Source organism: Kitasatospora sp. NPDC059327, from assembly GCF_042752535.1.
In the GTDB taxonomy this organism is placed as follows: domain Bacteria; phylum Actinomycetota; class Actinomycetes; order Streptomycetales; family Streptomycetaceae; genus Kitasatospora.
In genome coordinates this window covers 1-56,803 of sequence record NZ_JBHYYB010000029.1, presented here as the reverse complement: position 1 = coordinate 56,803, position 56,803 = coordinate 1, and the positions used below count along the sequence as shown (strand labels likewise).

The following is a 56,803-nucleotide window of genomic DNA, read 5'->3' as shown; positions in this document are numbered from 1 at the left end:
CTCGACGAGGTAAGCAGGGCGCTTGCCCTCCTTCTCCTCGTCCTTCTTGTGCCGCCGGGTGTCTCCGAGTGGCATACCGGGCGCCATCCCGGCCCCGGTGTGGGCGCCCGGTTCCCCCTTCGGCCGGCTCCGCGCGCCGAGGCCGGAGCCACCCTCCGTGAAGGCCTGCTTCGCACCGGATCCGGGAGCCGATCGGCCGCCCTCGCCCACGACGCCACCCGTGTGCCCCGGGAGACCACCGCCCGGCCGGGAGCCGCCGGAAGCCCGGCCACCACTGCCGAAGCCCCCCTCGAACACCTCACCCGCGCCGAAGGCCTTGCCCCTTCGGGCCATGACCTCACCGGGAACGCTGGTCCGGCCGGAAGCATCCCTGATCGGTGTCCCCGTCCTTTCCTGCCCGCCGACCGAGACTCCCCGTCCCCCCACACTCGGCCCGCCGCCGATGTGAGATCCCCCCTGCCCGCCGGCCGCAGGAACGTTCGGAACTCCCGTCTGCGGTCCGGAATTGGCAGCGGAGCCAGCGGGGTTCGGGAATGACGTACTGGAGCCGGATGTCGCCGGAAGGCCGATGTTCGTACCGTCGATCCCGGTGCCCGGACCGTAATGAGTGACAGTTGGGGGCTTCGGCGCGATCTGCGCGGTACCCCCCTTGATGCCCGAGTCCACCGGTGCTGCCGGTACGAGCGGCTTGACCGTCGCCGGGCGGCTCTGGGCGTTCGGGGTGTTCTGGCCGGTAGATCGCTGCGGGGCTGGTGTGGACCCGCCAGTGGTCGGCGTCGTGGTCGCGGTGGTGTAGCTGGCTCCGGCCATCACCGCGCTGATCGTCGAGGCTCCCGATTGATCATCAGGTGACGGGACATCCTGATAGTCGTCCCCCCGACGCTTGTTAGGTCCCGGCCCCAGCGGCGGTGGCGGCTTCAGCATCGGGGCGGCGACGCGGTAGTGCATGGCGAGGGTCTGCATGACCGCGGCGGCTTCGAGTTTGCGCTGTTCGGCGATGGCGGTCCTGCTGTCCTCGTCGTCGCCGCCGAAGAGGGAGGAGACGGTGTCGCCGACGCCGTCCTTGAGCTGCTCCCAGCCGCTGGGCTCCTCGGGCATGTCGTGCTTGGCCTTGGCGATGGCCTCGGACATGGCTTTGAGGGTGTTGGCGGCGTCGTTGGCGTAGGAGGCCGTGTTGTTGATGGTGGCGGCGAGGTTGAGCATGCGGCTGTGGAAGGCGTCGCTGGTGCTGCCCTCCCAGCTGACGGCGGCCTCGGTGCTGGCCCGGGTGAGGGTGGCGCGGATGGCCTTGAGGGTGTCGGCGGCGCGGCGCCAGGGGTCGCCGGCGGCCATCACCTCTCCGGGGTTCAGGGCCTGGGCCATCTTGCGGAGTTCGGCGTGGCTGTAGTCGTTGAAGTTGGTGTACGTCATGGGCGGCCGCCTCCGTTCCCGCGGGGCTGTTCCCGGTCGGCGCTCATCGTTCGGACTTCCCGCCGTGGCGTTGGGGCGGGGCCACCGTCTGGGTGTAGGCGGCGGTGCTGGTGGCGGACGGGGCGGCCACCGACCAGCCGTCGCCGTCGAGCTTCAGCTTGCCCGCGGTGCGGTGTTCCTGCTCCTGGTAGTTGGTGGCGGTGAGCTCGGCCTTCTTCTGGGCCTCGTCCACGGCTTCCTGGAGCTGGTTGAGCACGTCGCGCAGGCCGTCGCGCATCGTCTGGTACCGGCCGTGCAGTTCGGTGGCCTCGGCGAAGGTGCCGAAGGAGTTCTTGCCGACGGCGCTCTGTCCGTGGGTCCGGGTGCCGTCGGCGTGGCGTTCGAACTCGGCCAGCAGTAGCCGTACCTGGGCCGCGAAGGCCCGTAGTTGCTCGACTTCGACGCGGTAGCCGCTGCCGGCTCCGCCCGTCGATCCGGTCCCCGTCGCCACGTCCGGCGCCTCCCCCGTGCGTCCGTTCCGTGCTGTCGTGCACAGCCCCGGGAGAGACATGTCTAACACATGGGCCGGACGAGCAGAACGGCGCTCGTGGCGAACCGCAGCCGAGCTGCCGGACCGTCAGTTCGTGTCCTCCGTACGCCGCAGTGCGGCGAGGGCCCGGCGGCAGAGCGAGTCGGCGTGGCGGGTGGTTTCGGGCAGTCGGTAGCGCGGGGCGAGGGCCAGGGTGGTGTCGACCGCCTCGGTCAGGCCGATGCGGTGGCCGACGGAGACGAACACGGGCTTGACGCCGGGCCGGGTGCGGACGGCGCGGCCGACCTCCTCCCCGGTGGCGGGGTCGGTGAGCGGGGTCCAGGCGCCGCGGGCGGCGTCGGGCTCGTGGTGCTCGAAGACGAACGGGGTCTTGGCGACGCCGAGGGTGCGCAAGCCGGTGAGCACGCCGAGATGGCTGGCCAGGCCGAGGCGGCGCGGGTGGGCGAGGCCGTAGCCGTCGCAGACCACGGTGCCGGGGGTGCGGGTGAGTGCGGCCAGGGCGTCGAGCACGGCGGGGAGTTCGCGGAAGGCGAGCAGTCCGGGGACATAGGGGAAGGCGATCCGTCCGACGGCGGTCGACTCGTCGACGACGGCCAGGGTGTCGCGGTCCAGGACCACGGCGGCGGCGACCACGAGGTCCCGGTCGTCGTCGTAGGCGACGTCCACGCCGGCGATCAGCGTGTCGTCGGCGCCGGCGGCGGCGGGGCCGTGGGGCTGGACGAGCGGGCGCAGGCGTTCCTGTTCGGCGAGTGCCTCGGCCTCGGTGGCGGGCCAGTCGGCGGGGATGGGCACGGAGGTTCCCCCGGGGGTGTCGGGCGTCAACGGATCAGTCCCGGTCACCGTACCGAGTGGGCTGGGCGACCCCGGAGTGAGCCCGTGCGCCCCCCGTGCTCCGGGCCCGTCGGCTTAGGCTGCACTTACCGAACACCCGTACCGGGTAGGGGTCCTGGGAAGTACTCCGGCACCGGTACCGCGCCGGGACCGCACCGCACCGTACCGGCACGCACCGCCCCGTTTCCCCCCGCCCGTTCCCCCCGACGTGCGAAGGACCGATCGCCATGCCGCGCCCGACCACCGCTCAGATCTGCCTCGGCACCTGCACCGTCGTCGCCACCGCCGTGGCGTTGCTGGCGGTTTCGGGCGCCACGGGTGTCCTGGAGATCGCCGTCCTGGTGGGCTTCGCGCTCACCCTCGGAACGCTGGTGACGCTGCTGTCGCTGTCGACCGCCGCCCAGCGCCGCACCACGACCGTCCCGCCGGTGACGGCAGCGGCAGCGGCAGCGGCAGCGGCGCCGACGGCGGCGGCGGCCCCGACAGCCGAGGCGCCCGCGCCCGCCGGACACGCGTACGCCCGGCAGCGCTGACGCACCGCCGGGCGGTACCGACCCGTGGACGGGATCAGGCCGTGGAGACCACCACGGTCTTCGCGGCCTTGTCGTGGACGCACTGCCGGTACGGCTTGTCGAAGACGCCGAAGAGTCCGTCGATCAGCCACCAGAGCGCGGCGCAGCAGATGACCGCCGGGAGGATGAACACGGCGGACCGCGTCCAGGCGGCGGCCGGCGTCGGCGTGGTGCCGTCGATCAGCATCGCGACCCTGACCTTCATGGCCTTCTTGCCGAGGGTCTGGCCGTCCCGGCTGAGCATCACGCCGTCGTAGATCAGGAGCAGGCCGCAGGCCAGCCAGAACGCGCCGGCCGAGCCGGACCGGTCGCCGAGGCTGGCGAAGGGCAGTACCAGGAGGACCGCCACGATCTGCGCGAGGACGTAGTCGATCACCTGCGCGAGGATGCGGTTAGGCCAGCTGCCGAGCGGCGGCATCCCGGGGATCGGCCCGGCGCCCGGCGTGCCGTACCCCGTGGGCCCGTAGCCGGGCGGCGGCCCACCGTAGGGGCCCTGGCCGTACGGCGGCTGCCCGTAGGGCGAGCCGCCGGGGGCACCGCCGTAGGTGCCGCCGTACGCGCCGGGGCGGTCGTCGTAGGGACTGCCGGCCGGGGGCGGGGGCGAGGACGGCGGCGGGTTGCCGGACGGGTCCGACGGCGCACCTTCCGGCGTGCCGCCGCCCGGGGACGGGGGCTGCTTGTCGAAGGAGGGCTGGCCGCCCCCCTCCGGCTCGGAGCCTGAGGGGTTGTGGGTGCTCATGCCCCGAGTAGAACATCACACATTCGGTAAGTTTCGGATATTTAGTCCGTTTCGCCCAGCAACCTGCGGGTGATCGCGGTCAGTCCCGGACGACCCGGGTGCCCGCCACCCGGTCGTGCCAGCCGCGCCGGGCCGGGCGGTCGAACAGTGGCCAGACCAGGCCGAGCAACAGGACCGCGGAGGCGTTCCGGACCAGCCAGCGGGTCAGCGACCGGGGCAGGCTCAGCCTCGGGCGGGCCGCCGACGGAGCCGCGTCGACCACCCGGATCCGGGCCAGCCGCTTGCCGAAGGTCTGGCCGGTACGGGCGGTCGGCAGCACCTCGTAGAGCACACCGACGAAGGCGAGGAGGGCGATCAGGACGGCGACCTTGCCCACCACCACGCCGTCCACCAGCCAGACGTCGACCTGACGGCGGGTGAGGGCACTGGCCATCCTGGCCTGGTCGAGCTTCTGCTGGAGGTGGGACCGCACGGAGCCGCCGAGCGGGATCGCGGCCGCGGTGGCGACCACGGCGAGCACGGCGGTGTCCACCAGCCGGGCGGCCAAACGGCGCCCCAGCCCGGCGGCCACTGGTGCGGGGGGACGGCGGCGGGCGGCCGATCGCCGCGCGCCCCCGGCCTTCACGGCAGGAGCGGGCGGCGCGGGGGCGGCCACGGCGGGCGCCTCGGGGGCGGACGGTTCCGGCCCGAGCTCCCGCTCCGGCGCGACCACCGGGGCCGCCACCGGCCCGACGCCCGGCAGGACACCGCCCGGCAGGACACCACCCGGCAGGACACCCGGCCCGACGCCCGACGCGGGAGCGGCCGCACGCACGGACGCGGCCACCGCCGCCACCGCCGGACCGGAGACACGTTCGACCGCCGACTCCACGACCGCCGCCGAGTCCGCCGAGTCCGCCACCGCAGCCGGTTCCACCCGCGCCCCGGGCACGCGCTCCCCCGGCGAGCGCTCCCCGACCACCGGCCGGACGTCCGCCGGCCCGGCCGCCTCCGACGGCGGCTCCGCCCCCGGGAGCACGCCCCAGGAGACCCAGCGCGGCGCCCCGCCCGTCTCCATCAGGCCGCGCTGCGCCCGCGGGTCGACCTGCCAGCCGGACGCCCCCGGCTCGCCATCGCGCTCCTCCAACGCCCCGCCGCCGCCCTCCCGGCCGGCCGGAGCACCCCCGGCCGGCCCGACACGGGAGTCCGCGGCACGGGAGTCCCCGGCAGCGCGGTCCGCGACACCGGAGTCCGCGACACCGGAGTCCCCGGCGGCGAAGTCCCCGACGCGGGAGTCCACCGGCGCCGCGGCCGCCCGCAGGGCGGGCCCGACCGCCAGGTACGGCCCGACGCTGAACGACGCCCCGCCGGCCGTCTGATCCAGATACACCGGCCCGGTCTCCCCGGACACCTCGACGGCCGACGGCAGCACGGCCGACGACCCGGCAACCGACGGCACCACGGCCGCCGACCCGGCCACCTCGACCACCTCGACCACCTCGACCACCGACGGCACCGCGGCCGCCGGCAGGTCGGCCTCCGCCGCGACCGCCGGCGGCGGCACGAAGCGCGCGCCCGCCCCCGGCCCGGATCCCGCACCACCGACCGCACCGCCCGCCACAGCCCCGCGACGCGAGGCGAACCGGGGCGGCGCCAGCACCTCGCCCGCTGCCGGGGCCGGCCGGCTGGTCCCCGGCACCCAGGCGGCGCCACCCCAGTAGCGGACGAAGCCGGGCACCGAGGGATCGGGGTAGTACCCGGGGGTGGGGCCGACGGCCGTCTCCGCGCCGCCGGCGAAGGGCCGGTCCGTCATGGGGTCTTCTTTCCTGGCAGGGCCGATGCGGCACACCCGGCGGGCAGACCGTGCGGAGGCGACTCGGGCGGCCCAGCCGGCTTCGCCGTCGGCGCGCGCGAGGACACCGCCCTCTTGGCGGACAGTCGCGGGGCAGTCACAAAGGGTAGTACCTCGGCGGGTCGGCGGGGGGAAGTTGCGCATTCGGCGGACAGCCCAGGTCCGTACGGGATAAGGGAGGGCGGCGCGCGCTCCTCCTCACGCGCCCGCCCTGTCCGCGTTCACCACTCCTCGCGCACGCCTGCGGAAACGTCGGCGAGAAATCTCGGAAACGTGTGTAAGACCGCCCGCGATCCGCGCTCTCCAAGGTCACAGGGCCCGAGAACCGGGCACGAACCGGAGTCAGAGAGGAACCCGATCATGGAGCGCGCGACGAGCGTGGTGGAGCACGAACTGGAACTCAACCTGGTGCTCTCCCCCGAGCACAGCGTCCCCGTCCCGGCCCGGCTGTCCTACAGCAGCCACGACCCGTACGCGGTGCACATCACCTTCCACCTGGACACCGGCTCGCCGGTCACCTGGGTGTTCGCCCGCGAGCTGCTGGTGGAGGGCACCTTCCGGCCGTGCGGCCAGGGGGACGTGCGGATCTGGCCGACCCTCTCCCAGCCTTCGGCCGGGGGCACCTCCAGGGGCCGGCGCAGCGTGCTCTGCCTGGCGCTGACCTCGCCCGCCGGGGACGCGCTGCTGGAGGCTCCGCTGCCGGTGGTGGCGGCCTGGCTGGAGCGGGCGCACCGGCTGGTACCGCCGGGCAGTGAGCTGGCGGCGCTGGACATGGACGGTTCGCTCGCCGAGCTGCTCGCGTGACCGACCGCGCCGCGCGGCGCGGCCCCGCGCCGGGCACCCCCCGACGCGACGGCCCGGGACACCCAGGCGCCGGACGCGAAGGCCCCCGACGCGAAGGCCCCGGACGCGAGGGCCCCGGACAGGGCGCCTCCCCACGGCGCCCGTCCGCACGGGTCCGCCCCGGGCGGAGCACCCCCGGCCCGGCCGGGCCGGGAGCCCCCGTCGACTCAGCGGGCCGCGGGGGCCTGCTGACGGTCGCGCGCGGGGCCCGGACGGCCACCGCCGCTGCGCTGCCCGGGCAGCGGGACGAGCGGTGCGCCGGCGGCCCGCCGCCGTGCCCTTATCCGTAGCGCCGCGGCCAGCAGGAAGCAGACCCCGACGAGCGGGTAGACCGAAGCCGGGACCTGGCTGACCGCCGGCAGGTGCAGGTCGAGGTCGCCGTGGTGCGGCACGACCCACATCCCGAACGAGAAGAAGGCGATCAGCGTGGCCCCGAAGGCGGCGCGCCAGCGCAGCCGGCGGACGGCGGTCGGCCGGGCCTGCTCGACCGCCGCCTCGCAGGCGAGCAGCGCCAGCACGGGGACGCACCAGACCCAGTGGTGGGTCCAGCTGATCGGCGAGATCAGCACCGCGGTGACGGCGGCGCAGCAGACGCCCCACGCCTCGGCGCGCGGCAGCCAGCGGGAGCTGGAGGCGGCCCACGCGGCGATGCCCAGGCCGGCCACCGCGACCAGTCCGGAGCCCAGGGTCGCGACGGTCCCGGGGTCGGCGGTGTGCAGCAGCCGGGCGACGGCGCCGCGGACCGACTGGTTGTCGACGATCTCGGTCTTGCCGACCCGCGAGGAGTCATAGAGGTACTTGGTCCAGAAACCCCAGGTGGCGTCGGGCAGGACGAGCGCGCCGAGCAGGAAGGTCCCGAGGAAGGTGAAGCCGGCCACGAAGGCGGCCCGGATCCGGCCGGTGAGCAGCAGGTAGACGGCGAAGAGCCCGGGGGTGAGCTTGATGCCCGCGGCGATGCCGATCGCGACGCCCTTGCTCCGGCGGCCGTCGGGGCGGGTGAGGTCCCAGAGGATCAGGCAGGCCAGGGCGAGGTTGATCTGGCCGTAACGCAGCGTGGTGAAGACCGGTTCGAGCCAGACGCCGCCGCCGGTGACCAGGATCACGCCGAGCGGGCGCAGTTCGCGGCGCGGCCAGCCGACCAGCTTGAACGACAGGTGGGTGAAGAGCGCGAGCAGGCCGAGGTTGCCGAGCGTGATCGCCACCCGGAGGAACGGCACCGGGAACCAGGTCGTCGGCACGAACAGCATCGCGGCGAACGGCGGGTAGGTGGCGGGCAGGTTCCACTCGGTGACCCGCAGGGCGTAGAGGTCGGTGCCGTCGGCGACGGCGGCGCCCTCCGCCCGGTAGACGATCATGTCGACCATCGAGGTGTGGACGAAGTGCCGGACTACGGCGTAGACCACCAGGGACAGCAGCGCCACGGCGGAGACCGCCAGCAGCGGGCGGCGCGGTGTCTCGCGCAGGGCCCGTACGGGTGCGCCGAGGGCGTCCTTCACGCGGTCCGACAGGGGCCCGGGCGCCGGGTCCGGTGCGGCTGGCACCGCGCTGCGCTCGTCTTGCACCGCTGTCACTGTTCGCTCCGTCCACCGTTCGACCAACCAGCGACGATACCGGATGACCGCCGACCGGGCCCGATCGGGAGAGTGACGGAATGTGACCGCCCGAGCGGGAGAACGCCCCGGCCGGCCGTACTCCGTTGCGGGCGGAGCACGGACGGCCGGGGTCCCGGGGAGGGGTCGGAGGGGCTCAGCCGGCGTAGGCGCCGAGGGCCCGGGTGAAGTCCAGCGGCTGCTGGACGACGCTGCTGCAGCTCGCGTCGGCGTACGCCTTGGCGCCGCCCTCGCAGGCCTTGTCACGGGTGCCGGACCACATCGCCAGCCAGGCCAGGTGCTTGGTCCCGGCGAAGTCGGCGAGCTGCTTGGCGTCGGCGACCGTGAAGATCTCGCTGGCCACGTCGTTGACGCCGATCATCGGGGTGACCGCGACCTTGCGCCAGGCGGCGGCGTCGTCCAGGCCGAGCACACTCTTCACCTGGGCCTGGGTGGCGGTGGCCGCGGCGATCGCGTACTTGCCCATCTGGCCCTGCGGGTTCGGGGCGACGCCGTCACCGAAGTCCATCGCCATGATGTTGACCGCGCCGATCGCGACACCGTTGTTCTTGGCGTCCGCGACCAGGTTGACGCCCTCCTGGGTCAGGCCGGAGGGCAGCGCGGGGAGGGTGAAGGAGACGTCCAGGGCCTTGCCCTTGGCGGCCGCGTTCTTCTGCAGCTGGGCGATCGCCTGGGCGCGGCGGGTGTTGGCGGCGGTGTTGGCGATCGCGCCGCCCTCGACGTCGAAGTCGACCTTGGTCAGCCCGAAGGCGTCGACGGTCTTCTGGTAGACGGCGGTCAGATCGGCCGTGGTGGTGCAGGCGAGGGCCAGCTCGCTGCCGTTGGCGCCGCCGAAGGAGACCCGGACGTCGCCGCCGACCGCCCGCAGCGCGCCGATCTGGGCGGCCACCGCGTCGGCGGAGAGGTCGCTGACACCGCCCCACTTCGGGGTGCAGCCGCCGCCGGAGACCACGAAGGCGAGGGTGAAGTTCTTGACGCCGGTGGCCTTCGCGGTGGCGACCAGGTCGTACGGCGGGTAGAGCGAGGTGTCCACGTACGGGGCGAAGCCCGCGCCGGTGACCGGGGCGGGAGTGCCGGTCGCGGTGGGGGTCGCGGTCGGTGAGGGTGGCGGGGTGGTCGGCCTGGTCGTCGTGGCGGTCGGGCTGGGCGACGCCGTGGTGGGCTTGGCGGTCGCGGTGGCGGTCGCGGTGGCCGTGGCGGTCGGCGACGTACTGGGCGACGCGGTCCCGGTCGGCGGGACGCTCGGGCTGCCGGTCGGACGCCCCGAGGGGGTCGGTACGGTACCGTCGCCGGCCTTGCAGGAGACGTTGTTGATGAGGCAGTTGCCGGGCTCGGCCTGGGCGGCCCCGGAGCCCTGGGCGACGAAGCCGACCACCAGGCTCCGGCCGGGCTCCAGGCGCTTGCTCCAGGACTCGGGCTTGACGGTGACGTGCGGGCCGTCGGCGCTGAAGGTGGCGTTCCAGAGCGAGTCGATCTTCGCCCCGGCCGGCAGGTCGAAGGTCAGCGTCCAGTCCTCGATCGCGCTGCTGTCCGGGTTGGTGACCAGGTACTGGCCGGTGTAGCCGGAGTCCCAGGTGCTGGTGCGGGTGTAGACGGCGCCGAGCGAGGCGGCGCTGGCCGAGGAGGCGAGGACGACCACACCACCCGCGACCAGCGCGGCGGCGACGGCCGAGGCCCCGAGGACGACTCCCTTGCGGCTGCGCCGGCGGCGGCCCGGGCGGCGGGCGGGCTGGGTCGTCATGGGCGTACCTCCACAGGGGGCGTCTCCCGCCCGAGGGATGGGGGGACGGCTGGGCCGGACGGGGTCGCGGCGGCCGGGCGCGGGTGCGTGGACCCGTCGCGGGCGGCGTGACCCGGCTCGGTCGGGTGACCGGCGCGGATGACGCTAGTGCGGCCGGACGGCCGGAACCGGCCTGCTGAGCGAGGGGTACAGCTCTCTTAGGGCCCGCTTAAGAAAGAGGGGGGAGACCGGTGGCACCGGCCCGGCCCGCCACCGCGTCGGCGGAGCCGCCGCTCAGCGCTCGAACAGCGGGTTGCGGCCGCGCCGGCGGCTGACCCGGGCGGGGGCGCCGTCGGGCCGGGCCCGCAGCCGCAGCCGGATCTCGGCGCCGCCGAGCACCGCGGAGCGGCCCAGCGCGACATCGCCGCCGGTGACCTCGGCGAGCTTGCGGGCGATGTCCAGGCCGAGGCCGGTGGAGCCCTCGCCGCCGTGGCCCTGCCCGCGCTTCAGGGCGGCCTCGGGGTCGGAGAAACCCGGTCCGGCGTCGCCGACCAGCACGATGACCGAGCTGTCGGTGGCGAGCACGTCGACCGAGAAGGCGGTGCCGACGGCGGTGTGGCGGAAGACGTTGCCGAGCAGCGCGTCGACGGCGGCGGCGAGGTCGCCGCGCTGGACGGACACCGGGGCGGGCTGGTCGGCGCCGGCCAACTGCCAGCGGCGGCCCTCGTCCTCGGCGAGCGCGGACCAGAAGCCGACCCGCTCCTGGATCACCTCGGCGGCGTCGCAGCCGACGGTGACGGCGGGCGCGTCCTCGGGCGCCCGCCGGGCCGAGCGGATGATCTGGTCGACCTCGCGCTCCAGTTGGGAGACGGCGTGCCGGGTGGCGTCGGCGGCGTCGCCCTCGCCGAGCGAGGCGGCGTTGAGCCGCAGCACGGTGAGCGGGGTGCGCAGCCGGTGCGACAGGTCGGCGGCCAACTCCCGTTCGGCGGCCAGCAGGTGGACGACCCGGTCGGCCATCGCGTTGAACGCGTGGGCGGCTTCGCGCAGTTCCTCCGGGCTCCCGGCGTTCTGCCGGTCGTCGACGGGCACCCGGACGGCGAGGTTCCCGCCGCCGAGCGAGCGGGCCGCGGCGGCCAGCCGGCGGGCGGAGCCGACGATCCGGGCCCCCATCCGGTCGGCGACCAGCACCGAGATCGCCACCAGCCCGAGCGCGACCGCCGACAGCACCAGCCAGGCGGTGGAGACCCCCCGGGTGAGGTCGCCGTCGGCCACGAACACCTCGACCACGGCCGTCCGGCCGGTGTCGACCGCGACCGGCTGCAGCAGGGCGAAGCCGCCGGGCACCTCGACGGTGAACGAGCGACCCTGGCCGCCGGCGGTGCCGACGTCGGCGGCGAGCGCGCGGGCGTCCCCGATCGTCGCCCCGCCGTCCGGCCCGGCCGGGACCGCCCCGGTGGACGGCGGCGCGGCGGACGACGCGGACGGCAGCGCGGCCGGTCCGCCGGAAGCACCCGCCGGCGGCGTCGGGCCCGCTCCCGTCGGCCCCGCTGCCGTGGGCCCCGCTCCCGCCACCGTCCCGGTCGTCCCCGTGCCCACCGCCGCGCTCGGCGCCGGCAGATGGACCGCCATCCGCCCCTGCGCCCCCGCGTCGGTACTGGCCACCGCGCGGGCGATGGCGCCCTGGTCCGTGGTGATCGCGAGCGCCGGGCCGAGCGCCGCCGCCTGCCGCTCGGCGGCGGTGAACGCCCGGTCCCGCGCGGTCTGTTGGACCATCAGCCCGAGCGGGATGAGGAAGGCCAGCGCGACCATGGTGGTCCCGGCCACGGCGGCCTTGATCAGGGCCCAGCGCAGCGAGTGCCCGAACCGCCTCATGTCCGGGGCCCCGCCGGGGCGGGCCCGGGCTCCGTCGGGTGCCCGGTCGCCTCCAACCGGACCCCGACGCCGCGCACGGTGTGCAGGTAGCGCGGGTTGGACGCGGTCTCGCCGAGTTTGCGGCGCAGCCAGGAGAGGTGGACGTCGATGGTCTGGTCGCCGCCGTAGGTCTGGCGCCACACCTCGGCCAGGATCTCCTTGCGCGGCACGACCACACCGGGGCGGGCGGCGAGGAAGGCCAGCAGGTCGAACTCGCGACGGGTCAGATCGAGGGCCCGGCCGTCCAGCGTGGCCTCGCGGCGCTGGAGATCGATGGCGAGCCCGCCGACCCGGAGCACGTGGGTGACCGGGGCGGTCCCACCGCCGAGCCGGCGCAGTACGGCGGCCATCCGGGCGCTGAGGTGCTCACCGGAGAAAGGTTTCACCAAGTAGTCGTCGGCGCCGTCGTTGAGCAACCGGACGATCTCGGCCTCGTCGTCCCGGGCGGTGGAGATGATGACCGGCACATTGGTCAGGCCACGGATCATCTTGAGGGCCTCGCTGCCGTCCAGATCGGGCAGGCCGAGATCGAGGATCACCAGGTCACAGCCGACCTGGGCGACCTCGCGCAGCGCCTCAAGTGCCGTACCCACACTGCGGACCGCGTGACCGGTGTCGGCCAGGTGCCGGATGAGGGCGGAGCGTACGAAGGGGTCGTCCTCGACCACGAGCACTGTTGCCATGGGGCTGCACGGTACGCCATCGGCGTGCGGTGGTCTGTACCTCGGGGTGGGTCCGGGACCGGCCGCCGGGCAGCTCCGGACCGATTCGCTCCCTCCCCTGGCGTTTTGTGCAACTTGCCTGCTGAATAGCAGGGCTGCCCACCTGCGGCGGCCCCGAATACGGCAGGATGTGCGCACGATGCGGAACGGACTGGTACAGCTCGGCGCCTGGGCGGCGGCCACCGGGGCAGCGGTGGCGCTGTCCTGGTTCGGCGTGCACGCGGTGCTGACCGGCGCCGCGTTCGAGCAACCGACCGCGCTGCCGCTGCCGTCCCCGGCGTCCACCGGCACGCGGTCCTCGACGACACCCGCGCCGACTCCGACCACGCCCCGGGAGACGCCCCGGCCGGAGAGCTCCGGCCCGACGCCCGCGCCGGCCTCGTCGACCACCCAGCGCGGCGCGGCGTCGCCGGGCGCCCCGCCCGCCTCGCGCCGCCCCACGCCCACCACCCCTGTCGCCACCACCCCTGTCGCCACCACCACGTCCTCCGTGCGCAGTTACCTGGTCCCCGGTGGCAAGGTCGCGCTGGACATCCGGCCGGACAACGCCTCGCTGGTCTCCGCCAGCCCGGATCCGGGCTGGCAGATGCAGGTCTGGAACGGCCCCCAGTGGATACGGGTGGACTTCACCAAGGGCGACCAGGCCAACTCGGTGTTCGTCGCCTGGAACGGCCATCCGCCGACGGTGGAGACGGTCGTCCGCTGACCGGCGGGCCGAGGACGCGGCGGCCGGTGGGAGCGCGGCCGGCCGGAACGCCCCGGGCCGGAGCGGGACCGGTCACCACCGGTCGAACGCCACGTACCCCGGCAGGTAGGGGCCGCGGTAGCGGGACCGGTCGACCAGGGTGTGCCGGGTGCCGCCGGGCACCCCGATCGCGGCGAGCACCACCACCCCGTACCGGTCGCGCACCTCGTAGGGCTCGGCGAGCGAACTGGCGCCCCGGTCCACGGCGTAGTCGTACGCGTAGTGGACGTCCGGCACACCGACGGCGAGGTCCACCACCCCGTCGCCCTGCCGGGCGAGGTGGCCGGCCAGCTCCCGGCCGCGCGGCCCGATCACCTGGACCAACGAGGTCAGCACGAACCGCGTCCCCGGCGCGCGCAGGACGTAGGAGACGGTCTCCGGCTCGCCGGTGTCGGGCCCGGCGTAGGCGGTACAGCGCAGGCCGAGCGCGGTGGCGTAACGGCGTGCCGCGCGTTCGGCGTCGCCGACCGCGAAGACCACCGCGTCGGCGTGTCCCATCGGGACGAGGCCGGGCTCCTCCAGGCCGGCGGTGAGCAGCACGGGTTCTGCGGCGGTGTCGGTCATGACGGCCCTCCCGGTGGGCGTACGGGACCACGGTCGGCCCCGTGGGCCGCTGTGGGGAGCGGCTCACGGGGTTGTGGCTGGAGGGTGGCGCCGGGCCGACCGACGCGCAACTGTTCCGTTTCCTCCTGGTCAAGGTGTGCGCCGGGGCGGGAGAATCGGCCGCACCGCTGTACAGAATGCCCACCGGAGGACGGAGCCCCGCGATGCCCCCCGCCCAGCCCCCGAGTTCCCCGAACTCCACCGAATCGCCCAACTCCGCTGCCGGAACGGCCTCTTCGGCGTCGACGGCCGGTACCGCCAACGACGCGATCGACGTGCTGGACGGCCGGCTGATCCGGCTGCTCGCGGAGGAGCCGCGGATCGGGGTGCTGGAGTGCTCGCGCCGCCTCCAGGTGGCCCGGGGCACGGTCCAGGCGAGGCTGGACCGGCTCCAGGCCAAGGGCGTGATCGGCGGGTTCGGGCCCGAGGTGGACCCGGCGGCGCTGGGCTACCCGGTGACGGCCTTCGCCACGCTGGAGATCTCCCAGGGCCAGGGCTCCGACGTCCGCGCCCATCTGGCCGCGGTGCCGGAGGTCCTGGAGCTGCACACGATCACCGGGCGCGGGGACATGATGGTGCGGATCGTGGCCCGGTCCAACGCCGATCTGCAGCGCGTGATCGACCGGGTGGTGGGTTTCGACGGGATCGTCCGGTCCTCGACGGCGATCGCGCTGGAGAACCCGGTGCCGTACCGGATCCTTCCGCTGGTGGACCAGGCCGCGGCCGAGTAGGCCGGCCGCCGGGGCAGCCGGCCGGGCGGTGGGCATATGCCAGCGGTCCGTGCGCATCGCGCGCGGAAGGATCACTCATATGACGATCCATTCATCGATCCGCTCCCCCCTGCCCCCGGCCCCGCCCACCCTGATCACCTCCGCCCAGCGCGCCCTGCGCCTGCTGGAGGCCGTCGCCCGCTACCCCGGCGGAGCCACCGCCAAGCAGCTCGCCCGCGACACCGGCCTCGCCCTCGGCACCGCCTACCACCTGCTGCGCACCCTGGTGCACGACCGCTACCTGGAGCGGCACGACGGGCTCTACCTGACCGGCCCGGCGGTCGCCGGACTGAGCCGGGAGGAGAGCCCGGCGGCCGGGCACAACCGGCTCAACCGGCTGCTCGGCCTGCTCTCCGACGAGCTCTCCGCGGCGGTCTACTTCACCTGGTACCGCAAGGGAGAGGTCGAACTGGTCGACGCGGTGGCCGCGCCCGGCGCGCCGCTGATCGACCGGCGCCACTTCCGGGCCGCCGCCCACGCCCACTCGGCCGGCAAGACCCTGCTCGCCCTGATGTCCGCCGAGGAGCGCCGGGCCCATCTGGCCCGCTACCCGATGCTGGCGCTCACTCCGTACACCCTGCGGGAGCCCGCTCATCTGCCGATGCTGCCGCGCCAGGGCCCGCAGCGGGCCGCACCGATCACGCAGTACCAGGAGTACGCGCTCGGCACCGCCGGGGCCGCCGTGCCGATCGTCGCGGGCAACGGCATCGCCGCGGTCGCGGTGTCGCTGCCGATGGCACAGGCCCACCGTTTAGCCGCCATCGCCGCGCAGCTGCGCACCCGTCTGAGCGACGACTTCGCCTCGGTGGCCTTCGGTCTCTGACCACCCTCCCCGGGCCGGGGCACGCGGCCCGGACCAGGCCGGGCGGACAGGGCTCGCCCGGCCCCCACACCCGAGGCCGACCCCCGCGTCCAGGGCCGGACCGTCAGCGTCCGAGGCCCGACCGTCAGCGCCCAGGGCCCGACCGTCACACCCGCGCGGGGCCCGCGGGACCCCCGCGCCGCACGACCTCAGCAGGACGGAACGGTGCCGCCGTCGCGCAGCGCGTCCAGCGCGGAGATCGACTCGCTCAGCGTGCCCACCGGCACCAGTCGCAGGCCCGCGGGCAGGTTCACCTTGGCGTCCGAGCACTCGTCCTTGGGCAGCAGGAACACCGTCGCGCCGTCCCGGGCCGCCGCCTGGGTCTTCAGCGGCACGCCGCCGACCGGGCCGACCACGCCCTGGTCGTCGATGGTGCCGGTCCCCGCGACGGTCAGCCCGCCGGTGAGGTCGCCGCCCTTGCCGTCGCCGGCGAGCTTGTCGACGATGCCCAGCGCCAGCATCTGGCCCGCGCTCGGACCGCCGATGTCACCGAGGTCGATCTTCACCTTCACCTGGGCCGGCGAGAGGTGCAGGTAGGAGAGCGCGGCCGTGGTGGCGCTGTCCTGCGACTCGGTCATCTGCTGGGCCGTCACCTCCTCCGCCTTGGCCGGATCACCCTGCGGGTAGACGGTCTCGGTCGGCCGGACCGCCTCGTCCTGGTCGAACCAGGCCTGCAGCGACCGCCAGAAGCTGGTCCGCTCCCCCGGGTTGGTCGCCGAGATGGTCACCATCCGCAGCTGGCCGTCGGTGGTGCGCACCGGAGCGCCGGTGATGGTCAGCACCGGCTTGTCCTGGTAGCTGCCCAGGGTGTCGGCGGTGACCCCCGGCCAGGTGAGCGTGTACGGCAGCGGGACGAAGGCCGCCACGCCGAACAGCGCGGCGACCAGCACCCCGCACAGCGCCAGCGCGCGGGTGCGGGGAGCGGTCAGGGCCTTGGGCAGCTTGGTGTCGGACACAGAGGCATCCAAACACACCCGGCGCTATCGCAGGGCGTCGGCGACCTCCGTCGCCGCCTCCAGTACCCGGGGTCCGACCCGCTCGGGGACGAGCCCGTTCAGCATCACCACACCGACACTGCCCTCGATCCCGCTCAGTCCGACCAGCGCGGCGGCCGCGCCGCTGGCGCCCGACTGCTCCTCCGCACGGGTGATGACGAAACCCTGCTCCGGACGGCGCTGACTGGGGAACCCGCGGGCCTCCAGGATCGCCCGCCCGGCCGCGCTCTCCCCCAGCGGGTGGCGCAGCCCGGTCCGGTAGGCGACGTGGAAGTCCGTCCAGCTGGGCTCGACCACCGCGACGGCCAGCGCCTCGTTGCCGTCGACCAGCGTGAGGTGGGCGGTGGCGCCGAGGTCCTCGGCCAGGCTGCGCAGGGCCGGCAGGGCCGCCTCGCGCAGCAGCGGGTGCACCCGGTGGGCCAGCCGCAGCACGCCCAGGCCGACCCGGGCCCGACCGCCGATGTCCCGGCGGACCAGCCCGTGCTGTTCCAGGGTGGCCAGCAGCCGGTAGACGACGGTCCGGTTGACGGCGAGCCGGGCGGCGAGCTCGGTGACGGTGAGGCCGCGTTCGGAGTCGGCCAGGAGTTTGAGGACCCGGACACCGCGGTCCAGGGTCTGGGAGGTCTCTGCAGTCACGACGCGCATTTCCTTTCCGCGGCGGGTCGCCGGAGCGGCGGCGCCGGTCCGGGACTCAGGTGTCGCGCGCAGGTGGGTGGCCGCGCTCGGGCCGCGGTGTGTCGTCCTTGACGTCCTGGCGGTCCTGCGGCGCCCGTCCCCCGGGGGTTACCCGGTGGGAGAGCGTGTGGGAAAGGTAGTGAAGGAATTGTCGCGGCGGAAGTGGTTGTCCAAAATTCGGGCATGATCGACTTTTCCGCGCATGACAAACAGGGGCATATGCCCACATCTCGCGGGCAAGTCCTGGGCACAAGTTCGACCACAGTCCGAAGTTCGGACAGCCCGCCCGGCGGGGGGGCGCGCCCCGGCCCGGCCGCGCGGGTCGCGGCTCACCCGAGGCGGCGGGTCAGAGCAGGTTGCGCAGCACCGTCCAGGCCACCGCGGTGCCGAGGACCGCCGCCGTGCCGCGCCGGCCGAGCGGCGGCCGCCAGCTCCGGCCGGCCAGGCCGTGCCGCAGCCAGGTGAGGTAGAGCAGCCCGACGAGCGGCAGCGAGAGCAGCAGCGCCGCGTTGTCGTGCCAGGCCGCCGCGAGGTCGCCGTGCAGCAGGTCGTACGTCATCCGGGTGCCGCCGCAGCCGGGGCAGTCCAGCCCGGTGACCTTGTGCCAGGGGCAGAACGGCAGCAGTCGCCCGGGCAGGTGCGGGTCGCGGTCCCACAGGTAGGCGCAGCCCGCCAGGCCACCGACGAGCAGGGCCAGCGGTGGCCCCGCGGTGCGCAGCCGGGCCGGGAGCGGCAACCGGCTCCGGAACACGGCGAAGCCGCCCCGGCCGGAGTCGGGGCGGCGCGCCGCGGATGGCCTGTCCAAGGTCAGCTGCGCAGCAGACGGCCCTGGGCGTCCGTGCGGTCGTTGCTGGTGAGGAAGAGGATGCCGTCGATCAGCGACCAGACACCGAGACCGCCGCAGGTCAGCAGCTGGGCGATGCCCAGGCCGATGTGGCCGGTGTAGAAGCGGCCGACGCCCAGGCTGCCGAGCAGGATCGTCAGGATGCCGGCGACGATCTTCGACTTGTCGGACAGCTCGGGCTGGGCGTGGGGCGGGTACGACACTTCGCTGTGCTCCTTGTGAAGGCATGTTCGAGGGCGCGACGGGTGGTCGCCTTCCTCGACTGGTGAGGTCGCCGGCCCGGCTCCACGGGGGCTGCGACAGCCGCCCGGACGGGACGGCACGCAGCGACGGGCCCGTAGGCGGCGCGGCACGCGGAACACTAGCCGATCATCACACCGGCTGTCTCTACAGATTCTCCTCGTATGCCTTACCGTCACATGACCTTAACGGGGTGCCGAACCGGTCACCGATGTCCCGTCACTTCGCCCATTCCCGGATCTTGTCGATCCGCGCCTTCAGCTGATTGACCGTCGCCTGCGCGGTGAGCGGGCCGCCGCACTGGCGCCGCAGCTCGTTGTGCACGGTGCCGTGCGGCTGGCTCGTCCGGTGGTGCCAGGCCGCCACCAGCGCGTTCAACTCCTTGCGCAGCTCGCGCAGCTCCTGATGGGTCACCACCGGCCGCTGCTCGGCCGGCAGCTCCAGCAGGTCGGCCTCCTCGGCCGGCTTGGCCTTGCTGCGCTGGATCTGCCGGTGCTGGCGCTTCTGCAGCAGCATCTGCACCTGGTCCGGCTCCAGGAGGCCCGGAATGCCGAGGTACTCCTCCTCCTCCTCGCTGCCCGGGTGCGCCTGCATGCCGAATTCCATGGCGTTGTAGAGCACCCGGTCGAAGACCGCGTCGGAGCCGATCGCCTCGTAGGAGAACTCGTCGCCGCCCGCGCCGTCCGGGCCGTCGTTGGCCCGCTCGGCCTCGGCGAGCAGCCGGTCCTCCTCGTCGAAGAGGCCCTCGCCCTCCTTCTTCGGCCGGTCCAGCACGTGGTCGCGCTGGAGCTCCATCTCGTTGGCGAAGCCCAGCAGCGTCGGGATGGTCGGCAGGAAGACGGACGCGGTCTCGCCGCGCTTGCGGGCACGCACGAAACGGCCGACGGCCTGCGCGAAGAACAGCGGGGTGGAGATCGAGGTGGCGTACACCCCGACGGCCAGGCGCGGCACGTCGACGCCCTCGGACACCATCCGGACGGCGACCATCCAGCGCGCGTCCCCCGCCGAGAAGTCGGAGATCCGCTGGGACGCCTCCGCCTCGTCGGAGAGCACCACGGTGGCCTTCTCCCCGCTGATCTCCCGCAGGATCTTGGCGTAGGCGCGCGCGGTGTTCTGGTCGGTGGCGATCACCAGCCCGCCGGCGTCCGGGATCGCCTTGCGGACCTCGCTCAGCCGGCGGTCGGCGGCCTGCAGCACGCTGGGGATCCACTCGCCCTGCGGGGCCAGCGCGGTGCGCCAGGCCTGGGCGATCAGGTCCTTGGTCATCGGCTCGCCGAGCCGTGCCTCCAGCTCGTCGCCGGACTTGGTGCGCCAGCGCATGTTGCCGCTGTAGCTCAGGAAGATCACCGGGCGCACGACGTGGTCGGCCAGCGCGTGCCCGTAGCCGTAGGTGTAGTCGGCGACCGACTTGCGGATGCCGTCGCCGCCCGCCTCGTACTGGACGAACGGGATGGGGTTGGTGTCCGAACGGAACGGCGTACCGGTCAGCGCCAGCCGGCGGGCGGCCGGCTCGAAGGCCTCGAAGCAGGCCTCGCCCCAGGACTTCGAGTCACCGGCGTGGTGGATCTCGTCCATGACGACGAGGGTCTTGCGGGCCTCGGTGCGGTTGCGGTGCAGCATCGGGTTGACCCCGACGCCCGCGTAGGTGACCACGATGCCGTGGTACTCCCGGGAGAGCGGACCGGAGGAGTAGGCGGGATCGAGCTTGATGCCTATCCGGGCGGCGGCCTCGGCCCACTGCTTCTTGAGGTGCTCGGTCGGCGCGACGACGGTGATCTGCTGCACCAGGTGGTTGTGCAGCAGATAGGAGGCCAGGGTCAGGGCGAAGGTGGTCTTGCCGGCGCCCGGGGTCGCGACCGCGAGGAAGTCGCGCGGCTGGCTCTCGATGTACCGGTCCAGCGCACCCTGCTGCCAGGCCCGGAGCTTGCCGGCCGTCCCCCAGGGGGCGCGGCCGGGGAAGGCCGGCGACAGGTGGTGCGAAGCGGCCGACGCGCCTTGGCCGGCGGCCCGGGCGGGCGGGTGCGGCTCCTGCGCGTCGGAGAAGAGGGGCATCGAGGAGGCGGCGGCAGTACTCACGGTCTCCGAGGGGGATCATCGCAGGTCAGAGGCTGTTTTGCGGCCCCTGCCCGCGGTCGGGCGGCAATCGGACAACCGGTCCAGCGTACCGGTTGGGCGCCGTTCGGGCGGCCAGGCTCGACCTCCGCGGCACCCGGACGGCCGGAAACCGATGTGACCTGGATCACGGGATTCCGTTCGTGGAACCGCGTAAGCGCGACCGCCCCACCGACTCTCACCAGTGAGGCCGGCCCCACCCTCCACAGCCGCCACGCCGGCCTCACGCCACCGAGAAGGCTCCCCCGCCCCACAGAAGGGACGCGCGCCGTGCACGCCGCCGTCGAAGAGACCGTCCAGGCCCGTCTGATCCTCTCCGCCCACCGCTCGGCCCGCCTGCGGGTCACCCTCGTCTACCGCCCGGAGGATCCGCTCGCCGTCCGGATGGGCTTCCCCGCCGAGTTCTCGCTGGACGAACCGGCCGACGGTCCGGACACCGGCCGGGAGTCGGGCCCGGACATCGAGTGGGTCTTCGCCCGTCAGCTGCTGACGGCCGGCCTGGAACTGGCCGCCGGCCTCGGCGACGTCCACGTCCGGCCCGCCCCGGGCCGGCGCACCATGGTCGAGCTGCGCGCGCCCGAGGGCACCGCGCTGGTCCGCTTCGACACCGCCGACCTGCGGCGCTTCCTGTGGCACAGCCGGCTGGTCGTCCCCGAGGGCGAGGAGTACCTGTACCTGGACGCCGACCGCGCGCTCACCGAGCTGCTGGGCTGACGCGGGCCGGCGCGCCCGGACCGGCCCGCGCCCGAACCGTCCGCCGGCGACCGCCCGGGGCCGAGCCCGGGCGAGCGCCTCAGGAGGACAGCCGGCGCATCAACCGGACGCCCTGCGCCGCCGTCAGGTGCGGCAGGTACGCCTTGCCGATCGCCCGGGTGATGCTGGGCAGGGCCGCCGGGTCCGGGTAGGCCATGTACATCGGCCGGTACTCCGGCTGGAACTTCGCCTTGAAGGCCAGCAGCGAGCGGAACCCGTACACCGGCTCCAGCACCCGGCCCATCCAGTCCAGCGTGCGCTGCAGCCCGGTGGGCGGCGTGTCCTGCCCGGAGCGGGCCAGCGGCGCGCCGGAGAGCGAGAGGAACCGCGCGCCCTCCTCCTTGAAGCCGAGCGCGGCCGAGGCGATCAGGAACTCCGTGACCCCGCGGAAGCCGTCCGAGCGCCGGCGCATGAAGTCCAGCGTCCAGCCGACCGGCACGCCGTCCTCGTAGACCGGCATCCAGCTGGTCAGCCCGTGCACGACACGGTCGCCGTCCACGGCGATCAGCAGCCGGACCGCCGGGTCGTCCAGCTCCTCCAGCCCGCCGAGGGTGAAGCCCATCTCGGGCAGGCCCTTCTCGGAGACCCACTCCTCCGAGATCGAGCGGATCTGGTCGCGCAGCGCGAGCGGCGCGTCGTGGTAGGCCCACCACTCGGCGGTGATGCCCTGCTTCCCGGCCTTGTTGAGGGCCGTCCGGATGTCCTGCCACTTGCGGCCGGTGAAGGCGAGCTCGGGCAGCGCCACCACGGTGTCCTCGGCCACCTGCAGCGAGCGCCAGCCGAGCTGGCCGGCGGCGGCGCGGGTCTCCGGGGTGACGCTGTAGAAGCACGGGGTCCAGCCGCGGGTGTCGCAGTACCGGGCGAAGCCGGCCACTGCCCGGCGGCGGGCCTCCGGCTCGCCGAACGGGTCGCCGGTGGTCAGGGCCACGGTGGAGAGCACCCGGTAGGCGACCGCGGCCCGCCCCTCCTCGTCGAACCAGTAGTGGTTGCCGTCCCAGGTGGTGATGAAGGAGAGCGTGCCGCCGCCGTGCGCGGTGAGCAGGGCCCGCGCGCGGGCGGCGTCCTCGGCGTCCGCGTGCACCACCGGCCGGCGGAAGGCCACCAGCAGCGCGGTCAGCGCGACGGCCCAGAACGCCAGGCCGCAGTACGTCTCCAGGATGCGGGCCAACGGGCCGACCGCGATCGGGTAGTCGGGCAGCAGGTCGTTGTAGGCGGGCGGCAGGAACTGCGCCGGCAGCCCGGCGATCAGACCGCGCACTCCCGCCGTCGGCTCGAACTGGTCGACCACCAGCCGGCCGAACCCCACGTAGGCGGCCGAGGCGGCCAGCGCCGCCCCGCCGAGCACGAGGGCGAGCCGGCCGAGCGCCGCGCCCGGCAGCCGCAGGCCGAACCGCTGCCGGGTGACCAGCAGCAGGCCGGTGGTGAGCAGCGGCAGCAGCAGCGCCTCGACGAAGTACTGCACCACGTCCCCGGTGCCGGTGCCGGTCTCGGTGAACAGCCAGAGCAGCAGCGCGGCCCAGAGCAGTTCGGTGGCGACGGTGATCCGCCAGGCCAGCCGCAGACCCCGCCGCAGGCCCTCGGCGAGGACGAGCAGCAGGGCGGGGAACAGCGCGGCCATCAGCCGGGCCGGGGTGTCGAAGATCCGCTGGACGGCGTGCGCGCGGGCGCAGTCGTGGGCGGAGAGGGCACAGAAGTCGGCGACCTCGTCCGGGGTGAGCCGGTGCGAGAAGTAGAGCTCGGAGAAGGTGTTGAACGGTCCGGCCGCGTTGTCGTACAGCGAGGCGATCAGCGGCCCCAGGGCGGCGGCCACCAGGCAGAGCGCGACCAGCACCCGGGTCTCGGTGTGCGAGGAGCGGTGCGGGCGCAGCTGCCACCGGCCCCGGGCGAGCAGCGCGCCGACGCCGAGGCCGAGCAGGGCGCCGGCGAACCGCTGGACGCTCTGCAGATGGCCGACGTACAGCGTCATCACCAGCGGGACGAGCACCACCAGCAGGTGCAGCCGGCGCCGCCAGAGCACGCTCAGCCGGTAGCCGAGCACGCCGGCCAGCGCGAACAGGCCGACCACCGGGCCGGCGGCGGTCTGGTCGGCGACGGCGGCGGTCCACTGCTCGCCGGCCCGCGAGCCGAAGGCGACCAGCCCGGTGCCGAGCAGGGTGCCCAGGACCTGCCCGCCGACCAACACCAGGAGCGTGCGCCGCCGGCCGAGCCGTCGCTCGGCGGCCGGGCCGACCAGGAGCAGCAGCAGGCTGGTGAAGACGTACGAGGCGGCGCCGGAGCACCAGAGCAGCGAGGTGAGCGGCGTCCACCAGCGCCCTTCGCCGAGGGTCGGCAGGCCGACCCCGACCTGCGCCAGCAGGGCCCGGGGCGGGCCGTGGAGCAGGCTGCCGGTGGCGCCGCCGATCGCCCAGAGCAGGCCCAGCAGTACCAGGGTCATCGGCGCGGCGCGCAGCCGGGCGGTGAACCCGGTGACGGTCTGCTCGGCCCAGCGCGGGCCGGGACCGGGCGTCCCGGTGACGGGGGCGCGGTCCTGTTCGCGGTCGCGCTGGCCGACCAGGACGGGCGGCGAGCCGAGTCGGATCACGGGATCAGTCCGGTCTGCTTGGCCAACCAGGGCAGATTCTGTTCGAGCGCGTCCCGGAACACCCACCAGCTGTGCCCGCCGGGGATGGGCTGGAACTCGACCTTCATCCCGGCCTGCCGGGCGGCCGCGTACATGGCCTCCTGCTGGGGGCGGAAGGCGGCGTCCCCGGCCCCGACGGCGAAGACGCCGGCGGTGTCGGGGTAACTCCGGGTCGCCATCAGGTTCGCCGGGTTGACGGCGGCGAAGGCGGCCTCGTCCCCGCCGAAGGCCTTTCCGACGGTCTCGGCGTGGCCGCCGAGGTCGGGCTCGGCCTGGCCGGAGATGTCGAGGAAGGCGCCGTAGACCTGGGGCGCGTTGACGGCGAGCTGCAGGGAGCAGGTGCCACCGAGCGACATGCCGCCGATGGCGAGCGAGGTCCGGCCGGTGGCGGTCTGCAGGTGGGTGCGGATCCAGTCCGGGACGTCCTCGGCCAGGTAGGTCTGCGCCTTGGCGATCCGCGAGTCCATGCACAGGGTGTTGCCCATGCTGGAGGCGATCTGGTCGGCCATCACGACGATCGGGGCCAGGCCCTGGTGCTCGGCGGCGAAGGCGTCCATCCGCTGCTGGAGGCCGCCCGAGGTGACCCAGTCGGAGGGGCTGCCGGGCTGGCCGGCCAGCAGCACCAGCACCGGCAGCAGCGGCCGGGGGCTGGCCTGGTAGGCCGGCGGCAGGTAGACGTAGGCGTCGCGGGCGTCGAAGCCGGACTTGGTGCCGGGGATCGGCGCGCTGGAGACGGTGCCCTTGTCGGGGAGCCCGGCCGGCGCCTGCCAGACGTCGGCGAGCGCCTTGCCGGGCGGCGGGGAGACGGTCTGCGGGGTCTTGCCGGTGGTCAGTGCCTGGGTCTTGGGCGCGAGCATCATCCGTGCGCTCGGGTACTGGTCGAAGCCCCGGTTGACCTGCGAGGCCGCCATCAGCAGCACCAGGGCCGCGCCGCCCGCCGCGTACAGCCGGCGACGGCCGGACAGCAGGGGCGCGCGGAAGCCGGCCAGGGATATCGCGAGCAGCGCGAGGCCGATCCAGCGGAGCACGTAGTCGGGCAGGCCCTCGGGGAAGGGGTGCCACCAGTCGTCGACGACGACCTTGACCAGGACGGTGAGCGTCAGGGCGAGCAGCACCGCGCCGAGCGGGCGCCGGCCGCGCCAGCGCCGGTCCCGGGTGAGGGCGAGCAGGACCAGCGAGGCCCAGCCGGCGGCGAGCACGGCGTACGGGATCGGGCCCTGGGTGAGCGGCCAGTCGATCGGGTTCCAGCGGATGGCGAGCGAGACGGAGGTCATACTGCTTTCCCCGGCCGGGTGGTGTCGGCCAGGAATCCGTAGGCGACCACGTTTCCCTGGTAGCCGTGTTCCTCGCTGTACCCGCCGCCGCACGTGATCACCCGGAGCTGGGCGTCGGCGGCCTGGCGGTACACCCGGTCGTCCGGGAAGTCCTTTCGGTCGTGCACTTCGATGGCGTAGAGCTGGTAGACGGCGGTCGCGCCGTCCTCGCGGGCGATCTCGATCCGGTCGCCGCGGTGCAGCGCTCCCAGATGGTAGAAGACGGCGGGCCCGCTCGTGTTGTCGACGTGCCCCGCGATGATCGCGGTGCCGCGCTGGCCGGGTGTGGCGCCGCCCCGGTACCAGCCTGCCAGGTTGCGGTCGGCGGCCGGTGGCGCCTGGAGTCGGCCGTCGCCGTCGAGGCCGAGGCCGGTGACGGGGGCGTCGAGCTTGACGGCGGGGATCCTGATCCGGGTCGGGGCGGAGGGGCCGAGCGGCGGGACGACGGAGACCGGGGCGAACCCGGAGAGGGACTGACCCGATCCCGGCGCCGGGGGCAGTGCGGCGTGGCCTCCGTCGTTCAGCAGCCAGGCGCCGAGGACGACCGCGGCGCCGACCGCCAGGGTGCCCGGCCACGGGCTCCTGCTCTGTTGGGCGCCCACCCGGCGCTCCCCTCTGCTGACAGCTTGCTCGTTCCTGGGAGTTCCCTGGGAACAATTCAACCGGATTGGACCCTAAGGCACGTCAATACGATGGTCCTATCGACACCCCCCGATCGGCAGGGTCAGCGGCCCGACGCGTGCTCCGAGTAGGTGGGCGACCACTCGGAGAGACCAGACGTCACGACAGCGCCGCTCCCGAGTCGTCCTGTATGACCATCGACAACATCGGACACCTGTCCGGTTGCACCAATCGGGCGATCAGTTGCGACCGTTCGTGGTGGATCGACGACCGATCGCGTTCACATGCCATGCTGACCCCGTTCACAGGCCTATCACCGCACTTGTCCGACCGGACAGTTCGCGCCTGCCGTACGCCCCATGAACGGAGTTGACCATGGACGCTCTCTCCCGCCGCACCCTACTGACCGCCGGTGCCGCCACCGCGGCCACCCTCGCGGCCGGCTGCGGCGCCGACGGCGCGGGCGGCGGCGACCAGACGGCGACCCCGGTACCGGTGCCGGCGAGCGCGGCGGCGGACCACGCCGCCCCCGGCTCCGCGCCCCCCAAGCCCCCCGCCACCCTGATCGGCGACGGCTCCACCTCGGACACCGGCCCCCAGCCGAACCAGCCCACCGCCGCGCCGCTGAAGCTCGGCGAGCGCCCGCCGCAGTTCGTGGTCTTCTCCTGGGACGGCGCCGGGGAGCTGGACAACGGCCTGTTCGCCCGGTTCCGCCGGCTGGCGCAGGAGCACAACGCGTCGATGACCTTCTTCCTCAGCGGCCTCTACCTGCTGCCCGAGGCCAAGAAGGACCTCTACCGTCCGCCGCAGCACAAGGTCGGCGCCTCCGACATCGGCTACCTCTCGGACCAGCACATCCACGACACCCTGGAGAACCTGCACGCGGCCTGGCTGGAGGGGCACGAGATCGGCACCCACTTCAACGGGCACTTCTGCGGCAGCACCGGTGTCGGCAAATGGTCGCCGGAGGAGTGGGACAGCGAGATCCAGCAGGCGATGGACTTCGTCACCAACTGGAGGACCACCACCGGCTTCACCGACCTGCCGGCGCTGCCCTTCGACTACCGCAAGGAACTGATCGGCAGCCGCACCCCCTGTCTGGAGGGCCAGCGCAACCTGCTGCCGACCGCCGTCAAGCGCGGCTGGCGCTACGACAGCAGCGGCAACGGGACGCAGGTCTGGCCGCAGAAGATCCAGGGCGGGGCGCTCTGGGACCTCCCGCTGCAGTCCATCCCGTTCCCCGGGCACACCTTCCAGGTGCTGTCGATGGACTACAACATCATGTTCAACCAGTCCGGCAGCAACACCAAGGCCGACCCTTCCCTGCACGCGGCCTACCAGACCCAGGCCCGGGACTCCTACCTGATGGGCTTCGAGCGCGCGTACACCACCAACCGGGCGCCGTTCGTCATCGGCAACCACTTCGAGCAGTGGAACGGCGGCATCTACATGAACGCCGTCGAGGACGTGCTCAAGGCCATCGCCGGCAGGCCCGAGGTGCGGCTGGTCTCCTTCCGCCAGCTGGTCGACTGGCTGGACGCGCAGGACCCGGCGGTGCTGCGCAAGCTGCAGGGCCTCGCCGTCGGCCAGGCGCCGGCCGCGGGCTGGGAGACCTTCCTCGGTTCCCCCGCGCCGGCCCCGACCCAGGCCCCCGCCCAGGCCGGCGCCGCGGTCGGCTGACCCGGACCGCCGCCCTACCCCTTCCGGACCCGGCCGCCGAGCACGGCACCCACCAGCGCCACGCCCGCCATGGTCAGGAAGATCACCGTGAACGCGCCGGCCGAGCCGGCGCCCTCGGCCCCCTCGTGGGCGGCGGCCACCGAGCCGCCGCCCAGCGCCGAGAAGAGCACCCCGGACAGACCCACCAGCAGCACGTTGCCGAGCGCGTCGCTCATCTGCAGCGAGGCCGAGTTGGCCCCGGCGTCCTCCGGAGCGGACAGCCGCATCATCAGCACGCTGACACTCGCCACCGTCAGACCCATGCCGATCCCGCCGACACCCCAGGCCAGCGCCGCCACCCAGGCCGGCACCGCCGGGACGAGCACCAGCGCCGCCCCCGCGATCGCCACCGCCGTCAGCAGGAAGCCCCAGCGGATCATCGCCTCCCGGTACCGCTCCGCGCCGGGCCGGCCCTGCAGCCAGGAGCCCAGCGCCCAGGAGAGGCCACCGCTGGTCAGGGTCAGGCCGGCCAGCGTCGGCGACAGGCCGCGCTGGGTGACCATCATCAGCGGGATGAAGGCCTCCGCCGCGAAGAACGCCCCCGCAGCCACCCCGCGCAGCAGGATCACGGTCGGCAGCCCGCGCGCGGCGCGCAGCGTCCCGGCCGGCAGCAGCCCCAGGACGGCGGGCACCAGCAACGCCGCCCCCGCCAGTGCCGGGAGCAGCCCGATCAGGTCCAGGCGCTGGCCGGCGTACTGCAGCAGACCGGCCCCCAGCGCCGCCATCGCGGCCAGCCGCGTGCGGCGGCGGTCGAACGCGGCGCCCGTCGCCACCGGCTGCTCCCGCTCGGAGCGGCGCAGCGCCGGCCCCATCACCGCGAGCGGCAGCAGGATCAGCACCGGGACGGCGAGGAACACCCAACGCCAGCCCAGGTGGTCGGTGACCGCGCCGGAGACCACCGGGCCGACGATCGAGGGCAGTACCCAGGCCGAGGAGAAGGCCGCGAACACCGCCGGCCGCAACCGCTCCGGGTAGGCCCGCCCGACCACCACGTACAGGGCGACGATCACCAGTCCGCCGCCGAGGCCCTGGATCGCCCGGCCGGCCACGAAGACCCACATCCCGGGCGCCGCCCCGGCCACCACCAGGCCCGCGCCGAACACCGCGATGCCGGTGAACAGCGGTCGCAGCGGGCCGCGCCGGTCGCACCACTGGCCGGAGACGACCAGGGCGAACAGCGTGGTGGTGAAGTAGCCGGAGAAGGCGAAGGCGTACAGCTGGATCCCGTCCAGCTGCCGGGCCGCCACCGGCATCGCGGTGTTGACGGCCGTCGCCTCGAAGGCGAGCAGCAGGACCACGGAGACGATCCCCAGGGTCAGCGCCCGGTAGCGGCCGGTGAGGACACCGCCCCCCGGATCCGTCGCGTCGGGGGGTATCGGGGCGGAATCGACCGAGGTGGGGGAGGCTGTGGTCATACGGGACATCGTAAGGCTCGTCAGCCCTTATGACCCCTGACCAACGGTCCCCGGACGACTGGTCCGCAGGGCGTAGGCCGCAGGTCCCGGCCGGGGTGGCGGACCGTTCAGTGCAGCACCTTGAGGCCCACCACGCCGGAGACGATCAGCAGCAGGCAGCCGATCCGCGCCGCGGTGACCGCGTCCCCCAGGACCGCCATTCCGTACAGCGCCGTACCGATCGCGCCGATCCCGACCCAGACCGCGTAGCCGGTGCCGATCGGGATGGAGCGCATCGCGTACGCCAGACCGCCCATGCTGAGCGCCAGCGCGATGCCGAAGACGATCGTGGGAACGAGCCGGGAGAAGCCCTTGGAGGAGTCCAGGGCCACCGCCCAGACGGTCTCCAGGACGCCGGAGACGACGAGAACGAGCCATGCCATGACGAGGGACCTCCGCAGTCAGCAGCGGCCGGGTTGCCGCTGTGCTGCGCCGTCTTTCGTCACCGGGTACGACGCGCTCGTCCGGGGCGGCCGGAGTCCGACCACCTGCCTCCGACGGTAGCACGGCCCGCCATACAGAATTTACACAAGGACATTGACGGGCCCACCGGCATTCCGCCAAGATGAATTCATCAACACGGCGAACGACGACAGGAGTCGACGATGAACAGGAAGACGGTGGCCCTCTCGGCGTCCCGCGCCTGCGCCTCGGCTCCCCGGTGTTGTCGCGCCTGTCGCTGTTGCCGCCGCGCCTGAGCGCACCTGCGGTACAGCTCCTCCACGGCCGTGTGCCCGAGTGGTTTAGGGAACCGCCTGCAAAGCGGTTTACACGGGTTCGATTCCCGTCATGGCCTCCACCGAAATGAATGGCCGGTCCGCGCGAATTCCGCGCGGACCGGCTATTCGGCGTTCCGGTAATTGTCCGGGAATTCACCCCTCGGTGGGGCGCCGACCCGGCGCCCCACCGCGCGGTCAGCCGGTGACGGCGTCCTCGGGCCGGATCGGCAGCCGTCCGACGGGCAGGCCGGTCGCGGCCCGGACGGCGGCCGCGACGGCGGCCGGGGCCACCACCGCGGGGGCCGCGCTGACCGCCTTGGCGCCGAAGGTGGCGACCACGTCGCGCTCCTCCAGCAGGGCGGCGATCCGGATCTCGGGGGTGTCCAGGGCGGTCGGCAGCCGGTAGCCGGTCAGCGAGGGGTTCAGCAGCAGGCCGCCCTCGGTGCGCAGGTCCTCCAGCAGGGCCAGCCCCACGCCCTGGGCCACGCCCGCCTCGATCCGGTCCTCGATCTGGCGCGGGTTGAGCGCCCGGCCGACGTCCTGGGCCACGGTCACGTCCACCACCCGGACCGCGCCCAGCTCGATGTCCACGTCCACCACCGCGCGCATCGCGCAGAACGCGATGGAGACGAACGCGTCGCCGTGCCCGGCCTCGTCCAGCGGCTCGGTCGGGTGCGGGCGGCACTGCGCGGTCGCCCAGAGCTCCTTGCCCTCCAGGGCCTCCGCGACCGGCATGCCGAGCACGCCGTCGTAGGAGGTGATCTTGCCGTCGGAGATCTGCAGCAGCTCCACCGACATCCCGAAGTCGGCGGCGATCGGCTGGAGCAGCTGATGGCGGACCATCAGCGCGGCCCGCTCGACCGCGCCGCCGGAGACCCAGGTGTGCCGGCCGCGGGCGGCGGGCCCGGCGATCGACTGGTCGCTGTCGGCCGGGGCGATGTAGACCTCGTTGATCCCCAGCACCGACTGCACGATCTGCCGCGCCAGGGTGGCGAAGCCCTGGCCGGAGTCGACGGCCGCGCAGATCACCGTGGCGTGGTCACCGCTGACCCGCACCGTCGCGGTGGAGACCTCGTCCTCGCCCTCGGCGCCCAGCATGTGCACCATGCCGACCGCGTAGCCGATACCGCGCCGCACCGCCGCCGGGTCGCCGGCGCCGCCGGGCCCACCGGGCAGCAGCCACTCGGCGTCCGGATCGTCCACCGGCAGCGCGGGCAGCGGCTCCTCGGCGACGGCCTCCAGCAGCGCGGCCACCGGCGCGGGGCAGGTGACGGCCTGGCCGGTGGGCATCGGGTCACCGGTCGCCATCGCGTTGCGCCGGCGGATCTCCACCGGGTCCACGCCGACCCGGGCGGCCAGCTGGTCCAGCTGCGACTCGTAGGCGAAGCAGGCCTGCAGGGCGCCCTCACCGCGCATCCGGCCGGCCGGCGGGTTGTTGGTGCGCACCGCCCAGGCGTCCACGAAGACGTTCGGGCAGACGTAGGGGCCGACCGAGAAGGCGGTGGCGGCGGCCAGCGCCTCGGCCGAGACGTCCGCGTAGGCGCCGCCGTCCAGCAGGATCTGCGCCTCCACCTTGACCAGCTTGCCCTCGGCGTCGGCGTGGTGACGGTAGCGCAGCAGCGCCGGGTGACGGGAGGTGTGGGTGTGGAACGACTCCTCACGGGTGAGGGTCATCTTCACCGGGCGGCCGGTGCGCAGCGCCAGCAGCGCCAGGGTGACCTGGAACGAGAGGTCCTCGCGGTCCGAGGTGGCGCCGGGCACGCCGGTGACGACCAGCCGGACCCGGTCCGGCTCCAGGCCGAGGCAGGCGGCGGTGCGGTCGCGGTCACCGTGCGGGTCGGTGGACGACAGATGCAGTTCGACGCCGCCGTCCGGGCGCGGCACGGCCAGGCCCGCCTCGGCGCCGAGCGGCGCCGGGTCCTGACGGCCGACCTGGTAGAGGCCCTCGACGATGATCTCGCCGGCCGCGTCGGGGTCACCGGTGCGCAGCGGCAGGTGCCGGAAGAGGTTGCCGTCCGGGTGCAGCGGGCCGGCCGTGAAGGCCTGCTCGGGATCGGTCACCGCCTCCAGGGGCTCGTACTCGACGGCGATCAGACCGACCGCCAGCCGGGCGGTGTCGGGGTGATCGGCGGCGACCGCGGCGACCGGCTCGCCGTGGTGGCGCACCACGCCGGCGGCCAGGACCGGCCGGTCCGCGACGATCGGCCCGGCCGGGGCACCGTCGGGGGTGCCGTCCGGGCCGGGCGGCAGGTCCGCGGAGGTGACCACCGCGTGCACGCCCGGCAGCGCGAGCGCGGCCGAGGTGTCGATGCCCTTGATGCGCGCGTGCGGGTGCGGCGAGCGCAGCACCGCGCCCCAGAGCAGGCCCTCCGCCCAGAGGTCGGCGGCGTACGGGTAGATGCCGAGCGCCTTCGGCAGGGCGTCGCTGCGCAGCGGGGAGCTGCCCAGCCCGAACGGCTCCCGTGCGGCGCCCTCGTCGCCGTCCTGCTGGGGTGCTGCGCCGATGTCGGTAGGCGACGTCATGATGCGTGGTCGTCCTCGGGGAGGCGGATGCCGTGAGCGGGGGTGGCACCGTACGGGACGCCGGCGGGAGCGGTGCCCCCGGCCGGGACCCCGTGCGGGGGCGTGTGGACGTACGGCGCGCCGAGGGCGGGCGCGCCCTCGAAGCCGGTCCCGTCGAAGGCGGTGCCGTCGAAGCCGGCGCCGGGTGCCGGGATGCCGTGCGCGGGGGTCTGCTCGTAGACCGGGCCGTCGTACGGCGAGGCGTCGTAGCCGGACTGCGGCGGATAACCGCCGTCCGGGTAGCCGCCGGGCAGGTAGGTGCCGTGCGCGGGGGTGCCCTGGTACGGCTGCTGCTCGGGGTAGCCCTGCGGCGGGTAGTACCCCTGCCCCCCGCCGGCCTGGGCGGGGATGCCCGGGACGGGCGGGAGCACCGCGGTGTCGTACACGCCGCTGTCGTAGCCGCCCTGGCCGTCGGGGGCGCCGTACGGGACTCCGACGCCGAGGCCCGTCCCGGCGGTGGTCGGGGTCTCCTCGACGGGCGGCCGCGGGACGTGCTCGATCCAGGCGTCGGCGTCGGTGTAGACCGGCAGGTCGGCGGCGGGCTCGGGCACCGCCGGCGCGGCCGCGGGGGTGTCGCCGGCCGGAGCGGGCCCCTCGGCGGCGGCCGCGTGGGCCTCCTCCGCCTCCTCGGCCTCCAGGGCGCGGGCGTCGGCGACGCTCTGCACCGCGGCCAGGACGCCCCGGTAGCCGGTGCACCGGCAGAGGTTGCCGCAGAGCGCCTGCCGGGCCTCGACCTCGGTGGGCCGGTGGTTGCGCTGGAGCAGGTCGTGGACGGCCATCGCCATGCCGGGCGTGCAGTAGCCGCACTGCACCGCGCCGGACTCGGCCAGCGCCTGCTGGACCTCGCTGGCGCCGCCGCCGGCCGACAGGCCCTCGACGGTGTTGATCTCGCTGTCCGCGGCCAGCGCGGCGGGCACCAGGCAGCCGGCCACCAGCTGGCCGTCCACCTGGACCGAGCAGGCGCCGCACTCGCCCTGCTCGCAGCCGTCCTTGGCGCCGGCCAGCCCGAGCCGCTCGCGCAGCACGTAGAGCAGGCTCTCGCCGATCCAGGCGTCGGTGACGGGCCGTTCGAAACCGTTGACCCGCAACGTGTACGAGGCGCAGGGGCGCAGCTCGCGGCTGACCTGCGGCGCGTGGTCGAGCGGGCCGGCGTCGAGGGTTCCGATGGGGTCAGTGGTCACTTCAGCGCCCTTCCCAGTGCCCGGCGGGCCAGCACCGATACGGTACGCCGCAGCCGAACGGCGGCCGCGCTCGGCCCCTCGGTCACGGCCTCCCAGGCGCCCTCGGCGCCGTAGCTGTCGGGTACGCAGGCGGCGGCCACGTACTCGCCGAAGGCGGCCGTCGCGGTGGGGTCGATCTCGCGGCCGCCGTCCCAGTCGATGCAGCCGGCGACCCAGGCCTCGGCCTCCAGCGGGCGCAGCGGCACCGGGGCGACGGCCCCGACGGCGCAGCGCACGGCGCGCCGGGCGGGGTCGAGGACGAGGGCGACGGACGCGGTGGCGCGGGCCGGGCCGCTGCGGCCGGTGGCCTTGAGGAAGACCTGCGGGGCGTGCAGCAGCGGGACGCGCACCCAGGTGAGCAGTTCGCCGGGGCGCAGCGGGTCGAGGCCGGTGAGCAGGTGGCTGACCGGGACCTCACGGGTGGCGCCGGCCCGGGCGAGGGTCGCGGTGGCCTCCAGCGCGGCCAGCACCGGGAGGGTGTCACCGGCCGGCGAGGCGGTGACGATGTTGCCCCCGAGGGTGCCGACGTTGCGCACCTGCGGGGGGCCCGCGGTCCGGGCGGCGTCGGCGAGGGCGGGGATCAGCGCCGCGAAGTCGGGGCGGTCCATCCGGGCGTGGGTGAGTCCGGCGCCGAGGACGGCGGTGCCGCCGTCCTCGTAGCGCCAGCCGCGCAGCTCGGTGATCCGGCCGAGGCCGATCAGGGCGGCGGGGCGCAGCCGCCCCGCATTGACGGCCTCCATCAAGTCGGTGGCGCCCGCCACCGGTACCGCGGCCGGGGTGGCGGCCAGCGCGTCGACGGCCTCGTCGAGGGAGGCCGGCAGCATGATCGTCCGGTTCACCTGGGTCCCACCGTGCTCCACTTGCTCATCGATCGCCTGCCGCCCGCGGCCCTCGGCCGGGGTGTCCGCGTCGGCAGCCCGGCCTGGCCCGTAGGGTACGGGCGATCGGGCCGGGTTGGGCAACTCTGGCACACAATGCTCGATGATCATTTCGGGACTGGCGCACGGAACTGCCCGATTGGGACGCATACCGGGCGGTATCTGCTCCGGCCCGAACCGGACCGGAGCAGATGTTCATCTGTTCTTGACGTCGGATGACCACTCAGAAGTTCCCGGGCGCCACCGGAGCCGGTCGTCGGACCGCGGTCAGACCACCGGCGGCGGACCCTCGATCGGGCGGCCGGCCACCCCGGGCCGGCGCTGCCAGGGGTGCGGCCCGGCGGCCGGCCGGTACTCGACGCCGAGCGCGTCCAGCACCGCCCGGTGGGACTCCATCCGGCGCTCGAAGCCCGCGTAGTCGCGCTCGGCCGGGTCGGTGGGCAGCGCGGACCAGGCCACCTCCGAGAAGGCCGCCAGCCGGGGGAAGGCCCGGTAGTCGATGTCCCGGGCGCTGTCCATGAACTCGCTCCACAGGTTGGCCTGGGTACCGATCACCCGACGGGCCGCGACCTCGTCGAGCTGCGCCGGCACCGGCTCGAACCGGTACACGTCCTCCAGGGTGCGGACGAAGCCGACCGGGATCGGCTCCTCCGCGCCCGGGGCCTGCCGGTGGTCCAGGTAGACGTGCTGCTCGGGGCACATCACCACGTCGTGCCCGGCCTGCGCGGCGGCGATCCCGCCGCCGTAGCCGCGCCAGGAGGAGACGGCGGCACCGGGGGCCAGCCCACCCTCCAGGATCTCGTCCCAGCCGATCAGCCGGCGCCCGCGCTCGGCCAGCCACCGGTCGAAGTGGCGGATCACCCAGCTCTGCAGCTCGTCCTCGTTGCTCAGGCCGAGCTCCCGGATCCGTTCCTGGGCCGCGGCGCTGTCCTTCCACTGCTCCTTCGGGCACTCGTCGCCGCCCAGGTGGACGAACTCGGACGGGAAGAGCTCCAGGACCTCCTCCAGCACCCCCTCGAAGAACCGGACGGTGCCCTCGGAGGGGTTGAGGACGTTGTGGCTCACCCCCCAGTCGGTCCACACGCCCAGGGCCGCGGTGTCCACCACGTCGGTGTTGCCCAGCTCGGGGTAGGCGCGGATGGCGGCCTGGGAGTGCCCCGGAAGGTCGATCTCCGGCACGACGGTGATCGCCCGTTCGGCGGCGTACGCGACGATCTCGCGCAGGTCGTCCTGGGTGTAGAAACCGCCGTGCGGGCGGTCGTCGCGGCGCTGGGCGGACCGGTAGCCGACCATCGAGCGCTCGCGCCAGGAGGCCAGCTCGGTGAGCTTCGGGTACCGCTTGATCTCCACCCGCCAGCCCTGGTCGTCGGTCAGGTGCAGGTGGAGCACGTTGAGCTTGTGCGCGGAGAGCTGGTCGATGAAGCGCAGGACGTCGGACTTGGGCAGGAAGTGGCGGGCGACGTCCAGCAGCGCGCCGCGCCAGCCGAAGCGGGGGGCGTCCTCGATGTCGACGCCGGGCAGCACCCACCCGGTGTCGCGCAGCGGGGCCCGGCGGTAGGCGTCCGGGCCGAGCAGCCGGCGCAGGGTCTGGGCGCCCCAGAGCGCGCCGGCCGGGCCGCCGGCCGTGACCACGGCGTGGCCGGGGCGCACCGCGATCCGGTACGCCTCACCGGCCAACGATCCGTCGTGGACCAGTTCGATGCCCTCGCCGGGGCGCCCCGGGCCGAGCGGCAGTCCGGTGGCGGTGGTCAGCGCGGTGCGCAGCCACCGCTCGGCGCCGGCCAGCGCCGGCGGCGCGGTCAGGGTGGTGCTGCGGTCGAGGGGGAAGTCCTGGTCCTGGAGGCGGACGGAACTCAAGGGGGCGGGAATGAGGTCCATTCCGCCATCCTGCCCCCGGCCCGGCCAACTGGCATAGACCACTCCGCACAATGTGGCACAGTGCAAAACGGCGCTGTGCACAACGGCACTGCGCACAACGGCGCGGACCGCCGTGCGCGACGGCGCCGCGCGGGGCGACGCTCCGCGCGGCGGCACCCCGCCGGACCGCCCGGGACGCCCGGGCCGGACCGGACCGGCTACTTGTCGTCGCCGCCCTTGCCGTCCTGCGGCTTGCCGATGCCGTCGTAGATCTCCTTGCACATCGGGCAGACCGGGTACTTCTTCGGGTCGCGGCCGGGCACCCACACCTTGCCGCAGAGCGCCACCACGGGGGACCCGGAGAGCGCGCTCTCCATGATCTTGTCCTTCTGGACATAGTGCGCGAAGCGCTCGTGGTCGCCGTCGCCGTTGGACACCTGGGGGACGGGCTCGACCAGGGTGCCGGTGCCGAGGCCGCGCTCGGGCTCAAGAGTGCTCATAGGTGCCAAGTCTATGGGCGCCCCGGGAAACCCGGCCAGTGTCGTGCCGGTGACGCCGCCCGCTCGACCGGCGCGGCGCTCCGGACGGGGCCGCCGAGGTCCGGGCCGGTCAGTTCAGCGTGGGGTCGTCCGGGTACGTCGCCAGCAGCGCCAGCGGACCGCGCTGACGGCGCAGCACGGCGCGCCACAGCCGCTCCGGCTCGGGATTGGAGATGTCCCCCGGCTCGCAGTCGACCAGGTACCAGGCGCCGGTGCCGAGCTCGGCCTCCAGCTGGCCCGGCGACCAGCCCGCGTACCCGGCGAAGATCCGCAGACCCCCCAGCTCCCCGGCCAGCACCTCGGGCGGCGCCTCCAGGTCGACCAGGCCGATCGCCCCGTGCACCCGCCGCCAGCCGAGCGGCTCGACGGTCTCCGGCTCCCCCGGCGCCACCGCCAGGCCGAGCGCCGAGTCCAGCGCCACCGGCCCGCCCTGGAACACCACGGCCGGGTGCCCGACCAGGGCGCCCCAGCCGTCCAGGACGGTGCCCACCTCCACCGGCGTCGGCCGGTTGAGGACCACACCGAGCGCCCCCTCGGCGTCGTGGTCGAGGAGGAGCACCACCGCCCGGGCGAAGTTCGGGTCGGTGAGCACGGGCGTCGCGACGAGCAGGCGGCCGGTGTGCGACCGGCCTCCGGGGGTGTGGGCCGCCGTCATGTCTCACATGATCCCGCAGAACCACCGGGGCCGGACACCTCAACGCGAAGCCGGCCGACGAAGACCCGCCACCCCGCGCGGACATCCACGCGGACACCCTCACGAACAGCCGCGCGAACACCCGTACGGACGCATCGGCGGGCGGAGGACCACCCCGAGAGAGCACCATCACGGGAGAGGCACACGGGAACCACCGAGACGCCTACTACCATCTACTGATGGTGGACGCCCTTATACGGTGCCGACTCGGTCACACCGGGGGCCCGAGCGCGCCCGTACGACCGGTCCACCGCCCGGCTCCCACCCGGAGCCGCACCCACTCCTCTGGCACCCCGGATTGCGAGAACGATGACCGACGACGTCCTGCTGGTCCACGGCGGAAACCCGCTCGAAGGCGAGATCCGCGTCCGCGGTGCGAAGAACCTGGTCCCCAAGGCCATGGTCGCCGCCCTCCTCGGGCAGGGCCCCAGCAGACTGCGCAACGTCCCGGACATCCGCGACGTCAAGGTGGTCCGCGGTCTGCTCCAGCTGCACGGGGTGACCGTGCGCACCGGCGACGAGGACGGCGAGCTGATCCTCGACCCCTCCCACGTGGAGAGCGCCAACGTCGCCGACATCGACGCGCACGCCGGCTCCTCGCGCATCCCGATCCTCTTCTGCGGCCCGCTGCTGCACCGCCTGGGCCACGCGTTCATCCCCGGCCTCGGCGGCTGCGACATCGGCGGCCGCCCCGTCGACTTCCACTTCGAGGTGCTGCGCCAGTTCGGCGCCAGCATCGAGAAGCACCCGCAGGGCACCTACCTGGTGGCCCCGCAGCGACTGCGCGGCACCCGGATCGAGCTGCCCTACCCCTCGGTCGGCGCGACCGAGCAGGTACTGCTCACCGCCGTCCTGTGCGAGGGCGTCACCGAGCTGCGCAACGCGGCCGTGGAGCCGGAGATCGTCGACCTCATCTGCGTCCTGCAGAAGATGGGCGCGATCATCACCATGGGCACCGACCGGACCATCCTGATCACCGGTGTGGACGAGCTCTCCGGCTACAACCACCGCGCCCTGCCGGACCGGCTGGAGTCCGCCTCCTGGGCCTGCGCGGCGCTGGCCACCAAGGGCGACATCTACGTCCGCGGCGCCCGCCAGCTGGAGATGATGACCTTCCTCAACACCTTCCGGAAGGTCGGTGGCGCCTTCGAGGTGGACGACGAGGGCATCCGGTTCTGGCACCCGGGCGGCGAGCTCAAGGCGATCGCGCTGGAGACCGACGTCCACCCCGGCTTCCAGACCGACTGGCAGCAGCCGCTGGTCGTCGCGCTGACCCAGGCGACCGGCCTGTCGATCGTGCACGAGACGGTGTACGAGTCGCGGCTGGGCTTCACCGGGGCGCTGAACCAGATGGGCGCCCACATCCAGCTCTACCGCGAGTGCCTGGGCGCCACCCCGTGCCGCTTCGGCGCCCGCAACTTCCAGCACTCCGCGGTCGTCTCCGGCCCGTCCAAGCTGATCGGCTCCGAGCTGGTCATCCCGGACCTGCGCGGCGGCTTCTCGTACCTGATCGCGGCGCTGGCGGCCGAGGGAACCTCGACCGTGCACGGCATCGACCTGATCAACCGCGGCTACGAGAACTTCATGGAGAAGCTTCGCGACCTCGGCGCCCACGTCGAGCTGCCCAGCGAGCGGCTGGTCACCGCCTGACCGGCGGCCGCCGGTGGGCGGCCGGCACGGCGAGAGGCCGGGCTCCCCGAAGGGAACCCGGCCTCTCGGCGTTCAAGGGGTTGCTCAGGCGCCCTTGGCGGCTTCCTTGAGCTTGGAGCCCGCGCTCACCTTGGCGCTGTAGCCGGCCGCGATCTGGATCGGCTCACCGGTCTGCGGGTTGCGGGCGGTGCGGGCAGCGCGGTGGGTGCGCTCGAAGGTCAGGAAACCGGGGATGGTGACCTTCTCGTCGCCCTTGGCGACGACCTCGCCGACGATCTCGGCGAAGGCGGCCAGAACGGCGTCGGCGTCCTTGCGGGTCACCTCGGCGCGCTCGGACAGCGCGGCCACCAGCTCACTGCGGTTCATGTGTACTCCTGTGGTCTGTTCGCTTGCGGTGTACGGGGGCCCATCGGTACTCCCTCCGGGGGCACCGGATAGGCCGCAGGTCCGCACACAGTGCTCATTCAGGCAATGCGTGGTCGCAGGCCGGGTTCGCGCCCTGTGCCGCGGTCGGTGCCCTCGAAGGCCCGTCTGCCTGCCTGGATACGAATCCTGCCCCGACCGGCCCCGAGAAAGCCAATCGGGCCCCGGCCGTGCCACCCGAACAACGCCCTCCCGCCGGAGGTGTGACGCTCCGTCGGCTCCGGCGGACCGGCGCGGGCGGCGGTCGGGACGACGCGCCGGAAGACCAGGGGGACGTTCCGTACTTGTCGGACACGCCTGCCCCGTGCAGGGCTACCGTACGCCCTAGGCACGACAAGCCCAAACACGCCCCTCGCCCTTGTGTCGCAAGGGTTCGGGGCGGACTTGGGTGGGTAGGGACGCCAATCGGTCATTTGACCGATCCGCGCCACGTGTCCCACGGCTCCGTCAGAGCCTGACGACGGGGAAGGAGGAGGTGTCCAGGGTGCCGACGATGCCCGGGGTCGGCCGGGACGGCGCCGGGTCCTCCTGGGCGCCGGCCAGCGCGGCGTCCCGGACGGCGGCGGCCACCGTCTTGGCGACGTCCTTGTGGAAGACGCTCGGGATGATGTAGTTCGCGTTCAGCTCGTCGTCCGCGACGGTGGTGGCCAGGGCCCGGGCCGCGGCGATCATCATCTCGGTGTTCACCGTGCGGCTCTGGGCGTCCAGCAGGCCGCGGAAGACACCGGGGAAGACCAGCACGTTGTTGATCTGGTTCGGGAAGTCGCTGCGGCCGGTGGCGACCACCGCGGCGGTCTGCCGGGCGATCGCCGGGTCGACCTCCGGGTCCGGGTTGGCCAGCGCGAAGACGATCGCGTCCCCGGCCATGGTGGCCAGGTCGTCGCCGTCGAGCACGTTCGGGGCCGAGACGCCGATGAAGACGTCGGCGCCCGCCACGGCCTCCTTGAGGCTGCCGGTGCGGCCCGAGCGGTTGGTGTGCTCGGCGATCCAGCGCAGCGAGTCGTTGAGGTCGTCACGGCCCTGGTGGACCACGCCCCGGACGTCCGCGACGGTGGCGTGCTCGACGCCGGCCGCCAGCAGCAGCTTGAGGATCGCGGTGCCGGCGGCGCCGGCGCCCGACATCACCACCCGGATGTCGCCGATCTCCTTGCCGACCACCTTGAGCGCGTTGGTCAGCGCCGCCAGCACCACGATCGCGGTGCCGTGCTGGTCGTCGTGGAAGACCGGGATGTCCAGGGCCTCGCGCAGTCGGGCCTCGATCTCGAAGCAGCGCGGCGCGGAGATGTCCTCCAGGTTGATGCCGGCGAAGCCGGGGGCGATCGCCTTGACGATCGCCACGATCTCGTCGGTGTCCTGGGTGTCCAGGCAGATCGGCCAGGCGTCGATGCCGGCGAAGCGCTTGAACAGGGCCGCCTTGCCCTCCATGACCGGCAGCGCGGCCGCCGGACCGATGTTGCCCAGGCCCAGCACCGCCGAGCCGTCGGTGACCACCGCGACGCTGTTGCGCTTGATGGTGAGGCGGCGGGCGTCCTCGGGGTTCTCGGCGATCGCCAGGCAGACCCGGGCGACACCCGGGGTGTAGATCATGCTCAGGTCGTCACGGTTGCGGATCGGGAGCTTCGAGGACATCTCGATCTTGCCGCCGAGGTGCATCAGGAAGGTACGGTCCGAGACCTTGCCGATCGACACGCCGTCGATCGCCCGGAGCTTCTCGACGATCTCCTCGCCGTGCGCGACCGAGGACGCGGCGACCGTCACGTCGATCCGCAGGGCCTCCAGGCCGGAGGCGGTGACGTCGAGGCCGGTGACCGAGCCGCCGGAGGACTCGACCGCCGTGGTGATCGCGCTGACGGCGTTGCCCCTGGCCGGGACCTCCAGCCGCACCGTGATCGAGTTGGAGACACTGGGCACCGTCGCCATCGACGTTCCTTCTTCCGTCCGGTCAGCTGCTTCAACAGAATGTTGAAGCCCTTCGCCTGCGCATGCTAGACCTCGATCGTCGCACCTACCAGGGCGAAGCCAGAAATAACGTTCATTGAGTGTGCGGACTCGACAACTTCTTGCCTCGCCGGGCAGATGCGTTACATTGGACGGGACACCGGCTCGATCCAAGCCCCCGGGCCCAACCTTCGTCCCTTCGAGGGACCACTTGCCGCGAGGCGAGCATGGCGGGTCGGTGTCATCAACGTCTGAAGGCCCCTCACCGGTGGTGAGGGGCCTTCTTCGTGCGCCGACGCGCCGTGACGGACGGTCAGCCGTGCAGCAGCGCGGGCACGCCGGCCGCGTCCGGCAGGTCGTCCGGACCGGAGAGCACCGTCAGCCGCTGGGTCGCCCGGGTGAGCGCCACGTAGAGCACCCGCAGGCCGGCCTCCGACTCGCCGGCGATCCCGGTCGGGTCGGCGACCACGGTCGCGTCGTACTCCAGGCCCTTGGCCTCCAGGCTGCCCAGCGCCACCGCGCGGGCGCCCAGACCCTCGATCCACCCGGCCGCCTCGGCCCGGCGGTCCATCGGCACGACGACCGCCACGGTGCCGTCCACCTCCGCCAGCAACCGGTCCAGCTCGGCCCGGGCCGCCTCGCCGAACGCCCGGGGCGACGGATCGGTGACGGCCGCGAAGCGCGGCTCCACGCCGACATGGCGCACCGCGCTCGGCGAGGGGGTGCCCGGGGCCGCCAGCGCCAGCACCTTGGCCGCCACCTCGGCGATCTCGGCCGGGTTCCGGTAGTTCACGGTCAGCGTGTAGCGGCGGCGCGGCTTGCCCGCCAGCACCTCGTCCAGCGCGCCCTGCGCCTCCTGCGGGAACGGCCAGGAGGACTGCGCCGGGTCACCGACGATCGTCCAGGTGGCCGTCCGGGCGCGGCGGCCGATCATCCGCCACTGCATCGGGGTGAGGTCCTGCGCCTCGTCCACGATGATGTGCGCGTACTCGGTGCGTTCCACCGGCACGCGCTCGCGCTGTCTGGAGTTGCGGTCGGCGAAGGTGGTGACCTCGTCCAGCCCGCTCAGCAGGTCCACCGCGTCGACCTCGCGGACCTTCGGACGGGCCGACTCGCCGAGCAGCACCTGGAGCTCGTCCACCAGCGCCACGTCGTGCGCCGACAGCTCGCCCTCGCCGCGCTCGGACAGGTGCCGCCAGGAGCCGGCCAGCACCCTGGCCTCCTCCGGGGTGACGGCCCGGCGGGCGATCCGGTTGGTGTGCCGGCTCTGCTTGAGCGTGCCGAGCACCCGGCGCGGGCTCAGCGCGGGCCACCAGGCGTCCAGGAAGTCCAGGAACGGCGCCTCGTCGGAGACGTAGTCGTCGAAGGACTCCTTCTCCTCCTGGCGCTGCTCCCGGGCGTAGTGGTCGGTCGGCCTGGGCAGGTGCCGGGTGACCTCCTGCCAGAGCGCGTCCAGCAGCAGCCTGCGGGCGCGCGGGCGCAGCAGGTTCAGCGGGGTGCCGCCCGAGCCGATCACGTTGCCGCGGACGGCCTTCAGGCGGCCGGCGTCCAGCCGCAGCACCTCGCCGCGGGCGACCACCTTGAGCTCCTGCGGCGCGCCCAGCTCCAGCGCGGCCCGGGCGGCCCGGCGCAGCAGCTGCGTCATCCGGGCCGAGCCCTTGATCCGGGCCGCCTCCGGGGTGTCGTAGGTGCCCGCCTCGATGCCGTCCACCAGCGAGCCGACCGCGCGGATCGCGACCTGCCCCTCCTCACCGAGCGAGGGCAGCACGCCCTCGGTGTAGGAGACCAGCAGCGGGGTCGGGGAGACCACCAGGATGCCCCCGGCGTAGCGGCGGCGGTCCTGGTAGAGCAGGAAGGCGGCGCGGTGCAGGGCGACGGCGGTCTTGCCGGTGCCGGGGCCGCCGGTGACCAGGGTGGCCCCGGCCGCGGCGGCGCGGATCACCTCGTCCTGCTCCTTCTGGATGGACGAGACGATGTCGCGCATCGAGTGGCTGCGGGCCCGGCCGAGCGAGGCCATCAGCGCGCCGTCGCCGACCACGGCCAGCTCGCGACCGTCCAGGGTGGGGGTGAGGTCGGGGCGCAGCAGGTCGTCCTCCACCCCGATCACCTTGCGGCCCTTGGAGCGGATCACCCGGCGCCGGACGACCCGGCCGGGCTCCAGCGGCGTGGCGCGGTAGAAGGGCGCCGCGGCCGGCGCCCGCCAGTCGATCACCAGCGGGCCGTACTCGGCGTCCAGCACTCCGAGCCGGCCGATGTGCAGGGTCTCGGCGACGGCCGGGTCGGCCGGGTCGAGCGGGGTGTCGGAGGGAATTCCGTACTCCTCCGGGGCATCGGCCTGCTGGAGGTCGATCCGGCCGAAGAGGAAGTCCTCGAACTCGTTGTTGAGCCGTTGGAGGTGGGCGCCGGCCCGGTACACCTGGGCGTCGCGCTCGGCGAGCGCGCCGGGGGTGCCGACCTGCACGCGCTTGGCGGCGTCCTCCAGGATGTACTCGGCCTCGGCGAGCTTCTCCTCCAGGCGGTGGTACACGTTGTCGAGGTGACGCTGTTCCCCGGCGATCTCGCGCTCGCGGACGGTCTCGGAATCGGTGACGGCGGTGGTGTCCGTGTTGCTCTGCATGGCCTCGGTGGTTGCGGCGGAGTACTGGGTGGAGCCGTGCTCGCCCAAGAAGCCCCCTGACGTACGTCCTGCGATGGATGGGGTCCGGCTCGGGAAACGAGCGGACGGAAAATCCTACGCCCCCGCCCCTCCTCCGCGCCGCACCAGGGCCGGACTGCGTGGGGAGGAGGGGCGGCGGAACGACACCTGGAGGGCCCCGGGGACGCACGAAGGCCGCCCCCCGCTGAGCGGTGGGCGGCCTTCGATCAAACATGGGGTGGTGGAGATGCCGGGAATCGAACCCGGGTCCAGTGGAGTGGATTCAGGACTTCTCCGAGCGCAGTCCGCTGTGAGTTTCTCGGCCCTGGCAGTCACGCGGACAAGCCGCCAACAGGCCCAGCTGCTGTTTGATTTCCCATCCACCCCCGCAGCCCGGGCGGACGGTTGAGTTCCCTAGATTATGCCAGGGTCCGGGTCGGGAACTCCCCGGTCTGACACCCAAGCACTCTTAGCTGTTATTAGGCAGCGAGAGCGAACTGCTGGGAATCGCGCTTAGAGTTGGCGATTATTTGTTTGCGACAGATGGTTAACGAGATCATTGCCGCGTTCCTCGGCTCGCTTCTCCTGTTTCGACTTCCCCTGTCGAAACCGATCATCCCCATGTTTTGTTGAGAAACAACTCGGACGGTAGCCGTCCGTGGTGCTGGCGCCATCCTACGCGAGGCGGCCTGCGAGGGTCCAGCGGATTGACTCCGACGTGGCCGGCGGTCAGCTCTGCCGACGCCGCGCCGCCGCCACCGCGCGTGCCGTCTCACGGGTGTCCTGCTTCTCGCGCAGCGTCTGGCGCTTGTCGTACAGCTTCTTGCCGATGGCGAGCGCCAGTTCGAGCTTCACCCGGCCGTCCTTGAAGTACAGCGAGAGCGGGATCAGGGTGTGGCCCGCGTCCCGGACCTTGGCCTCGATCTTCTGGATCTCCAGCCGGTGCAGCAGCAGCTTGCGCTTGCGCCGCGCGGCGTGGTTGGTCCACGTCCCCTGGGTGTACTCGGGGATGAAGACGTTGTCGATCCACGCCTCGTGGTTCTGGATGTAGGCATAGCCGTCGACCAGGTTGGCCCGCCCTTCGCGCAGCGACTTGACCTCGGTGCCGGTGAGCACGAGACCGCACTCGTAGGTGTCGAGGATGGTGTACTCGTGTCGCGCCTTCTTGTTCTGCGCGATCAGCTTGTGTCCGGTTTCCTTTGCCATAACGCCGTCATTCTCGCATCCCGACGCGGCGACGAGCAGCCCCTTTACCGCCGCGCCTCAGGTCCGGGTCCCGAGCCCCGCGAGCACCCGCAGGGCCAGCGCGCCGGCGTCCTCGGTGCCGGCCGCGGGGACGTCGGGCAGCAGGCCGACGCCCTCCGGGGAGCGGCCGGCGGGGGTGTAGTAGCGCCCGACGGTCAGCTCCAGCACCGCGCCGTCGGCCAGCCGGCTGGGCTGCTGGACGGTGCCCTTGCCGAAGGTCCGGCCGCCCACCACTACGGCCCGGCTGCGGTCCTGCAGGGCGCCGGTGAGCAGTTCGGCGGCGCTCATGGTGCCGCCGTCCACCAGCACCACCAGCGGGACGCGCTGGTCGCCGCCGGGCGGGGCGGTCAGCTCCCTCGTCCCGCCGCGCTCCCGGTAGGAGCCGACCGGGCCGCCGTCCAGGAAGACCGCCGCGGTGCCGGCGGCCTCCTCGACCAGCCCGCCGGAGTTCCCCCGCAGGTCGAGCACCACCCCGTGGGCGCCGTGCGCGGCGGCCCGCACCTGCTCGGCGACGCCGCTGGTGAAGGCCCGTACGGCGATCCGCACCACCCCCTTGTCCAGGCGTTCGACCGCGACCTGCTGGCTGTCCAGCAGGGCCCGGCACAGCCGGACCTCGCGGACCTCGCCGTCGCCGCGCCGGACGTCCAGGGTGACCTCGGAGCCGACCTGGCGCTCGCCCTCGCGCCCGCGCAACCGGGCCACCACCTCGGTGACCGGCAGCCGGTCGGCCTGGTCCGGGCCGATCCGCAGCAACCGGTCGCCGACCGCGATCCCGGCGGCGGCCGCCGGTCCGCCCGGCTGCACCTGGGAGACCGTGGTGAGCCCGTCCTGACCGCGGCCGACCGAGAGGCCCACGCCGAGGTAGCGGCCGTCCAGGCCCTGGCTGAACTCGGCGTACTCCTGCGCGCTGTAGTAGGCGCCCCAGCGGTCCCCGTTGGCGCCGATCAGGTGCTCGGCCTGCTGCTCGGAGAGGGCGGCGCCGGCCGGGTCCTGGCCGGCGCCGAGCGTGGCGACGGCCGCCGGGGCCGCGTCGGCGGAGGGGCGCGGGCGCGGTGCGGCCGGGTCGCCCCAGGCGCCGGTCGCGGCCCCGGCCAGCAGCACGGCGCCGAACACCAGGCTGAGGGTGGCCGCCTGACGTGCTCTGCGCGGAGTTTCTGGCATGGCATCGGAGTGTAGGCGCAGCGTGGAGCACGGCGGGCCGGATCGGCCGACGGCGAAACGCCGACGGCCCCGTACGGCGCAGTGCCGTACGGGGCCGTTCGGGGCCGGGGTCAGACCTTGAGGTACTTGCGCAGCGTGAAGAACGCCGCGATGCCGGCCATGCCCATACCGACCACCACCAGCAGCGGTATCACCGCCAGGACCGAGCCGAGCCCGATGAAGTGGATGAACTGCACCCGGTCGGCCAGCCAGCTGTGGACGAAGAAGTGCCCGCCGAGCAGCAGTCCGGAGGCCATCACCGCGCCGAGCAGCGCGGCGAAAGCGGCCTCGGCGATGAACGGCATCTGGACGTAGAAGTTCGAGGCACCGACCAGGCGCATGATGCCGGTTTCGCGCCGCCTGCTGAACGCCGACACCCGGACGGTGTTGACGATCAGCAGCAACGCCACGAAGAGCATCAGCACCATGATCACGAAGGCCGCCGTCTGGAGACCGTTCAGCAGGCCGAAGAGGTTCTCCAGGATCTTGCGCTGGTCCTCGACCGACTTCACACCGGGCTTGCCGGCGAAGGCGCTCTGGATGACGTCGTACTTGGTCGGGTCCTTCAACTTCACCCGCCAGGACTGCGGGATGGCCTCCGGACCGAGGACGGAGATGAGCGGGTTGTCCGGGTTCATCTCCTTCCAGTGCTTGTACGCCTCGGCCGAGTCCTCGAAGGTGGAGGTCTGGACGACCGAGTCCATCTTGTCGAGCTGGGTCTTGATGTCGGCGACCTGCTGGTCGGTGGCCGCGCCGTTCTGGCACTGCGGCGAGTTGCGGGCATCCGACTTGGTGCAGAAGTAGATGCTCACCTCGACCTTGTCGTACCAGTACCCCTTCATGGAGTTCACCTGGTCACGGACCAGCAGGGAGGCACCGGCGAGGGCGAGGGAGAGCGCGACGCTGACGACGACCGCGATGGTCATCGTCAGGTTGCGGCGGAGACCCACACCGATCTCCGACAGGACGAACTGGGCGCGCATGCGGGTAACAACTCCAGGGTCGGTTGCTGGTCGGGCGAGACGGGCCGGCGGCCTACGGGATCAGTGCTGGTACCCGTAGACGCCGCGGGCCTGGTCGCGGACCAGCAGCCCCTTGTCGAGCTCGATGACGCGCTTGCGCATCTGGTCGACGATGGCCTGGTCGTGCGTGGCCATCAGCACCGTGGTGCCGGTGCGGTTGATCCGGTCCAGCAGCTTCATGATGCCGACCGAGTTCTGCGGGTCCAGGTTTCCGGTGGGCTCGTCCGCGATCAGCAGCATCGGGCGGTTCACGAACGCCCGGGCGATCGCCACGCGCTGCTGCTCACCACCGGACAGCTCACCCGGCATGCGGTCCTCCTTGCCGCCGAGGCCGACCAGGTCCAGCACCTCGGGCACCACCTTGTTGATGGCGCTCTTGGGCTTGCCGATCACCTCAAGGGCGAAGGCCACGTTCTGCGCGACCGTCTTGTTGGGCAGCAGGCGGAAGTCCTGGAAGACGGTGCCCAGCTGGCGGCGCATGTGCGGCACCTTCCAGTTGGACAGCTTGCCCAGGTCCTTGCCCAGCACGTGCACCTCGCCGACGCTGGGGCGCTCCTCGCGCAGGCACAGGCGCAGGAAGGTGGACTTGCCCGAGCCGGACGAACCGACCAGGAAGACGAACTCACCCTTCTCGATCTCCAGCGAGACGTTGTCCAGGGCGGGACGGTTCTGCTTGGGATAGGTCTTGGAGACGTTGTCGAATCTGATCACGGCTGCATCACGGAGGCCATCCTAGGCGGCGCCAGTCCTCGGTAGATCCACCCCGGGCGGCCGGCCCAGGGGCGGGCGGAGGGAGCGGAAACGGCCGCTCCCGGCTTGGGACCATACGCGAACCGGCGCCCGGCTCGCAGGGCCGGTCCGGGACGACGACCGAATCTTGGGAGATAATATCCGGTTATGCCCCGAAAATTTGGAGGCATCTCACAGCCCGGGGGCCGGAACGGCCGGAACCTGGCAGAGTGGAGGTGGTGGCCGGGGTTGGCCACTCCCCCGCACAGGGCAAGAACAGGAACCAAAGCCCCGTCCGGTGCGTTGGCTGTAGCAGCGAGGAGGAGATCGCATGACCTGCGACCATCTGGTGTGCGCCAACTGCAACGGCCGCGTGAGCGACGGCCGCTGCCCCGTGTGCCGCGCCAACCGGGCCCGGCTGCAGGAGCAGCAGGGTCCGTTCGCCACGCTCTCCCCCGTGATGCTGCTCGCCCTGCTGGCCGGGCTGATCGCGGTGGCACTGATCGCCCGGCAGGCGCTGGCCTGAGCCCTGACCGACATGCGGAAGGCCCCCGACGGAGATCCGTCGGGGGCCTTCCGCGCTGTGCGGCCCGCCGGGGCGGGCCTCACGCTCAGTTCGCGGCCGTCTCGCGCTGCTTGCGCCACCGGATGCCGGCCTCGATGAAGCCGTCGATGTCGCCGTCCAGCACGCCCTGCGGGTTGCCGACCTCGTACTCGGTGCGGACGTCCTTCACCATCTGGTACGGGTGCAGCACGTAGGAGCGCATCTGGTTGCCCCAGGAGCTGCCGCTGTCCTTGAGCGCGTCCATGGCGGCCCGCTCCTCCTGGCGACGCCGCTCCAGCAGCTTGGCCTGGAGGACGTTCATCGCGGACGCCTTGTTCTGGATCTGCGAGCGCTCGTTCTGGCAGGAGACCACGACGCCGGTCGGGAGGTGCGTGATGCGCACCGCCGAGTCGGTGGTGTTGACGCCCTGACCACCGGGGCCGGAGGCGCGGTAGACGTCGATCCGCAGCTCGGACTCGTCGATGTCGACGTGGTCGGACTGCTCGACGACCGGGAGCACCTCGACACCGGCGAAGGAGGTCTGCCGGCGGCCCTGGTTGTCGAAGGGCGAGATGCGGACCAGGCGGTGGGTGCCCTGCTCGACCGAGAGGGTGCCGTAGGCGTAGGGCGCCTTGACGGTGAAGGTCGCGGACTTGATGCCGGCCTCCTCCGCGTACGAGGTGTCGTACACCTCGGTGGGGTACCCGTGCCGCTCGGCCCAGCGCAGGTACATGCGCATCAGCTGCTCGGCGAAGTCGGCGGCGTCCACGCCACCGGCCTCGGCGCGGATGTTGATCAGCGCCTCGCGGGCGTCGTACTCGCCGGACAGGAGGGTCCGGACCTCCAGCTCCTCGACCGCCTTCATGACGGACCCGAGCTCCTGCTCGGCCTCGACGCGGGTGTCCGCGTCGTCCTCGGCCTCGGCGAGCTCGAACAGGACACCGAGGTCGTCGATGCGGCCGCGCAGGCCCTCGACGCGGCGCAGTTCGCCCTGGAGGAAGGAGAGCCGGCTGGTCACCTTCTGCGCGTTCGCGAGGTCGTCCCACAGGTCGGGGGCGGCTGCCTCCTCCTCCAGACGCGCGATGTCGGCCCGGATCTTGTCCAGGTCGAGGACGGCCTCGATCGACCCCATGGTCGTGTCGAGGTTCTTGAGCTCTTCGGAAGGATCGACGGCTGCCACGCACCCAGGGTAATGGTTCCGGGGGGGCACCTGACGACACCGGGGTCGTCCGGTCGCCTACGGAGCCCGCGGCGGCGCGGAGTGGACGACCGGGCGGGGGGCCTGCCCGGTGCCCGGGGCGGTGGCGGCGAAGGCGGTCCAGGCGGCGGCCGCGCCGGCCAGCAGCAGGACGGTGGCCAGCAGGACCGCCAGCACCCGGCGGCGGCGCAGCAGCGCCTGGCGGTCCCGGCGGTGGACCGCGCCCGGGGCCGTGCGCTGGGCGCGGGACTCGGCCGCGTAGGAGGCCAGCTCCTGCGCGGAGGGGCGGCGCAGGCTGGTGTGGGTGTCCCGGGTGGAGTCGGGGGCGACACCGGGCACCAGCGGGACGGCCGGGCCGCGGCGGCGCTTGTGCGTACCGGGGCCGGCGTCCACCTCGGCGTACACCGCCTCGCCGGGGGTCAGCTGCTCCTCGGCGGGGGCCCGGCCCTGCTGCGGGACGGCCAGCACCGGCAGACCGGCCAGCGCGGGCAGCTGCTCGCGCAGGCGCGCGGCGAGCTCGGCGGCGCGCAGTCGGGAGGCCGGGGCCTTGGCCAGGCACTCGGCGATGATCCGCCAGAGGCCGTCGGGCAGGCCGGGGACGGGCGGCACCTGCTCGGTGACGTGGCGGCGCAGCACCGCGCCGGTGTGGCCGCCGCCGAACGGGGTGACGCCGGCCAGCACCTCGTACAGCACGGTGGCGAGGGCGTAGATGTCGACGGCGGCGCGCGGCTCCAGGCCCTCGATGATCTCGGGCGCGAGGTAGTCGGGGGTGCCGATGATCCGGGTGGCGCGGGTCCGGCGCGGGGCGTCGACCAGGCGGGCCACGCCGAAGTCGGTCAGCTTGGCGCGCGGGGCGCCGCCCGGCCCGGGGGCGGCGGCGAGGTCGAGCAGGACGTTCTCCGGCTTGACGTCGCGGTGGACGATGCCGGCGGCGTGCGCGGCGGCCAGGCCGTCGGCGACGTCGGCGATGACCGAGACGGCGGTCTGCGGGGTGAGCGCGCCGTCGCGCTCCAGCCGGGAGCGCAGGTCGGTGCCCTGGACCAGCTCCATCACCAGGGCGAGGTCGCTGCCGTCGACCACCATGTCGCGCACGCCGACCACCCGGGGGTGGTCGAGGCTGGTCAGCGCGGCGCGCTCCTGGACGAAGCGGCCGACCAGGACCTGGTCGGCGGCGAGGTCCTCGCGCAGCAGCTTGACCGCGACCGGGCCGTCCGGGCCCTCACCGAGCCAGACCGTCCCGGCGGAACCCCGGCCGATCACCTGGTGGACGGTGTAGCGGCTGCCGATCTTGCGTGCCAATGCTGCTCCGTGGGCGGCGGGAGCGCACGGGGAGGGTCCGGTGCGCTCGGTGGGGCGGGACAACAGCGACCAACCTACGCGCCCGGACACCCTTCGCGGGTCGCCTGAGGGCGCTCGGCGGGCATTGGCGGGCGAGAAATGTCGCGGATTGTCGACAAAGCGTCAATGTCGCCGCCGGGCCCGGCTCCTGGTGCGGCGCCGGGCCCCCGAGATCAGCTCTTGGAACTGCCGACGATATTGCCCACCCAGTCGCTCGCGCTGCTGAACCAGCTCTGGATGTCGGCCCAGTACTGCGGCAGCGGCGTGAAGTTCCACAGCGCCACCGCCGCCACGGCCAGCACCAGCAGCACCATCAGACAGCCCTTGAGGCAGCCGAGGCCCGGGATGTACATCCGGTTGCGGCTGCGCGGTCGCGGCTCGCGGGCGGGCGCGGGCTCCCGCCGGGCGGGCTGCGGCGGCGCCTCGCGGCGCTGCGGGGGCTCGCGGCGCTGCGGGGCGGGCGGCTCCGCCCGGCGCGGTGCGGCGGGCTGCGGCGGCGCCTGGTGGCCGCCGGGCGGGCCCGCCTGGGGGCTCTGCTGCTGGCCGTACGGCTGCGGGGGCTGGTAGCCCTGCGGCGGGCGGCCCTGCTGGGACGGCTGGTTGTAGCCGCCGGGCGGCTGCGGGCGGCCGCCCGCGGGGGCCTGGCTCCCGTACCCGCCCTGCCCGCCCTGGCCCCCCTGCCCGGCCTGATAGGGCGGCGGGGCGACCGGCGGACGCTGGGCGTAGCCGGGCGGCGGGGCCTGCTGGTAGCCGCGCGGCGGCGGCTGCTGGGGATAGCCCTGCGGTCCCCGCGGCCCGGGCCGGCCGGCCTGCCCGGCCTGATAGGGCGGCGGGGCGACCGGCGGGGCCTCGAAGTCCTCCGGATCGAAGTAGCCGATCTCGGTCTGCTGGTTGCGGTCACGGGCGGCGCGCAGCTGGGTCTGCCAGGGGTGCGGCGCCTCCGGCTGCGGCGGCCCCGCCGGGGTGGGGGGCATCACCTGGGTGCGGTCCGCGGCGCCGTACGGGGCGGCGGGCGGCTGGGTGCCCATCACCCGGGTCGCGGCCGCCGGATCGTACGGCTGGGCCGGCGGACCGGCCGGCAGCACCTGGGTCCGGTCCTCCGCGACACCACCGGCCGCGACGCCCGGCACGGCGGCCGGCCGCGGGTCCGGCAGCAGCAACGCGCCCACCGCGAGCGCGGCGTCCACCGCCGCCGGGGAGGCGTGCACGCCGACCCCGGCCGCGACCACCCGCAGCGCGTGCGCCAGCGCGACGGCGCTCGGACGCTGGGCCGGGTCCTTGCGCAGGCAGCGCTCGATCACCGTCCAGAGCGGGTCGGGCATGGTGGAGGGGCGCTGCGGCTCCTGGGCGAGGTGTGCCTGGAGGATCTGCAGCGGGCCGTCGCCCTGGAACGGCTGGCGACCGGTGACCAGCTCGTAGAGCATGATCCCGGCTCCGTAGACGTCGACCGCGGAGGTCTGCGGGCGGCCCTCGGCGGACTCCGGCGCGACATAGGCCGGGGTGCCGACGAACTCGTGGGTGCGGGTGATGCCCGGGGAGTCGGCGAGGCGGGCGATGCCGAAGTCGGTCAGCATCGGGTGCATCTGCTCGGTGCCGTCCACCAGCGTGGAGGCCAGCAGCACGTTGGCCGGCTTGAGGTCGCGGTGGACGATGCCGTCGGCGTGGCTGGCCGCCAGCGCGTCGGCGACCTGGGCCATCAGCAGGGCGCCGGCGATCGGGCTGAAGGGACCGTTGCCGCGCAGGTAGCGGGACAGGTCGGGGCCCTCGATCAGGTCCATCACCAGGGCCAGCAGCTCGCCCTCGACGACCAGGTCGCGGACCTTGACGATGTTGGGGTGGGTCAGCCGCAGCAGCAGCGAGCGCTCGCGCAGGAAGCGCATCACCACGTCGGGGTCGGCCGCCAGCTCCTCGCGCAGCACCTTGATCGCCACCGACTGGCCGGGCTCGCTGCCGGGCACGACGACGTCCGCGCGCACCCGCCCGCGCCACACGGTGCCGGTGGCCCCCCGTCCGAGGGTCTCCTCAAGCACATACTTGCTGCCGACTGGCCGCACCTGTCGCACTCCTCGCCGTGCCGCCCGCGCGGGGCGCTCCTCCGCAGGTGCGGTGAGCCTGCCGGGCCCGTGTTCCGGCCACTCTAACGGTGTCCGTTCACGTTTTTGGGGCGACCGGCGAGGGGTTCCGGACGGGTCGCGGGGGCGGTTCCCTGGGGGCCGCCGAGGTCGGCGGGCCGGGGCGGGCCGGGCGGCGGTTGACCTGACACTCCGTCGCCCCCACCATGGCGATGATCGCAAGATCGTCAAATCCGGTACCGTGCGCGGACTGTCGGTGACGGATGGCAGGATGACAGTCGCCACTCTTGTGGCCCCTTGTCGTCGCGGCCACCCGCAGGGACGCCGACCGTCGGCAGGCAGGGCGGCAAGCGCCGGCACCAGGCGTCAGCACCAGCAGAAGGGACCGCGGGCGAGATGCAGATCCGGCTGACCGTCCTCCGACCGCGCAGCGGCCCGGCCGCCGCCGGCTCCGCCATCCCCTACGTGGACGTGCTGGTCACCGCACCGGTCGGTACCGCGCTCGGCTCCCTCGCGGGCGCCCTCGCGGGCGCCGTGGGCGTGCGCGGCCCGCGGGCCGCCACCCATGTGCACCTGTACGCCGGGGCGCATCGGGTCGACGAGCACACGCTACTCGGCCACCCACCCCTGTTGGACGGCGCCGTCCTCAGCCTCAACGAACCCGACCCGACCGCCGAGGACCCCGACGACGGCCCGGCCGCCGCCGAGCTGCGGGTGGTCGGCGGCCCCGACGCCGGCGGCGTGCACCGGCTGCACGGCCGGGAGATCCGGGTCGGCCGCTCCGGCGCGGCCGACGTCCCGCTCGACGATCCGGACGTCTCCCGTCTCCACCTCGCCCTGCACCTCGGCGAGGACGGCCGGATCACCGTCCGCGACCTCGGCTCCACCAACGGCACCACCCTGGACGGCCGGATCGTCCCGCCCGGACCGGCCGAGGAGGCCGTCCCGCTGGAGGGCGGCGGCCTGCTGCGGATCGGCGAGTCCACCCTGCGGATCTCCCCGCCGGAGACCGGCGGCGGCCCGGGAGCGCCCGCCCGCGCGGCACTGCCCGACGGCCACGGCCACCTCCAGCTCGCCGCCCCCGCCCCCGCGCGGCCCGCGCCGCCGGTGGCCGAGCCGCCCGCCGCGCCCGAGCCCCCGGCCGGCCGCGCCCGGGGCCTGCTCTCGCTCCGGCTCGGCCGCGCCGCCGCCGAGCCGCCCGGCCAGGAGAGCGCCGAGCACCACCACACCGCCGTCCGCAACCGGCAGGCCGCCGCCCAGCGCGAGCGCTGGCCCGACCTCGCCACCCTGCTGCTCAACGCCCTCGGCCCGGGCCCCCGGCTCTGGGAACGCGGCCCCGGCCACCCCGACGCGCTCACCCTGCGCCTCGGCACCGCCGACCGGCCCGGCGGCCCCGGCACCACCCCCGGCACCCTGCTGCCCGCCGTCCCGGTCACCCTCGACCTGCAGACCGCCGGCAGCCTCGGCCTCAGCGGCCCGCGCGAGCGGCTCGACGCGCTCACCCGCGCCGTCGTCGCCCAGCTCGCCGCCCTGCACCCGCCCACCGGTCTCAGCCTCGTCGTGGTCGACGCCGACCCGGCGCGCCCCGCGCAGGACCGCGTCGACACCTGGGCCTGGGCCCTCTGGCTCCCGCACCTGCGCCCCGCCGACGGCCAGGACTGCCGACTGCTGGTCGGCCTGGACGACGATCAGGCGACCGCCCGCCTCACCGAACTCACCACCCGGCTCAGCGGGCCGACCGGCCTCGGCGGCCACCCCGCCACCGTGGTCGTGGTCGACGGCCGCCCGCCCGGCGAGAGCGCCCGGCAGGCACTCGACCTGCTGCTGCGCCAGGGCCCGGCCGTCGGGATCTTCCCGATCTGCCTCGCCGAGCAGCCCGAGCTGCTGCCGCGCGGCCTCGGCGCCACCGCCCTGGTCACCGGTGAGGTCGGCACCCAGCTCTCGCTCGACCGACCGGTCGCCCGCGGCCGCGAGACCCTGCACGAGGTCTCGCTGGACGCCGTCTCGGACGCCTGGGCCGAACGGCTGGCCCGCGTCCTCGCGCCGCTGCGCGAGGCCGCCCCGGCCACCCGCGGCCCACTGCCCGACGCGCTGCGCCTGCTCGACCTGCTGCAGCTCGACACCGTCACCCCCGCCAAACTCTCCGCCCGCTGGGACGCCCACGCCGGCGGCATCGGCGCCGCCACCGCCCTGCTGGGCACCACCCGCGACGAGCTCTGCACGCTCGACCTCGCCGACCCCGAGCTCACCGTCCCCTCCCCCGACCCGGGCGGTCCGCACCTGCTGATCGGCGGCGCGCGCGGCTCGGGCAAGACCGAGCTGCTGCGCACCCTGGTCGCCTCGCTGGCCGTCTCCGAGCGGCCCGAGCGGCTGGCCGTCTCCCTCGTCGAGGGCCGGGCGACGGAGGACGGCCTGGACGGCTGTACCGAGCTGCCGCACGTCACCGGTCTGGTGAACGCCGCCACCGATCCGCGCGCCGCGCTGCTCGCCGCGGAGGCGCTGGAGGACGAGCTGGCCCTGCGCGAGCGCCTCTTCGACGGCCTGGACTTCGCCTCCTGGCACGCGGCCCGCATCCTGGACGGGGAGCGCGGCCCGGACGGGGAGCCCGACCTGGAGGCGGAGCGGCCCGCCGTCCCGGTACCGGCCGCGGTCGGCGCCGCCGGCACCACCGCCCCGACGACCACCGCCAAGATCATCCACCCCCGCAGCGGCGGTTCCCCCCGGCCCGCCGCCGCCCCCGCCCCCGCGGTACCCGCCCGGCTGGTCGTCGTGGTCGACGACTACGACGCCCTGCTCGCCCCGACCTCCCCGGCCGGCCGGCCGCTGACCCGCGCCCTCGCGGCCGTGGCCCGTCGCGGCGGGCCGCTCGGCGTGCACCTCGCCGTCACCACCGGCCACCCGGAGGAGAGCGCCGGCACCGAGGTCGACGAGGCCGCGCTGCTGCGGATCGCCCTGCGCACCGACGACCCGGCCGACTCGGATCTGCTGATCCACCTCGGCGACGCCGCCGCGCTGGCCGAGGACACCCCCGGTCGCGGCTACCTGCGACTGCCCGACGGCGGTGTCACCGCGTTCCAGAGCGCCCGGATCAGCGGCCGCATCCCGCGGACCGCGACCCTGCGGCCGACGGTGGTCGCCATCGACCCGCTCCAGCTCGGCGCCCCGCCGGCCCGCCGGCCGGTGCGCGAGCTCGGCAACGGCCCGACCGACCTCGCCCTGCTGGCGAGCGCGCTCCAGCGGGCGGCCACGCACTGACGCGGCGGGGTGGGGGGGGGGCCCCCCGCCACCCCCACCCC

Annotated in this window: 46 protein-coding genes, 1 tRNA gene, 1 other RNA gene and 1 riboswitch (1 of these 49 cut by a window edge); of the genes, 11 read left to right on the top strand and 37 right to left on the bottom strand. The window is 73.9% G+C overall.

Annotation, left to right across the window (positions count from 1 at the left end; genetic code table 11):
* The 3 genes from ACFXHB_RS19470 to ACFXHB_RS19460 form a co-directional block, all read right to left on the bottom strand.
* Positions 1-1,410, bottom strand: partial view of a WXG100 family type VII secretion target gene (locus ACFXHB_RS19470; RefSeq protein ID WP_380575688.1) — the 5' portion only. Its footprint begins 54 nt before the window's first position; 1,410 of the gene's 1,464 nt are visible here — the first part of the coding sequence; it begins with the start codon at positions 1,408-1,410; its stop codon lies off the left edge, out of view.
* A 43-nt stretch (positions 1,411-1,453) separates the two neighbouring features.
* Positions 1,454-1,900, bottom strand: a complete 447-nt coding sequence (locus ACFXHB_RS19465) for a hypothetical protein (RefSeq protein ID WP_380575686.1) — start codon at positions 1,898-1,900, stop codon at positions 1,454-1,456.
* A gap of 126 nt (positions 1,901-2,026) precedes the next feature.
* The gene (locus ACFXHB_RS19460) at positions 2,027-2,731 is read right to left on the bottom strand and encodes an endonuclease V (RefSeq protein WP_380575685.1); all 705 of its coding nucleotides are present in this window, start codon (positions 2,729-2,731) and stop codon (positions 2,027-2,029) included.
* 266 nt (positions 2,732-2,997) lie between these two features.
* Here ACFXHB_RS19460 and ACFXHB_RS19455 point away from each other — a divergent pair, with 266 nt between their 5' ends.
* The gene (locus ACFXHB_RS19455; protein ID WP_380575683.1) at positions 2,998-3,303 is read left to right on the top strand and encodes a hypothetical protein; all 306 of its coding nucleotides are present in this window, start codon (positions 2,998-3,000) and stop codon (positions 3,301-3,303) included.
* A gap of 34 nt (positions 3,304-3,337) precedes the next feature.
* Here the strand turns inward: ACFXHB_RS19455 and ACFXHB_RS19450 are convergent, their stop codons facing one another.
* A complete protein-coding gene (locus ACFXHB_RS19450; protein ID WP_380575682.1) occupies positions 3,338-4,081 on the bottom strand; it encodes an RDD family protein in 744 nt (247 codons plus the stop codon).
* Between the two features lie 79 nt (positions 4,082-4,160).
* Positions 4,161-5,873, bottom strand: a complete 1,713-nt coding sequence (locus tag ACFXHB_RS19445; RefSeq protein WP_380575680.1) for an RDD family protein — start codon at positions 5,871-5,873, stop codon at positions 4,161-4,163.
* A 399-nt stretch (positions 5,874-6,272) separates the two neighbouring features.
* On the opposite strand from ACFXHB_RS19445, the gene ACFXHB_RS19440 reads away from it, so the two are divergent.
* A complete protein-coding gene (locus tag ACFXHB_RS19440; RefSeq protein WP_380575678.1) occupies positions 6,273-6,716 on the top strand; it encodes an SsgA family sporulation/cell division regulator in 444 nt (147 codons plus the stop codon).
* 206 nt (positions 6,717-6,922) lie between these two features.
* Here ACFXHB_RS19440 and ACFXHB_RS19435 read toward each other — a convergent pair whose 3' ends face one another.
* The 4 genes from ACFXHB_RS19435 to ACFXHB_RS19420 all read right to left on the bottom strand — a co-directional run bounded on the left by ACFXHB_RS19435 (position 6,923) and on the right by ACFXHB_RS19420 (position 12,679).
* A complete protein-coding gene (locus ACFXHB_RS19435) occupies positions 6,923-8,326 on the bottom strand; it encodes a glycosyltransferase 87 family protein (RefSeq protein ID WP_380575676.1) in 1,404 nt (467 codons plus the stop codon).
* Positions 8,327-8,501: 175 nt separating this feature from the next.
* Positions 8,502-10,106, bottom strand: a complete 1,605-nt coding sequence (locus ACFXHB_RS19430; RefSeq protein ID WP_380575674.1) for a cellulose binding domain-containing protein — start codon at positions 10,104-10,106, stop codon at positions 8,502-8,504.
* A gap of 273 nt (positions 10,107-10,379) precedes the next feature.
* Entirely contained in the window at positions 10,380-11,957 is a 1,578-nt protein-coding gene (locus tag ACFXHB_RS19425) for a sensor histidine kinase (protein ID WP_380575673.1), read from the bottom strand.
* On the bottom strand, positions 11,954-12,679 hold the full coding sequence (locus tag ACFXHB_RS19420) for a response regulator transcription factor (RefSeq protein WP_380575671.1): 726 nt from the start codon (positions 12,677-12,679) through the stop codon (positions 11,954-11,956). The genes ACFXHB_RS19425 and ACFXHB_RS19420 overlap by 4 nt, the downstream gene beginning before the upstream one ends.
* 178 nt (positions 12,680-12,857) lie before the next feature.
* On the opposite strand from ACFXHB_RS19420, the gene ACFXHB_RS19415 reads away from it, so the two are divergent.
* Complete coding sequence (locus ACFXHB_RS19415; protein ID WP_380575669.1) at positions 12,858-13,424, top strand: hypothetical protein; 567 nt, start codon at positions 12,858-12,860, stop codon at positions 13,422-13,424.
* Between the two features lie 72 nt (positions 13,425-13,496).
* Here the strand turns inward: ACFXHB_RS19415 and ACFXHB_RS19410 are convergent, their stop codons facing one another.
* Complete coding sequence (locus tag ACFXHB_RS19410) at positions 13,497-14,027, bottom strand: VOC family protein (RefSeq protein WP_380575667.1); 531 nt, start codon at positions 14,025-14,027, stop codon at positions 13,497-13,499.
* A 203-nt stretch (positions 14,028-14,230) separates the two neighbouring features.
* On the opposite strand from ACFXHB_RS19410, the gene ACFXHB_RS19405 reads away from it, so the two are divergent.
* Positions 14,231-14,797 carry an Lrp/AsnC family transcriptional regulator gene (locus tag ACFXHB_RS19405; protein WP_380575665.1) on the top strand — a complete coding sequence of 189 codons (567 nt, stop codon included), beginning with the start codon at positions 14,231-14,233 and terminating at the stop codon, positions 14,795-14,797.
* 79 nt (positions 14,798-14,876) lie between these two features.
* On the top strand, positions 14,877-15,659 hold the full coding sequence (locus ACFXHB_RS19400; RefSeq protein ID WP_380575663.1) for an IclR family transcriptional regulator: 783 nt from the start codon (positions 14,877-14,879) through the stop codon (positions 15,657-15,659).
* A 188-nt stretch (positions 15,660-15,847) separates the two neighbouring features.
* Here ACFXHB_RS19400 and ACFXHB_RS19395 read toward each other — a convergent pair whose 3' ends face one another.
* The 5 genes from ACFXHB_RS19395 to ACFXHB_RS19375 all read right to left on the bottom strand — a co-directional run bounded on the left by ACFXHB_RS19395 (position 15,848) and on the right by ACFXHB_RS19375 (position 20,504).
* Positions 15,848-16,654, bottom strand: a complete 807-nt coding sequence (locus tag ACFXHB_RS19395; protein WP_380575661.1) for a S16 family serine protease — start codon at positions 16,652-16,654, stop codon at positions 15,848-15,850.
* 24 nt (positions 16,655-16,678) lie between these two features.
* Positions 16,679-17,329 (bottom strand): IclR family transcriptional regulator, encoded by a 651-nt coding sequence (locus ACFXHB_RS19390; protein WP_380575659.1) that lies wholly within the window; start codon positions 17,327-17,329, stop codon positions 16,679-16,681.
* A 385-nt stretch (positions 17,330-17,714) separates the two neighbouring features.
* On the bottom strand, positions 17,715-18,173 hold the full coding sequence (locus ACFXHB_RS19385) for a DUF2752 domain-containing protein (protein ID WP_380575657.1): 459 nt from the start codon (positions 18,171-18,173) through the stop codon (positions 17,715-17,717).
* A 2-nt stretch (positions 18,174-18,175) separates the two neighbouring features.
* Entirely contained in the window at positions 18,176-18,415 is a 240-nt protein-coding gene (locus tag ACFXHB_RS19380; protein WP_380575655.1) for a TM2 domain-containing protein, read from the bottom strand.
* Between the two features lie 256 nt (positions 18,416-18,671).
* Positions 18,672-20,504 carry a DEAD/DEAH box helicase gene (locus ACFXHB_RS19375; RefSeq protein WP_380575769.1) on the bottom strand — a complete coding sequence of 611 codons (1,833 nt, stop codon included), beginning with the start codon at positions 20,502-20,504 and terminating at the stop codon, positions 18,672-18,674.
* Between the two features lie 330 nt (positions 20,505-20,834).
* On the opposite strand from ACFXHB_RS19375, the gene ACFXHB_RS19370 reads away from it, so the two are divergent.
* Complete coding sequence (locus ACFXHB_RS19370; protein ID WP_380575654.1) at positions 20,835-21,278, top strand: SsgA family sporulation/cell division regulator; 444 nt, start codon at positions 20,835-20,837, stop codon at positions 21,276-21,278.
* Positions 21,279-21,357: 79 nt separating this feature from the next.
* Here ACFXHB_RS19370 and ACFXHB_RS19365 read toward each other — a convergent pair whose 3' ends face one another.
* Genes ACFXHB_RS19365 through ACFXHB_RS19355 form a run of 3 tightly spaced genes read right to left on the bottom strand, consistent with a single transcriptional unit; the run spans position 21,358 to position 25,852 of the window.
* Positions 21,358-23,898, bottom strand: a complete 2,541-nt coding sequence (locus ACFXHB_RS19365) for a bifunctional lysylphosphatidylglycerol flippase/synthetase MprF (protein WP_380575652.1) — start codon at positions 23,896-23,898, stop codon at positions 21,358-21,360.
* The gene (locus tag ACFXHB_RS19360) at positions 23,895-25,211 is read right to left on the bottom strand and encodes an alpha/beta hydrolase (RefSeq protein WP_380575651.1); all 1,317 of its coding nucleotides are present in this window, start codon (positions 25,209-25,211) and stop codon (positions 23,895-23,897) included. The genes ACFXHB_RS19365 and ACFXHB_RS19360 overlap by 4 nt, the downstream gene beginning before the upstream one ends.
* Positions 25,208-25,852 carry a class F sortase gene (locus ACFXHB_RS19355; RefSeq protein ID WP_380575650.1) on the bottom strand — a complete coding sequence of 215 codons (645 nt, stop codon included), beginning with the start codon at positions 25,850-25,852 and terminating at the stop codon, positions 25,208-25,210. The genes ACFXHB_RS19360 and ACFXHB_RS19355 overlap by 4 nt, the downstream gene beginning before the upstream one ends.
* Before the next feature lie 394 nt (positions 25,853-26,246).
* On the opposite strand from ACFXHB_RS19355, the gene ACFXHB_RS19350 reads away from it, so the two are divergent.
* The gene (locus ACFXHB_RS19350; protein WP_380575649.1) at positions 26,247-27,551 is read left to right on the top strand and encodes a hypothetical protein; all 1,305 of its coding nucleotides are present in this window, start codon (positions 26,247-26,249) and stop codon (positions 27,549-27,551) included.
* 14 nt (positions 27,552-27,565) lie between these two features.
* Here the strand turns inward: ACFXHB_RS19350 and ACFXHB_RS19345 are convergent, their stop codons facing one another.
* Together ACFXHB_RS19345 and ACFXHB_RS19340 are read right to left on the bottom strand one after the other, a co-directional pair.
* The gene (locus ACFXHB_RS19345; RefSeq protein ID WP_380575647.1) at positions 27,566-29,005 is read right to left on the bottom strand and encodes an MFS transporter; all 1,440 of its coding nucleotides are present in this window, start codon (positions 29,003-29,005) and stop codon (positions 27,566-27,568) included.
* A 107-nt stretch (positions 29,006-29,112) separates the two neighbouring features.
* Complete coding sequence (locus ACFXHB_RS19340) at positions 29,113-29,427, bottom strand: DMT family transporter (RefSeq protein WP_380575646.1); 315 nt, start codon at positions 29,425-29,427, stop codon at positions 29,113-29,115.
* Positions 29,428-29,470: 43 nt separating this feature from the next.
* Positions 29,471-29,535: riboswitch (guanidine-III (ykkC-III) riboswitch) on the bottom strand.
* Between the two features lie 233 nt (positions 29,536-29,768).
* On the opposite strand from ACFXHB_RS19340, the gene ACFXHB_RS19335 reads away from it, so the two are divergent.
* Positions 29,769-29,843: transfer RNA gene (locus ACFXHB_RS19335), tRNA-Cys, on the top strand.
* A 115-nt stretch (positions 29,844-29,958) separates the two neighbouring features.
* On the opposite strand, the gene ACFXHB_RS19330 is transcribed toward ACFXHB_RS19335, so the two are convergent.
* The 6 genes from ACFXHB_RS19330 to ACFXHB_RS19305 all read right to left on the bottom strand — a co-directional run bounded on the left by ACFXHB_RS19330 (position 29,959) and on the right by ACFXHB_RS19305 (position 37,474).
* Positions 29,959-32,286 carry a xanthine dehydrogenase family protein molybdopterin-binding subunit gene (locus tag ACFXHB_RS19330; protein ID WP_380575644.1) on the bottom strand — a complete coding sequence of 776 codons (2,328 nt, stop codon included), beginning with the start codon at positions 32,284-32,286 and terminating at the stop codon, positions 29,959-29,961.
* A complete protein-coding gene (locus tag ACFXHB_RS19325; protein WP_380575643.1) occupies positions 32,283-33,506 on the bottom strand; it encodes a 2Fe-2S iron-sulfur cluster-binding protein in 1,224 nt (407 codons plus the stop codon). Before ACFXHB_RS19325 ends, ACFXHB_RS19330 begins: the two co-directional genes overlap by 4 nt.
* A complete protein-coding gene (locus ACFXHB_RS19320) occupies positions 33,503-34,369 on the bottom strand; it encodes an FAD binding domain-containing protein (protein WP_380575767.1) in 867 nt (288 codons plus the stop codon). Before ACFXHB_RS19320 ends, ACFXHB_RS19325 begins: the two co-directional genes overlap by 4 nt.
* A gap of 321 nt (positions 34,370-34,690) precedes the next feature.
* Positions 34,691-36,301: a beta-N-acetylhexosaminidase gene (locus ACFXHB_RS19315; RefSeq protein ID WP_380575641.1), complete on the bottom strand. Its 1,611-nt coding sequence runs from the start codon at positions 36,299-36,301 to the stop codon at positions 34,691-34,693.
* Between the two features lie 197 nt (positions 36,302-36,498).
* Positions 36,499-36,780: a DUF3039 domain-containing protein gene (locus tag ACFXHB_RS19310; RefSeq protein ID WP_174315682.1), complete on the bottom strand. Its 282-nt coding sequence runs from the start codon at positions 36,778-36,780 to the stop codon at positions 36,499-36,501.
* A 109-nt stretch (positions 36,781-36,889) separates the two neighbouring features.
* Positions 36,890-37,474, bottom strand: a complete 585-nt coding sequence (locus tag ACFXHB_RS19305) for a YqgE/AlgH family protein (protein WP_380575639.1) — start codon at positions 37,472-37,474, stop codon at positions 36,890-36,892.
* A 348-nt stretch (positions 37,475-37,822) separates the two neighbouring features.
* Between ACFXHB_RS19305 and murA the strand changes: the two genes are divergently transcribed.
* Entirely contained in the window at positions 37,823-39,163 is a 1,341-nt protein-coding gene (gene murA / locus ACFXHB_RS19300) for a UDP-N-acetylglucosamine 1-carboxyvinyltransferase (RefSeq protein WP_380575637.1), read from the top strand.
* A gap of 84 nt (positions 39,164-39,247) precedes the next feature.
* Here the strand turns inward: murA and ACFXHB_RS19295 are convergent, their stop codons facing one another.
* From ACFXHB_RS19295 to ftsE, 8 genes are all read right to left on the bottom strand, one after another.
* Complete coding sequence (locus tag ACFXHB_RS19295) at positions 39,248-39,529, bottom strand: HU family DNA-binding protein (RefSeq protein WP_030059737.1); 282 nt, start codon at positions 39,527-39,529, stop codon at positions 39,248-39,250.
* A gap of 504 nt (positions 39,530-40,033) precedes the next feature.
* On the bottom strand, positions 40,034-41,506 hold the full coding sequence (locus ACFXHB_RS19290; protein WP_380575635.1) for an NAD-dependent malic enzyme: 1,473 nt from the start codon (positions 41,504-41,506) through the stop codon (positions 40,034-40,036).
* 331 nt (positions 41,507-41,837) lie between these two features.
* Complete coding sequence (locus ACFXHB_RS19285) at positions 41,838-44,141, bottom strand: HelD family protein (protein ID WP_380575765.1); 2,304 nt, start codon at positions 44,139-44,141, stop codon at positions 41,838-41,840.
* A gap of 257 nt (positions 44,142-44,398) precedes the next feature.
* Positions 44,399-44,780, bottom strand: a transfer-messenger RNA (tmRNA) gene (ssrA, locus tag ACFXHB_RS19280).
* A gap of 108 nt (positions 44,781-44,888) precedes the next feature.
* Complete coding sequence (smpB, locus tag ACFXHB_RS19275; protein ID WP_380575633.1) at positions 44,889-45,365, bottom strand: SsrA-binding protein SmpB; 477 nt, start codon at positions 45,363-45,365, stop codon at positions 44,889-44,891.
* A gap of 57 nt (positions 45,366-45,422) precedes the next feature.
* Positions 45,423-46,565 (bottom strand): S41 family peptidase, encoded by a 1,143-nt coding sequence (locus tag ACFXHB_RS19270; RefSeq protein WP_380575631.1) that lies wholly within the window; start codon positions 46,563-46,565, stop codon positions 45,423-45,425.
* Between the two features lie 110 nt (positions 46,566-46,675).
* Positions 46,676-47,587: a permease-like cell division protein FtsX gene (gene ftsX, locus ACFXHB_RS19265; RefSeq protein ID WP_380575629.1), complete on the bottom strand. Its 912-nt coding sequence runs from the start codon at positions 47,585-47,587 to the stop codon at positions 46,676-46,678.
* Between the two features lie 60 nt (positions 47,588-47,647).
* Positions 47,648-48,337, bottom strand: coding sequence for a cell division ATP-binding protein FtsE (ftsE, locus tag ACFXHB_RS19260; protein ID WP_184919059.1), 690 nt, complete (start codon positions 48,335-48,337; stop codon positions 47,648-47,650).
* A gap of 349 nt (positions 48,338-48,686) precedes the next feature.
* Between ftsE and ACFXHB_RS19255 the strand changes: the two genes are divergently transcribed.
* Positions 48,687-48,881, top strand: a complete 195-nt coding sequence (locus ACFXHB_RS19255) for a hypothetical protein (protein ID WP_380575627.1) — start codon at positions 48,687-48,689, stop codon at positions 48,879-48,881.
* 85 nt (positions 48,882-48,966) lie between these two features.
* On the opposite strand, the gene prfB is transcribed toward ACFXHB_RS19255, so the two are convergent.
* The 3 genes from prfB to ACFXHB_RS19240 form a co-directional block, all read right to left on the bottom strand.
* On the bottom strand, positions 48,967-50,079 hold the full coding sequence (gene prfB, locus ACFXHB_RS19250) for a peptide chain release factor 2 (protein WP_380575626.1): 1,113 nt from the start codon (positions 50,077-50,079) through the stop codon (positions 48,967-48,969).
* Between the two features lie 57 nt (positions 50,080-50,136).
* The gene (locus ACFXHB_RS19245; RefSeq protein ID WP_380575624.1) at positions 50,137-51,396 is read right to left on the bottom strand and encodes a serine/threonine-protein kinase; all 1,260 of its coding nucleotides are present in this window, start codon (positions 51,394-51,396) and stop codon (positions 50,137-50,139) included.
* A gap of 212 nt (positions 51,397-51,608) precedes the next feature.
* Positions 51,609-53,489 carry a protein kinase gene (locus ACFXHB_RS19240; protein ID WP_380575623.1) on the bottom strand — a complete coding sequence of 627 codons (1,881 nt, stop codon included), beginning with the start codon at positions 53,487-53,489 and terminating at the stop codon, positions 51,609-51,611.
* A gap of 414 nt (positions 53,490-53,903) precedes the next feature.
* Between ACFXHB_RS19240 and ACFXHB_RS19235 the strand changes: the two genes are divergently transcribed.
* Entirely contained in the window at positions 53,904-56,762 is a 2,859-nt protein-coding gene (locus ACFXHB_RS19235) for an FtsK/SpoIIIE domain-containing protein (RefSeq protein ID WP_380575622.1), read from the top strand.
* Positions 56,763-56,803 lie beyond the last annotated feature (41 nt).

Coding starts and splice junctions, on each gene's coding strand:
- ACFXHB_RS19455 (WP_380575683.1), top strand. CDS start 2,998: ATGCCGCGCCCGACCACCGCTCAGATCTGCCTCGGCACCTGCACCGTC.
- ACFXHB_RS19450 (WP_380575682.1), bottom strand. CDS start 4,081: ATGAGCACCCACAACCCCTCAGGCTCCGAGCCGGAGGGGGGCGGCCAG.
- ACFXHB_RS19445 (WP_380575680.1), bottom strand. CDS start 5,873: ATGACGGACCGGCCCTTCGCCGGCGGCGCGGAGACGGCCGTCGGCCCC.
- ACFXHB_RS19440 (WP_380575678.1), top strand. CDS start 6,273: ATGGAGCGCGCGACGAGCGTGGTGGAGCACGAACTGGAACTCAACCTG.
- ACFXHB_RS19430 (WP_380575674.1), bottom strand. CDS start 10,106: ATGACGACCCAGCCCGCCCGCCGCCCGGGCCGCCGCCGGCGCAGCCGC.
- ACFXHB_RS19425 (WP_380575673.1), bottom strand. CDS start 11,957: ATGAGGCGGTTCGGGCACTCGCTGCGCTGGGCCCTGATCAAGGCCGCC.
- ACFXHB_RS19420 (WP_380575671.1), bottom strand. CDS start 12,679: ATGGCAACAGTGCTCGTGGTCGAGGACGACCCCTTCGTACGCTCCGCC.
- ACFXHB_RS19415 (WP_380575669.1), top strand. CDS start 12,858: ATGCGGAACGGACTGGTACAGCTCGGCGCCTGGGCGGCGGCCACCGGG.
- ACFXHB_RS19410 (WP_380575667.1), bottom strand. CDS start 14,027: ATGACCGACACCGCCGCAGAACCCGTGCTGCTCACCGCCGGCCTGGAG.
- ACFXHB_RS19405 (WP_380575665.1), top strand. CDS start 14,231: ATGCCCCCCGCCCAGCCCCCGAGTTCCCCGAACTCCACCGAATCGCCC.
- ACFXHB_RS19400 (WP_380575663.1), top strand. CDS start 14,877: ATGACGATCCATTCATCGATCCGCTCCCCCCTGCCCCCGGCCCCGCCC.
- ACFXHB_RS19375 (WP_380575769.1), bottom strand. CDS start 20,504: ATGCCCCTCTTCTCCGACGCGCAGGAGCCGCACCCGCCCGCCCGGGCC.
- ACFXHB_RS19360 (WP_380575651.1), bottom strand. CDS start 25,211: ATGACCTCCGTCTCGCTCGCCATCCGCTGGAACCCGATCGACTGGCCG.
- ACFXHB_RS19350 (WP_380575649.1), top strand. CDS start 26,247: ATGGACGCTCTCTCCCGCCGCACCCTACTGACCGCCGGTGCCGCCACC.
- ACFXHB_RS19345 (WP_380575647.1), bottom strand. CDS start 29,005: ATGACCACAGCCTCCCCCACCTCGGTCGATTCCGCCCCGATACCCCCC.
- ACFXHB_RS19340 (WP_380575646.1), bottom strand. CDS start 29,427: ATGGCATGGCTCGTTCTCGTCGTCTCCGGCGTCCTGGAGACCGTCTGG.
- ACFXHB_RS19330 (WP_380575644.1), bottom strand. CDS start 32,286: ATGACGTCGCCTACCGACATCGGCGCAGCACCCCAGCAGGACGGCGAC.
- ACFXHB_RS19320 (WP_380575767.1), bottom strand. CDS start 34,369: ATGCTGCCGGCCTCCCTCGACGAGGCCGTCGACGCGCTGGCCGCCACC.
- ACFXHB_RS19315 (WP_380575641.1), bottom strand. CDS start 36,301: ATGGACCTCATTCCCGCCCCCTTGAGTTCCGTCCGCCTCCAGGACCAG.
- ACFXHB_RS19310 (WP_174315682.1), bottom strand. CDS start 36,780: ATGAGCACTCTTGAGCCCGAGCGCGGCCTCGGCACCGGCACCCTGGTC.
- ACFXHB_RS19305 (WP_380575639.1), bottom strand. CDS start 37,474: ATGACGGCGGCCCACACCCCCGGAGGCCGGTCGCACACCGGCCGCCTG.
- murA (WP_380575637.1), top strand. CDS start 37,823: ATGACCGACGACGTCCTGCTGGTCCACGGCGGAAACCCGCTCGAAGGC.
- ACFXHB_RS19295 (WP_030059737.1), bottom strand. CDS start 39,529: ATGAACCGCAGTGAGCTGGTGGCCGCGCTGTCCGAGCGCGCCGAGGTG.
- ACFXHB_RS19290 (WP_380575635.1), bottom strand. CDS start 41,506: ATGGCGACGGTGCCCAGTGTCTCCAACTCGATCACGGTGCGGCTGGAG.
- ACFXHB_RS19285 (WP_380575765.1), bottom strand. CDS start 44,141: ATGCAGAGCAACACGGACACCACCGCCGTCACCGATTCCGAGACCGTC.
- smpB (WP_380575633.1), bottom strand. CDS start 45,365: ATGGCAAAGGAAACCGGACACAAGCTGATCGCGCAGAACAAGAAGGCG.
- ACFXHB_RS19270 (WP_380575631.1), bottom strand. CDS start 46,565: ATGCCAGAAACTCCGCGCAGAGCACGTCAGGCGGCCACCCTCAGCCTG.
- ftsX (WP_380575629.1), bottom strand. CDS start 47,587: ATGCGCGCCCAGTTCGTCCTGTCGGAGATCGGTGTGGGTCTCCGCCGC.
- ACFXHB_RS19255 (WP_380575627.1), top strand. CDS start 48,687: ATGACCTGCGACCATCTGGTGTGCGCCAACTGCAACGGCCGCGTGAGC.
- ACFXHB_RS19235 (WP_380575622.1), top strand. CDS start 53,904: ATGCAGATCCGGCTGACCGTCCTCCGACCGCGCAGCGGCCCGGCCGCC.